The organism is Bifidobacterium mizhiense (genome assembly GCF_020884755.1).
Classification (GTDB): Bacteria; Actinomycetota; Actinomycetes; order Actinomycetales; family Bifidobacteriaceae; genus Bombiscardovia; species Bombiscardovia mizhiensis.
In genome coordinates this window covers 57,672-115,342 of the sequence record NZ_BPWE01000003.1, presented here as the reverse complement: position 1 = coordinate 115,342, position 57,671 = coordinate 57,672, and the positions used below count along the sequence as shown (strand labels likewise).

Here is a 57,671-nt window from a genome sequence, read left to right as displayed (position 1 = left end):
AGGCGGGCCCGTGGTCCGGGCTCAGCGTCCAGTCCGTGGTCTTCGACCACTGGGCTTTCAGGGTAGTGTCCTGGAGGATGGGGGTCTGCAAGTCGAAGGGCTGGCCGTCAAGCGTCCATCCGTCGAACAGGAAGCCCTCGCGCACTGGGTTCTGTTGCGGGGGAGCGGCGAGAGTGCCGGTTTTCACGGTTGATTGAGTAGGCGCGTTCCCGTCAGCTGGGTCGAAGCGCACTATGTGTGAAGTGTGATCATCGGTATCGGATGGCTTGGTTGAAGCGGATCCTGTGTTGTCCGGACTGCTTGTTGACGATTGCGGGGTGTTTGGGCTTGGTGTCGTGGAGCTCAGTGGCGAAGAAGGTGTCAGCGGTGATGGCGAGGGCAGTGGAGTGTTTTTTGCGTTGCTGGGGAGAATGCCGGGGGTTTGCTTAGCTACGCGAGGGGTCTGACGACCCCCCCCCCCCGGTGAGTACAGGAGCGTCCGCCGCATTGGCGGATGCGACGCCCAGGCCTGCCAGCAGGCCCAGCAGGACGGTCATCATCGCCAACGCGCGACGCAGACGGGAAACCAGATGCATGACTCGTAAACCCCTTCACCAACACCAAGCGGAGCCAGCGGCTCGCTTAAAAGCGTCTTGTTTGCCGGAAAGCCGTCCTGTCTTTCAACGCCAACCCTGCACCGGATTGCAGGAACTGTGGCGGAAGCCAGCCGTCTTCCCGTTACCCCTGTTTTTCACCATACCACCGGTCTGACAGGCAACACACAAGCCGGATCCAAAGGCCCGACGGCTGTGATTGCAGTAATTGGGTATAGTCGGTTGCTTAGGGCAATTATGAAATTGCATGAAAGGGGCTGGCTAGGATCAGGCGGGGATGGCCGCCATGGCGGGGTGGTTGCATGCCCGTATCCCGCCATGGCGGTTGCCCCTCTCCTGATGTGCCGTCCAGACTTTGCAGGCTGGGCGGAGTGTGGTGGGGGCGCGGGAGGGAAGTGTTGGCTCTCTTGGGGTTTGAGCCTTGATTGGCACGTTCCTCCCTGCTCCCCCTATATAGGGCCGGGGGCGGGGGGATTGATACGCCGCCCGGCCGCTCTTACTCGTGCGAAGCGTGCAATAGTCGGCGTGTTTCCTGCCGGTGGCGGCGGGAGGCGAGGACCCCGCCTATGCCGGTCATGCCGGTGGCCAGGGCGAGCAGGATGCCTTCCCCTCCGGCCTTGGGGAGCACGCCTGCTGGCAGGTATGTGTACTTCAAGGATGTGTCGGGCGTTTGGGGTGTGCCGCCGAGCGTGTAGTCCACGCTGACGGTGACCGTGCCCGGCTGGTGTGCGGGCGTGGTCACGGTGACGCTGCCGCCGTCGCCGCGCGTCAGGCCTGATACGGCGGTCTGGTCGAACCTGACGCCGGTGATCACCAGAGCCAGGTTGAACGACACCGGCACAGGAGCCGACTTGCTGTTTGTGCTGTTGTCGCCGAGCTGGCCATCGCTGTTGTCTCCCCATGCCCAGGCGTTGCCGTCGCTGCCCACGGCCAGCGAATAATGGTATCCGCCGCTGAGCTGTGCGGCTTGCAGTCCTTGGCTCTTGTCCTTGGGGCTGGCGGGGTCGCGCACGCGCACAGGAACATACGAATCGCTGTAGCTGTTGTTGCCGAGTCCGCCATAGCTGTTGCATCCCCATGCCCAGGCGTATCCGTCGCTGCCCAGGGCCAGGGAATGATCGCCTCCGGCGCTGACCTGCAGGTAGGTGAAGTCCGCTGGCAGGTCCGGGTACGTGTTGCGGTCGGGCGTCTTCACCCTGACCGGCGCATACCGGCTGGTGGTTGTCCCGTCGCCGAGCCGGCCACTGCTGTTGTCTCCCCATGCCCAGGCGTTGCCGTCGCTGCCCACGGCCAGCGAATGCAGGTATCCGGCGCTGACCTGCAGGTAGGTGAAGTCCGCTGGCAGGTCCGGGTAGGTCTTCCGGTCGGGCGTCTTCACCCTGACCGGCGTAGACTGGCCGCTGCTCGTCCCGTCGCCGAGCTGGCCACTGCCGTTGTATCCCCATGCCCAGGCGTTGCCGTCGCTGCCCAGGGCGAGGGAATGATTGCCTCCGGCGCTGACCTGCAGGTAGGTGAAGTCCGCTGGCAGGTCCGGGTAGGTCTTGCGGTCGGGCGTCTTCACCCTGACCGGCACAGACTGGCTGTAGCTGGTTGTTCCGTTGCCGAGCTGGCCATAGTTGTTGTATCCCCAGGCGTAAACGTTGCCGTCGCTGCCCAGGGCCAGGGAATGATATTGTCCGGCGCTGACCTGCAGGTAGGTGAAATCCGCTGGCAGGTCCGGGTACGTGCTGCGGTCGGGGGCCTTCACCCTGACCGGCGTAGACTGGCTGCTGCTGGTCCCGTCGCCGAGCTGGCCACTGCCGTTGTATCCCCAGGCGTAGGCGTTGCCGTCGCTGCCCAGGGCGAGGGAATGAGAGCCTCCGGCGCTGACCTGCAGGTAGGTGAAGTCCGCTGGCAGGTCCGGGTACGTGCTGCGGTCGGGCGTCTTCACCCTGACCGGCGCATGCCGCTCGGTGGTTGTTTCGTTGCCGAGCTGGCCATTGTAGTTGTCTCCCCAGGCGTAGGCGTTCCCGTCGCTGCCCACAGCCAAGGAAAAACCATAGCTGGTGTTTGCTGATGCGCTGATCTGGTTGAATCGTATGCCCCGGCTGGCGCTGTCGGGCGGGGTGATGGTGGCGGGTTCCCTGCCCAGCTGGCTGCCCTTGTCGGGGCTGATGCTCCACCTGGTGTTCCGGCCTGCGGGCGTCCAGTGGGCGGCCAGGGTCAGGTCCTTGTCGACGGGCCTGCTGAAATCGTAGGCGACCTGACCGGTGAACCATCCGTCGAACAGGAAGCCTTCCCGCACAGGGTCTGGGGAGGGCCGCTTCGCCCTCCCGTACGGGGAGGGGACAGTCTGGTCCGCTGGTTTCGGGCTTCCGCCTCCCGTGTCGAAGCGGACCGTGAACGCGGATCCTGGCTCCGCAGCTCGTGCCGGCGGCTGGTCGACCGTGTACGCAAGGCTCCTGGCGAAAGGCTGCCCGTCCTGCCTGCCCGTGATAAGGATGGCGGCTCGTCCCGGCTGGCGGGCGGGCATGTCCGCCCGCCAGGCATCGTTCTCCGCAGTGAGGTTGAGCGGCTGGCCGTCCAGGCTGGCTGATTCAAGGATGGACGCAGCAGTGGTGTCGAGCCTGTCGGGTTTGCCGGGCTGGCCCTGCCCGTCCAGGCTCCACGCGAGCATGCCGCCCTGCCTGCTGATGGCGCTGATTCTGCCGCCGGCAGCGGCGGCCTGCACGTAGGCTTGGTTCCTGCTGTCCGCGCGTTTGGGGGTTTTGCCGGGCTTCCAGGCCCAGACGTGGCCGTCCGCATCAGTGATGACGGCCTGGTCCTTGTTGGCGGCGGTCGAGCTGGCCTGCGCGCTGTCCGGCAGGCTGAGCTGGATGATGGCGGCAGTGCCGTCTGGCAGGTACTGGGCCTGCCCGTCCGCGTCCAGGAGGAGGAACCCCTGGCTGAGGGCCTGCGCCTGGACGATGCGCATGCCCGGGTCCTGCTTGACGCGTGCGGGCTTGGCTTTCCCGAGGTTGCTCATCTCCCAGGTCCAGGCTAGCCCGTCAGCGTCCACGATGAGGATCCGGCTGGCGGAGGCGACGGCGGTGACGGCCTGCGCCTTTCCGGGCAGGCTGATGGCGGCCTGCTGTATAAGTTCCGGGTTCTGGCTGTCGGCCTTGCTGGCCTGATAGGCGTGGACCCGGCCCTGCCGGTCCACCGCCAGCAGCAGGTCGTCGCTCAGGCTGATGCTGGTGAACCTGGCATCCTTGCCGGTGTCGAGGATGGCGGGCGTTGCTTGTCCGCTGTCCCAGGTGTATATCCGCTGGTCGGATCCGATCGCGGCCTGCCGGCGGCTGCCGGCTGCGGCCTGCAGGTAGTGGAACCCGTCGGGGGCCTGGGCTGGGGAGGGAACTGGTTTGGGCGTGCTGTCCTGCGTCCAGGTGTAGATCCGCCCGTCGCCGGCCATGCCGAGGAACCGGTCTCCAGCGGCGTGGATGCTGGCGAACTGAGGCTCCTGCCTGTCGGGCGGGCTGATGGTCAGCCGGGCGCCGGCGGCGGGCCCGTGATCCGGGCTCAGCGTCCAGTCCGTGGTCTTCGACCATTGGGCTTTCAGGGTCGTGTCCTGGAGGATGGGGGTCCGGAAGTCGAACGGCTGGTTGTCGTATGTCCATCCGTCGAACCGGAAGCCCTCGCGCACTGGGTTCTGTTGCGGGGGAGCGGCGAGCGTGCCGGTTTTCACGGTTGACTGAGTAGGTGTGCTGCCGTCGGCAGGGTCGAAGCGCACTGTATGCGAAGCCTGACCATCCCTCTTTTCGGCTGGCTTGGCCTGGGCGGCATCTGTGCTGCCAGGTGTTCCCGTCGTCGATGACGGGGTTCCTGGATTTGCTGTCGGGCTTAACGGTGTGGCGGCTTGTATCCGCGATGGCGAGGATAGCGGGGTTTCTGGAGTGTTGCTGGGGGGAATGCCGGGGGTTTGCTCAGCTACGCGAGGGGTCTGACGACCCCCCCCCCCCGGTGAGGATGGGAGCGTCCGCCTGGGCGGATGCGACGCCCAGGCCGGCCAGCATTCCCAGCAGGACGGTCGTCATCGCCAGGATGCGGCGCAGACGGGAAACCAGATGCATGAAACCAAAACCCCTTCACCAAACACCAAACGGTATCAACACCGCTTGCCTACTCAAAGTTCTTCTTTGTCGGAAAGCCGCCCACTACTCAGCGCCAGCCCTGCATCAAATCGCAGGAGCCATGCGCAAGCCAGCCGTCTTCTCGACATCCCCCGCCTTTCACCCTACCACCCAGCCAGAAAACAACACACGAGATGCAAATGCACAGCGGTAGGCCTAAGCAACAGCTCCTCCCATCTTGCCTGGCAGATAGAATGAATAGACAATACGTCACGGCCGCTGATCGGCCGATAAGGAGCATGACTATATGACCGGAAACGTTACCGACACCGTCATCACCCTCAACAATGGGGTCAGCATTCCCCAGCTGGGGCTCGGGGTCTTCCAAACACCCGATGGCGAGGCCACCAGCCAGGCCGTCACCTGGGCCCTGCAGGCTGGCTATCGCCACATCGACACCGCTATGATCTACGGCAACGAGCAGTCCGTGGGGGAGGGGCTGCGCCGCTCCGGGGTTGACCGGCGGGATGTCTTCCTGACCACCAAGCTCTGGAATGACGACATCCGTGCGGGGCGGGCCAAGGAGGCCTTCAAGGAGAGCCTGGACCGGCTGGGCGTGGACTACCTGGACCTCTACCTGATCCACTGGCCCGCCAAGGGCTGGCAGCAGGCCTGGGAGGACATGGAGGAGCTTTACACCCAGCGGCGGGTGCGGGCCATCGGGGTCTGCAACTTCCAGAAGCACCACCTGGACGAGCTGCACACCATCAGCGGCACCAAGCCGGCGGTCGACCAGATCGAGTCCTCGCCCCAGTTCGTCAACGACGACCTGATCGATTACTGCCACGGCACCCTGCGCCTGGACGTGGAGGCCTACAGCCCTCTGGGCGGCACCGGCGGCAACCTGCTGGCCGACCCCAGGCTCAAGGCCATGGCCGAGCGCTACGACCGCTCCCCGGCGCAGATCGTGCTGCGCTGGCACCTGCAGCGCGGGGTCATCGTCATCCCCAAGTCCACCCACAAGGAGCGGATCGAGCAGAACGCGCAGGTCTTCGACTTCGAGCTGAGCGACGAGGACATGAAGGCCATCACCGCCATGAACAGGGACGAGCGCACCGGCGCGGATCCCGACAATTTCGACTTCTGAGGGATGGTGGTACAGGAGGAGACCCGACCTTGCAGGCGGGGCCTCCTCCTGGGACCCGGCGGAAGCCCCAACCCTTCCACCTGGCCTGGTCTCTATGGTAAAGGATTTGTGACGATTCAGCTAATCGGCATTGCCGCTGATGGCTTCGTCGTCGGCCTCCTGCTCCTGGGGCGAACCTGAGATGTCGCGGTGGATGGACTGCATCTGCACCTCGATGTTCTGCAGGGAGCGGGCGCAGTCCAGCAGGGTCTGCGAATGCTCGGCCAGGCGGGCGTCGGGCAGGTCGGACTTGTAGCGCAGCTGGTGCTCCAGGGAGGCCCAGTAGTCCATGGCGATGGTGCGGAACTGCACCTCGACCGGCGTGTAGTGGGGGCCCGAGGTCAGGAAGACCGGCACGGCGTAGATGACGTGCAGGCTGCGGTAGCCGTTCATCTTGGGGTTGCGGATGTAGTCCTTGACCCTCAGCACCTGGATGTCCGACTGGTCGGAGAGGTAGCGGGAGACCGAGTAGACATCGTCCCGGTAGTTGCAGATGACGCGCACGCCGGCCACGTCGAAGATGTGATCGCGCACCGAGGGAATGGTGACGGGCAGGTTCTTGCGGTGCAGCTTGCCGATCAGGGAGTCCACGCTCTTGAGCCGGCGCTCCATGTGGTGGATGGGGTTGTGGCTGAACCGGACCTGGAATTCCGTGTCCAGCACGTCCAGCTTGGTCGAAATCTCGTACATGGCCCCCTCGTAGGTCTGCATGAGATTGACGAATTCCGTTATCTCATCGATGTCCAGCTTGGGACGGTCCTTTTCGTCCAAGTCCGACAGTCGCTGCTTCATTTCGGATGCGCTCATGGCACTGTTACGGTCGAGTATCACATGAACCTCCCATGCCGCCGTTCGTAACCATGACTCATGGTACGCACAGGCCCCGATGGCCGCGGGACCCGACCTGCGCATACAATCAGGGCTTATGGAAGCAGGCGAGGGCATGAGCGTGACCGCTCAGCGTAAGGACAGCAGGGGCGTCTACTATGTGCGGACCCTGGGCTGCCAGATGAACGAGCACGATTCCGAGCGGATCGCCGGGGTGCTCCGGGCCCAGGGCTACCGGCAGGCCACGCCCGAGCAGGTCCGCGCGCGCGAGGTGGACGTGATGGTGCTCAACACCTGCGCCGTGCGCGACAACGCCACCCAGCGCATGTACGGGACCATCGGGCGCTGGCACAGGTTCAAGCAGCACAAGCCCGACACGCGCATCGCCGTGGGCGGCTGCATGGCCCAGAAGGACCGGGAGCGGATTGTGAAGGCGGCGCCCTGGGTGGATGCGGTCTTCGGCACCAGGGACATCGGCTCGCTGCCCGGCCTGCTGGACAAGGCCCGCAAGGACGGGCGGCCCCAGGTGGGGGTTTCGCAGGAGCTTCGGGATCTGCCCGGGCGGCTGCCGGCGGTCAGGGCCTCGCGCTCGCAGGCCTGGGTGTCCATATCGGTCGGCTGCAACAACACCTGCACCTTCTGCATCGTGCCCTCGGTGCGAGGGCGGGAGCGGGACCGATCCATGGACGACATCCTGCAGGAGGTTGAGGACTGCGTGCGCTCCGGTGCCCGCCAGGTGACCCTGCTGGGGCAGAACGTCAACTCCTACGGCTGGTCCACGGGTGACCGCTACGCCTTCGCCCGGCTCCTGCGCGCCTGCGGCCGGGTGCCTGGGCTGGAGCGGATCCGCTTCACCTCGCCCCATCCGGCGGCCTTCACCGACGATGTGATCGCCGCCATGGCCGAGACGCCCACGGTCATGCACCAGCTGCACATGCCCCTGCAGTCGGGCTCCGACCGGATTCTGCGGGCCATGCGGCGCTCCTACCGGTCCCAGCGCTTTCTGCAGATCCTGGACAAGGTGCGGGCCGCCATGCCCGATGCCTTGATCACCACCGACATCATCGTGGGCTTCCCAGGGGAGACCGAGGAGGACTTCCAGGCCACCATGGACGTGGTGCGCCGGGCGCGCTTCTCGTCGGCCTTTATCTTTGAGTATTCGCCCAGGCCCGGCACGCCGGCCGCCCGCATGCCCCAGCTGCCCAAGGCCGTGGTCCAGGACCGGTTCGAGCGGCTGCAGGCCCTGCAGGAGTCCATCACCATGGAGCACATGCAGGCCTTCCTGGGCAAAGAGGTGGAGGTGCTGATCGGCGACGGGCACGGTCGGCACGACGGCAGCACCCATCGGGTGACCGGACATGAGCGTACCGGGGTGCTGGTCCACGTCGGCGTGCCCCAGGGAATGCCTGCGCCAAAGCCCGGGGATCTCGTGACCTGCACCGTCACCCAGGCCGGGCCCCACTATTTGATTGCTGACCCGGATCCTCGGGCGGGGCAGGTCTATGACATCCGCTGAACCCCGCATCGTCTCCATCGTGGGTCCCACAGCCTCGGGCAAGACCGCCCTGGGCGTGGCCCTGGCACAGGCGCTCCAAGCCCGCGGGCAGGAGGCTCATATCGTCAATGCCGATGCCTACCAGATGTACCGGGGCATGGACGTGGGCACGGCCAAGCCTTCGGCAGGGGAGCGGCAGGCGGTGGTCCACCATCTGATCGACATCATCGAGCCGGAGGAGGCCATGAGCGTGGCCCGCTTCCAGGCCATGTCCCGGTCCCTGATAGCCGACCTGCGGGCGCAGGGAATCCGGCCCATTCTCGTCGGCGGCTCCGGGCTCTATACCCGGGCGGTCATCGACGATCTGTCCTTCCCCGGCACCGACCCGGCGGTCAGGGCCAGGCTGGAGGAGCGGGCACAGAAGGAGGGCCCCGGGCTGCTCTTCCGCCAGCTGCAGGAGCGGGACCCGGAGGCTGCGGCCCGGATGGATCCCCGGAACGTGCGGCGGACCGTGCGGGCTCTGGAGGTCATGGAGATCACCGGACGGCCCTATTCGGCCAGTCTGCCCCGGTACCGCTACCTGCTGCCCGCCCTGCAGCTGGGGCTGGACCTGCCCCGGGAGGAGCTGGATCGCAGGATCGACCAGCGCACCCAGGCCATGCGCGACCAGGGGCTGGTCGATGAGGTGAGCCGGTTGCGCAACCGCCTGGGGGCCACGGCCTCACGCGCCCTGGGCTATCAGCAGATTCTGGATTATCTGGACGGCCGCACCGACCTGGATGCCGCCTTCGAGCTGATAGCGCAGAAGACCAAGCGCCTGGCCCGCAAGCAGATGGGCTGGTTCGGCCGGGATCCGCGCATCCACTGGCTGAATGCCCTGGCCCCGGACCTGGCCCAGCAGGCCTTGGATCTGGTTGACCAGGCCGACCAAGGCTGCTTCGACCAGGCGGACGCCCAGGCCGACCAGTCGGACCAGGGGAGGGTGACCAGACACCATTTGGGCGCGCTTTGACTTCAAGTACTTGAAGTTCCTAGGCTGGACGGGTATGACCACCATCACGCAGCCCCAGGCTGAACCCCAGACCGCCCAAACCCAGCCCGACCATGAATCAGGGCCTTGGTACACCATCCGCCAGGCCTCGCTCATGTCGGGAATGCCGGAGACCACCCTGCGCTACTACGAGACCATCGGCATCATTCCGCCCATCGCCAGGGACCCCTCAAGCGGCCACCGCTGCTACAACCAGGATGATCTGGACCTGCTGGAGACCATCTCCTGCCTGAGCGCCACGGGCATGTCCCTGGAGCACATGCGGGAGTATCTGGGCAACCGTGCGGCGGGGGCCGAGGCCGCCGGACGGCAGATCGAGCTCCTGGCCGAGCAGGGACGGCGGCTGGACCAGCGGATGGCCGGCCTGCGGGCGCGGAAGCGGTATGTGCAGCTCAAAATACGATACTGGGGGCGCGTCCGCGATCACGACCAGGCCGGTGCGACAGAACTGATCAATCAGAGTGCCCAGATCATCGAGGCCGCCAAGCGCAGCGGCAACGAGCGGCTGCCAAGCTGAGGCTGCCAATTCAGTGGGCTGGGCCCTGGTCCCATCCGGCGATCAGAAATATTCGGGTTGGGTTGACCGGGCGGACCATGCCCGCAATCAGGGCCTGCAGGTCATCGGTGCTGCCTCGGAGCGCCCGCTGGATGGCCCGGCGGTGGGCGGTCGGATCAGCCCGTCCCCAGTCCAGGTCCCAGCCGGCATCGTGGGAGAGGCGTGAGAGGAAGATGCGCAGGGTCATGCCGTCGCAGTCGGCGAAGGGGTGCAGGTAGGAGAGCTCGTCGTAGTAATGGGCCAGGCGCTCCACGAAGACCGGACGGTCCAGGCTGGCCAGGTTGCGTTCGGCCGCCAGCTCCTGGCCGATGGCTGCCGCTCCCTGCTCCAGCATGGCCGCCGGGTACAGGCTGGTGTTGTCGTCTGGTTGAGGTCGGCGCAGCGCTCGCTCTTCCGGCAGGCTGGGCAGCAGCCGGCGGTGGATGGCCCGCAGCTCTGCAAGATCGCCCTCGGTCGCCCAAGGCCGCTGGCCGACCAGGATGGTCCGCAGAAAGAGGGCATCCACATTGGCGTTCGTACTATTGCTCTGGGCCTCCAAGCGCCGGGCCTGATCGGCCAGTGCCTCAGTCTGCTTTCTGCCGGCCATGAAGTCGCTGGCTGCCTGCAGGGCCGAAGGACTGGGATGACGGTCATCCAGAAGCAGGTTGCGCAGGGCGAAGGCCACGGCGCTCTGACGTTCGGCTGGTGTCATGCCAACGATGCTAGCCCTGGCGGCCCCCGTCTGGAAGAGTTGTGCACACTGACCCGGCGGGCCCGATGCGGACCGGGGTTCTGGGTAGGCTGAAAGGGTTATGACACGTAAGCAGCAAGCAGACTCACGCGGTCGCGGCCGGACCGCATCCAAGGACAGCCAGGACCCGGAACCCTTCTGGCACAAGGCCTTGCTGGCCCTGCCCCGGGGCCTGGGATCCCTGGTGCGCGCCGTGGCCGGCAAGAACGGCGACAACTCCGCCTACCGCAAGGACGGGCTCTGCTTTGTGCTGGTCATTCTGGCCGTGCTCTTCTGCGCCAGTGAATGGTTCCGTGTGAACGGCTTCCTGGGACGGGGACTGCATGCCCTGGCTGCGGGCGTTCTGGGCCTCTGCAGCATCATCCTGCCGGTGGTCCTGCTCTTCGCGGCCTTCCGGCTGGTCTGCTACACCGGGCGCGAGGCCGGGAACCTGCCTGTGGTGGGCGGCCTCATGGTGGTGCTCTGGTCGGTCTGCTCCATTCTGGATGTGCTCATGGCTTCGGACCATCGTGGTTTCGACATGAGGGCCATCAGCGGCTCAGGCGGCCTTCTGGGGTTCTTCCTGGGTTCGCCTCTGGCCTGGGGGCTGTCCAAGGTCTTCGCCGTCATCATCTTCGTCCTCGTAGGCATTTTCGGCCTCTTCATCACCTTCAGATTCCATATGAGCGACCTGGTTGCCTTGCTGCGCGGCAAGAGGACCCATGCCTCGGGCTCGGCTCAGGCGCAGACCGCTCCCAACGAGGTCAGGCTGGGCGATGACACCCTGCCTCTGGCGCCCGGCGTGCCCACCCACGAGGAGCAGGACCAGGAGACTGCCCAGGATTCCGGCCGTGGCGGGGTGGCCGGCTGGTTCAGCCGCTTGCTGCATGGCCGCATCGGCAAGGACACGGACACCCATCTTGAGCGTTACGAGGCTGACGAGCCCTTCTCCCAGGCGGCTTCGCTGGAGGGGGCTGACCAGGCTGAACAGGCTGACCAGGCTGACCAGGTGTCCACGCAGAACATGCCCGCGGTGGAGGCCCCGGCCACGGCCGCCCTTCTGGATGCCAGGGAGCAGGGGCACCCCAAGGTGGATCCGGCTGCCCTGTCCGGCGTGGGGGCCTCGGATCCCTGGGCCGCTGCCGCTGCTGCGGCCGACACCGTGCAGATGGATGCCCAGCCCGCTCCGGCCGCAGGGGACCAGGCTGCCGGAACCCAGGCTGCAGGCGCTCAGGCTGCAGAAGCGTCAGGTCCCTCAGACGACCGCCAGGTGGACGAGAGCCGTCCCTACGTGCTGCCCAGCACGGACCTGCTGGTCAAGGGCAAGCCCCATGCGGTCAGGACCTCGGCCAACGACGCGGTCATCAAGGCCCTGCAATCGACCTTCCAGCAGTTCGACGTGGATGCCAAGGTGGTCGGCTTCCTGCGCGGCCCCTCGGTCACCCAGTACGAGGTGGAGCTGGGCCCTGGCGTCAAGGTGGAGAAGGTCACCAACCTCCAGCGCAACATCGCCTACGCGGTGGCCAGCTCGGATGTGCGCATCCTGTCGCCCATCCCCGGCAAGTCGGCCATCGGCATCGAAATTCCCAACGTGGACCGCGAGATCGTCCACCTGGGCGACGTGCTGCGCTCCGACAAGGCCCAGCAGGACGACAACCCCATGATGACGGCCGTGGGCAAGGACGTGGAGGGCCACTATGTGACCGCCGACCTGACCAAGATGCCCCACCTGCTGGTGGCCGGCGCCACGGGTTCGGGCAAGTCCAGCTTCATCAACTCCATGCTGGTTTCGCTGATCATGCGGGCCACGCCGGAACAGGTCCGCCTGATCATGGTGGACCCCAAGCGCGTGGAGCTGAGCGCCTACGCCGGCATCCCCCACCTGCTCACGCCCATCATCACCGAACCCAAGAAGGCCGCCCAGGCCCTGGAATGGGTGGTCAAGGAGATGGACGCCCGCTACGACGACCTGCAGTTCTTCGGATTCCGGCACATCAAGGACTTCAACAAGGCCGTGCGCGAGGGCAAGGTCCACGCCCCCGCCGGCTCCAACCGCAAGGTGGCCCCCTACCCCTACCTGGTCGTGGTGGTCGACGAGATGGCCGACCTGATGATGGTGGCCAAGAATGACGTGGAGAGCTCCATTCAGCGGATCACCCAGCTGGCGCGTGCCGCCGGCGTCCACCTGGTCCTGGCCACCCAGCGGCCCTCGGTGGATGTGGTTACGGGCCTGATCAAGGCCAACATTCCCTCCAGACTGGCCTTCGCCACATCGTCCTCAACCGATTCCCGGGTCATTCTGGATGCCACCGGCGCCGAGACCCTGATTGGACAGGGTGATGCCCTCTTCCTGCCCATGGGCCAGGCCAAACCCACCCGCGTCCAGGGTGCCTGGGTTTCCGAGTCCGAGATCCGCAAGGCGGTGGATTATGTGCGCACCCAGCGCAAGCCCCACTACCGTGAGGACATCGAGCAGATGGCCGACAAGGCCGACCACAAGAACGAGATCCAGGAGGAGATCGGCGACGATATGGACGAGCTGCTCCAGGCGGCCGAGCTGGTGGTGACCACCCAGTTCGGATCCACCTCCATGCTCCAGCGCAAGCTCCGTGTGGGCTTCGCCAGGGCAGGGAGGCTGATGGACCTGCTGGAGTCGAGGGGAATCGTGGGGCCGTCGGAGGGTTCCAAGGCCCGCGAGGTGCTCATCCAGCCGCCGCAGCTGCAGCAGGCCCTGGCCTTCATCCGAGGCGACGCCTCCTCCATGGATTCCGCCCCGGATGAGCAAGCGCAGGGCTGAACATCGGCCCAAAAAGCTGGGCCTGGTCTACCGTTATGATGAAACTGCCGCCCGGCATCTCTTGTTGGACGGCCCGAGCGCACGAGTATCGCGTATAAGGAGTGGCAATGCAGGAGCATGCCGAGTCAGAGACCGGTCGTGAGAGGCGCAGGCTTCTCGAAGGATGGAATTCACCCCCAAACCTGGTCACCTACACCCGTATCCTCCTGGTCCTGGTCTTCATCGCCCTGGATCTGATGGCCGGTCCCTGGGGTGAACGCAGGCCTGGCATGCGCTGGACCGCGGCCGTGCTCTTCGTCCTCGCCGCCTCGACCGACAAGCTGGACGGGTGGCTGGCCCGCCGGTACAACCAGGTGACCGAGCTGGGCAAGCTCATGGACCCCATTGCCGACAAGCTGCTGATCTGCTCGGCGCTGATTGTGGCCTCCGTCTTCGGCGAGCTCTGGTGGTGGGTCACCGTGCTCTTCCTGGTGCGGGAACTGGGCATCACCCTGCTGCGGGTCCTGGTCATCAACAAGCAGGGCCGGGTCATCGCCGCCTCCCAGGCTGGCAAGTACAAGACCTTGTTTGAGTGCATCGGCCTGGGCATGCTCATGGCGCCCCTGTCGACGGTCTGGCCCTGGTACCTGGTGGCCACCCGCGTGGTCATCCTGGTGGCCCTGGCCCTCTGCCTCTACTCGGGAGCGGAATACGTGATGGGGATGCGGCGATGATCGGCAAGAGCGTGCAGGGACGTTGCGACGACCTGGCTGGACGGATCATCGACACCTGCCGTGATTCGGGCCTGTTCCTGGCCGCCGCCGAATCGCTGACCGGGGGGCTGCTGGCCGATGCCTTCGTCAGGATTCCCGGGGCCTCAGACGTTTTCCTCGGATCGGCCGTCACCTACGACATCGCCGCCAAGGCCGCCATCCTCAAGGTGGACCAGGACCTGCTGGCCACCCAGGGCGCGGTCCATCCACGGGTCGCCCAGGAGATGGCCGAGGGCACGGCCAGGCTCTACACCAGGCCGGGGCACGAGGACACGGTCATCGGCATGGCCACGACGGGCGTGGCCGGTCCGGGCCCTGACGGGGACGATCCTGCCGGGCTGGTTTACATCGGTCTGGCCCTGCCCGTCCGGGTGCTGGGTCGGCGTATCGAGACCGGCCTTCAATCTCACGCTTACCGGACCTATGCCTACGAGCTGCATCTGGACGGCGACCGGGAACAGGTGCGCCGGGGCACGGTCATGCGGATTCTGGACCAGCTGGATCGGGCCCTGCACTCGCGGGGCTGACGGCCTGATGCGGTGAGTCGCTTCCACTTACCGCTGTCGGACCTTGTGCATACGTGACCTTGGTCACAAAGCGGGCCTTTCGGGTTCCTCCCCTGGAATAATTCAGCGGCTCGTCTGTTGGTCACTGTGTAAGAAGTTGAACACGATAATGGCGAAAGGGGCTGCTATGGCCAGCACCGAGACCGTGATGACTCGAACCAACGATACCTATGATGTCAAGCCGGCCGCACCCGGAGTGGAGCGCAACGCGCGGGTTCGTGATCTGACCCCCGCCCAGCGCCGTGCCGTCGTCTTCGCCCAGCAGCAGGTGATCCGTGCCAAGGCCGCCAAGAAGGCCAAGGAGGAGCGCCAGGCCAACCTGAACAAGATGTGGATGGAGGAGGACGGCATGGAAGCCAGCCGTCAGCGGGCAGCCTCCAACAACGACGGCCGGGCCGTTACCCATACCGTCTCCCTGCGCGAGGCCCTGGGCCACGTGCTGCGCGAGCTGAGGACCAACGATCACAAGACCCTGCGTGAGGTCAGCGAGAAGGCCGGCGTCTCCCTGGGCTACCTGTCCGAGGTGGAACGCGGCCAGAAGGAGGCCAGCTCCGAACTGCTGAGCTCCATCGCCGACGCGCTGGGCCTGGGTGTGCCGCAGACCCTGCGGATGGTGGCGGACTACCTGGAGTCCACTCAGGAGTAAGCATGTCAGGTCCGGTCGGCTGACCCGGCGGACCGTTCTCGAGGGCGTCCGGTTCTGAGGAACCAGGCGCCCTCTTCTGCTGACTGTCGGTTGCTACCGTAGAAGGGGTGTGACAGGGTGGATCTTGGACGAAAGGTGATGTCGGGTGCGTGAACGGGAATTCTGGCAGCTGCTGGAGGAGGTCTTCGGCCGGGTCTACGGACGCAGTCTGGCCCGTGACCAGAGGCTGACCGCCCTGGATGCCATGACCGTAATAGAGGCCCTGGATGCGGGTGTGGAGCCGCGCGTGGTCTGGAATGTGCTCTGCGATCAGATGGAGATTCCCGACTCCCGGCGCTGGGGGAAGGACCACAATGCGCCGCCCCTGCCGGCAGCCTGATCGGCGGGTTTTATCCTCCGCGAATTTATTGCCCATTCCAGGTGATTTTCGAACATTTGTTCGCATAGTCGGGTATACTGATACCCATGGTCCGGTGACCATCGGCACGTTCGACCACATCGGGCGCCGGGACCGCAGACAGGTTCCGACGGCGGATAGGCTGTCAATCGTGAGGTCGTCAATCAGGATGTCGTCATCGTGAGGTCGGTTACGAAGAAGGAGAGCCATATGGCACGTCAGAGCAACAGTGGCAAGGCGAAGAAGGAAGAGGAGGGCGGGATCGACCCCCGTCGCCAGGCAGCCTTGAACACGGCCCTCGCGCAGGTGGAGAAGAGCTTCGGCAAGGGTTCGGCCATGCGCCTGGGCGACAAGCCCGCCCAGGATGTGGAGGTCATTCCCACCGGGTCCCTGGCCTTGGACATGGCCCTGGGCATCGGCGGACTGCCCCGCGGCCGCATCGTCGAGATCTATGGTCCCGAATCCTCGGGCAAGACCACCCTGGCCCTGCACGCGGTGGCCAATGCACAGGCCGGCGGTGGAGTGGCCGCTTTCATCGATGCTGAGCACGCTCTGGATCCTGAGTATGCCAAGAAGCTGGGCGTGGACACGGACTCCCTGATCGTCTCCCAGCCGGACAACGGCGAGCAGGCGCTGGAGATCGCCGACATGCTGATCAGATCGGGCGCTCTGGATGTCATCGTCATCGACTCGGTGGCCGCTCTGGTGCCCAAGGCCGAGATCGAGGGCGACATGGGCGACAGCCACGTGGGTCTGCAGGCCAGGCTGATGAGCCAGGCCCTGCGCAAGATGACTGGTGCCCTGTCCCAGGCCAACACCACGGCCATCTTCATCAACCAGCTCAGGGAGAAGATCGGCGTCTTCTTCGGCAGCCCGGAGACCACCACCGGCGGCAAGGCCCTGAAGTTCTACGCCTCGGTCCGCCTGGACATCCGCCGTATCCAGACCCTGAAGAACGGCGACGAGGCGGTGGGCAACCGCACCAAGGTCAAGGTGGTCAAGAACAAGATGGCCCCGCCCTTCAAGGTGGCCGAATTCGACATTCTCTACGGGGAGGGCATCTCCAAGGAGGGTTCGGTTCTGGACATGGCCCTGCAGACCAACATCGTCAAGAAGTCGGGCTCCTGGTTCACCTACGAGGGCGATCAGCTGGGTCAGGGCAGGGAGAACGTCCGTCAGTTCCTCAAGGACAACCCCGGCCTGACCAAGGAGATCGAAGATAAGGTCAAGGTTGCCTTCGGCCTTATTCCTGCTCCCTCTGAGGACGACAAGGCCGATCAGACTGATGCTGACCAAGACAGCAAGGAAGACGATTCTGCTCCTGTCGACGTCAACACCACTGTGCCCACGGCTCAGGCTGCATGACCCGATGATCTCGGCCGAGGACTTCCTCAAGGAAAATCCGGTCCGACTGGCGCAGACCGAGGATCCTGCCGACTCCATCACAGAATCGGTGGATTCCCGGTCGGACCGGTTCCAGGCAGAACCTGCGGGTGCGTCTGCTCCAGCAGATTCGGTGGCACTCCTTGCTCCTGCCCCTGCGCAGAAGGATGACAGCTACAAGGAAGACAGCCGCCCAGTGCCGCCCCCTGTCCTCAGTCTGGGACATGGCGCTCGGTTCGGAGGCAGTCTGGAAGAGATTGACAGTCCTGCCAATGCTGATATGGGTGACGAATCCCTGGCAGGTCGCCATTCTCGTGGTCGCCGTTCTGCCCGTGGTTCCGATAGAAGAACCCGCCGCCGTGGCCGTCGTCCACGTGCCGGCGGCTTTGGTGGAGGTTCAGCGCCTGCAGCCCCTCGAGCGGATGCGGATGATGCGGATGCTTGCCGGGAGGCTGCCCTGACCCTGCTGGATGCAGCGGCCCGTTCGAGTGGAGCCCTGGCCCGTCGTCTGGTCGACAAGGGGTTTGACACGAACGTGGTCGATCAGGTGGTCGATCGGTTGACCAAGCTGGGCCTGGTAGATGACCAGGCCTATGCCCAGGATCTGCTGCGCTCCTGTCTGCACCGCACCATGGGGGAGCGCGGCGTGCTCTCGGAGATGACCCGCAAGGGTCTGGATCCGGGACTGGCTGCGCAGGTGGTGGCCCAGGCCTCCCGTGAGGGGCTCTTCGTCGACTCCGCCTACGAGCTCGGCCGCAAGGTGGCCCGGAAGACAGCGGGACTTGATCTTAAAGTGCGCAAACGGCGATTCTGGAGTGCTGGATCCCGCAAGGGCCACTCTCCCGGCCTTCTCAACCAGGTGGCAGCTGATCTTTTCGTCTCTGACGACCCTCTCGATTGAGGTATCTCGTGGATGTGTTGGTATTCACGATGAAAAAAAGCACAGCACTATGCGGCTATGGCCATGTTACCGAACTGCTCTAGCTGGATGTATGCACTATTCGGAGCACTCCAGTCGGCATAGGCGAACCATGAATCAAGACCTTTGGTCCCGCTTTCACATAGAGCGGCTAGTCTGGATGTAACGGGCTGCCGCGGTTGTTCAAGTCTGTCAGAAGGTGGAGGTGTCGGATGCTCGATAAGAGTGAACTTCTGCAGGAGAATGCAGCACTGGTCGCCCTGCTGAGAACCATCGACAAATCGCATGACACCTGGAGCTCCATCGCTGAAAAGGTTGTACGCCAGGGTAGCGCTATTCAAGTCTTTGAACATGAGCTTGACCCGCAGCATCATCGGCTGGATGACCCTGACGAAGATGACGAATATGACGACCGTATTCAGACGGCCCTGTTGGGCGAGGATGACATACCCATTACCACGCAACGTCGTGTGCAGCTCTTGCAGGCTCACAAAGAGGCCGAAGCCATGGTTCATGAATGGGGCAAGCAGGGTTTGGATATGGTGTCGGTCCTCGATGAGCGGTATCCGTTGAGCCTGCGCGAGGTTGTCGATATGCCTCCGTTCCTGTTTTCCAAGGGTCGTTTCCTCAGCCCCGATCAACAGGATATGGGTGTCAGCGTGGTGGGTTCGCGCAATGCAGGACCGGAGGCTCTGCATTTCGCTTCTGATGTGGCAACGATGCTGGTGAGCAAAGGCCTGACCGTTATCGCCGGCTTGGCTTTGGGAGTAGATGCTGAAGCCCATCATCGTGCCCTGCAGGAGCATGGCCGTACGGTGGCTTTCATCGGCACGGGCATAGGGAAGTACTATCCCGCAAAAAATCGCCATCTGCAGGAGCTTATCGAGCATAACGGCCAAGTGTTTTCGCAGTTCTGGCCCTGGCAGGGGCCCACCAAGTGGACCTTTCCTGCACGTAATGCCACTATGAGCGGCTACGGTATCGCTACCGTCATCGTTGAAGCCCATGAATATTCCGGCACCCGTGTTCAGGCTCGGCAGGCCCAGCATCATGGCCGGCCGATCATAATTCGTGACGCCGTGGTTGACCATACTGAATGGGGCAAGCGTCTGGTCGACAAGCCCAACGTCTACGTCGTCTCCAATGTGGATGAGGTGGCCAGCGCCATCAACTCGATACAAGAGGTCAACAGTGAGTTGCAAGATGCAATAAGCGGCATAGTTGCCCAAGCCAGTGCCTATGCCGATCGTATCGGTGTGGGGTAATCAGCATGGTGGATCAGACAACCAGACTTGACCAATTGCTGTGGCGGAAAGCTGGAAGCTATTTAAAGCCTGTCATTTATCACTCAAAGCATGACAACGTATGTGGTACCTGTGGCGGTTTCAAACAAAATCAATACGATAGGTGCTGGTCCTGTAATCAGACCATTCTTGAAGCGCAAAAACGGCAATGCCAGACTCTTTTAGCTGACCACATAGCCTGTGGTTTTTATGCAGTTGAAGAATGGGAACAGACATACAAGGTCATCCGCGACTACAAAGAGCAATTGCCTTCTGCCAAGGAGCACCGAACAATCGTCGCTTCGATACTTGCTCTGCATATCCTTGGGCACCTGTCATGCATCGGTTCTCAGGAGAACTCACCTGTAACGGCATGGGCTGTAATTCCTTCGACGAAGAATTCAAAACGATATGGCCAGGAGCACCCCCTCCATCAGTTGGTGGCAGGGTTGATTCCTTTCTTGCCTGAAGTGACGTTGCGGGCCAACAAGGCCAAGACCCGTAGTCTGGATGAAGAAGCCTTCTCGATTGCAAGTCCAGTGAAAGCAAGCTGCTTACGCCATGTGCTTCTGATTGATGACTCATGGGTGACGGGAAGTACAGCGCAATCAGCCAGCATTTGTCTCAAAGAAGCAGGCGTCTCCCGCGTATCTATCTACTGCGTGACTCGCATCGCCAAGGAATCCTTTATCAATTCGCTTGGTCCTGGTTTGCTTAGAGACTTCAGTCATGGCGATCACTATGCAATGGGATGGTGTCCGTGGAATAGAGGTGTTGAATGGTGATTTCCCAAGGATGTTTTATTGAGGTTTCTGCCTGCAGTTTGGCTCCAGAGCGAAATGCTCGATAGCTGCCTTAGCTGTCCTTTGATGATCACAAGCATCAAATTGCTGAGGGGAAGAAAATGAGACCTCTCATATACCCCGGGTTCTGTCATCGACCGGATGATATCCGGACGACGGATGGCCATCCATCTCGACCTGACGTTGCCGCCAGGCTCTAGCGGCCTACCCGAAGGCGGGACGAGCAGCCCCTGAATGCCTTCTGCTTGGCCTTGCTCCCGATGAGGCTTGCCATGCGGTCGGCGTTACCGTCGACCCGGTGGTCTCTTACACCGCCGTTTCACCCTTGCCCGCCTTTGCCAGGCGAGCGGTCTGTTCTCTGTTGCGCTATCTCTCAGGTCGCCCTGGGCGGACGTTATCCGCCATCGTGCTCTGTGGAGCCCGGAAGTTCCTCAGCCCTTCCCAGGAGGAGGGGCCGCGGCCATCCGAGAGGTCTCGGGGATTCAGCATAGCGGAACTGAACGACTGGACCACGGCCAGGATCCCGCTCTGGCCTCAAGCTCAATCAGTGAGTCAGCCCTGCTCTTCGGATACAATCGGAAGCACAGTCGATGGTGACCAAGTCCGCCATCGCACCAGCGGTTCGTCCGCTCACAAGTGCAAGGAGATTCCCATGGAGATCGTCATTACCGGTCGACATACCCAAATCAAGCAGCGGTTCCGCGATGTTGTGGACAGCAAGATGAATAGGGTGACGGCCATCGCCCCCGATGCCCAGCGCATCCAGGTCGTTCTGACACATGAAGGCAATCCCCGCCAGGCTGACAGCGCCAAGAGGGTGGAGCTCACGGTCCAGGCCGGCAAGACCGTGATTCGCGCCGAGGCTTCCAGCGCCGACGAGTTCAGTGCGCTGGACATGGCCCTGGACAAGCTGACCCAGCGTCTGCGCCGGGTCCGCGACCGCCGCAAGGACCACCGTCGCGGGCTGGAGCATCCGCCCCTGCCCGCCGATCTGCCCGTGGATGACCAGCCAGGCGATGAGGGTGATCAGGGAGACCAGGGTCAGGAGTCCAACCCCGATAACAGCGCCCAAACCGCCGTGGCCTCGGACCTGGCGCCGGGCCAGTCGGTCGAGGTGCAGGTGGGCGACACCCCCATCGTCATCCGCCGCAAGCTGCACATCGCCGAGCCCATGAGCATCGACGAGGCCCTTTACGAGATGGAGCTGATCGGCCACGACTTCTTCCTCTTCGTCAACAAGGAGACCAAGCGGCCGTCAGTGGTCTACCGCCGGCACGGATGGAGCTACGGCGTCTTCGAGATCGATACGCCCGAGCATGTAGGCCAGAAGAAGTAACAGCAAAACGGATAGACGAGCGGATATTGAACTGTGGGGCGATTCCCCGGCGGCAAATTGGCCTGACCTCCGGAGAATCGCCCTTCTTCAATGCCCGGTCCGGCTGCCAAGGCCGCAGCCGGGTTTGCGGAACCATCGGTTTCGAGAAAATCGGTGCATTCGCGTAAGATAATCAAGGTCTGGGCCTACGTCAGCTGAGGGCGTGCGAAGGCCATAAAAGAACGGTAGGGAGCGCAACGTGGTAGCAGTCTTGGACAAGGTCCTCCGTATGGGCGAGGGTCGTCAGATTCGCAAGCTTCAGGGGGTGGCCAAGGCGACCAACGCCTTCGAGGATCAGATCTCGGCCATGAGCGATGAGGAGCTCAAGGCGCAGACGCCCAAGTTCAAGCAGCGACTGGAGAACGGCGAATCCCTCGATTCCCTGATGCCTGAAGCCTTCGCCACGGTTCGTGAGGTTTCCAAGCGCACCCTGGGCCAGCGGCATTTCGATGTCCAGCTGATGGGCGGCGCGGCACTGCACTGGGGCAACATCGCGGAGATGAAGACCGGCGAGGGCAAGACCCTGGTGGCCACCCTGCCCAGCTATCTGAATGCCCTGGAGGGCAAGGGCGTGCACGTGGTCACGGTCAACGACTACCTGGCCTCCTACCAGAGCGAGCTCATGGGGCGCATCTTCCGCTTCCTGGGCATGAGCGTGGGCTGCATCATCACCGACCAGCGCCCCAACGAGCGCCGCAAGCAGTACCAGGCGGACATCACCTACGGCACCAACAATGAATTCGGCTTCGACTACCTGCGCGACAACATGGCCTGGGACAAGGACGAGCTGGTCCAGCGCGGCCACCATTTCGCCATCGTGGACGAGGTGGATTCCATCCTGATCGACGAGGCACGAACTCCTCTGATCATCTCCGGACCCGCCGAGGGCGATGTGACCCGATGGTACCGGCAGTTCGCCAAGCTGGTCCCCAAGCTCACCAGGGACGAGGACTACGAGGTCGACGAGAAGAAGAAGGTCGTCGGCATCCTGGATCCCGGCATCACCAAGGTCGAGGACTACCTGGGCATCGACAACCTCTACGAGCCCGCCAACACCGCCCTGATCGGGTACCTGAACAACGCCATCAAGGCCAAGGAGCTCTTCCTGCGCGACCGTGACTACGTGGTCCAGAACGGCGAGGTCCTGATCGTGGACGAGCACACCGGCCGTCTGCTCAAGGGCCGCCGCTACAACGAGGGCCTCCACCAGGCCATCGAGGCCAAGGAGGGTGTGGAGGTCAAGGCCGAGAACCAGACCTTCGCCACCATCACCCTGCAGAACTACTTCCGCATGTACGACAAGCTGGCGGGCATGACCGGCACGGCCGAGACCGAGGCCGCCGAGTTCATGAACACCTACAAGCTGGGCGTGCTGCCCATCCCCACCAACAAGCCCATGATCCGCAAGGATCAGGACGATCTGATCTACCGCTCCAAGAAGGAGAAGCTGGCCGCCATCGTCCGGGACGTTGCCAAGCGGCATGCCAAGGGCCAGCCCATCCTGCTGGGCACTGCATCCGTGGAGTCCTCCGAGGTGGTCTCCTCCCTGCTGGACGTAGCCGGCATCGACCACCAGGTGCTCAACGCCAAGCAGCATGCGCGCGAGGCTGCTGTCGTAGCCGTGGCAGGGCGCAAGGGGGCCGTGACCGTGGCCACCAACATGGCCGGGCGCGGCACCGACATCATGCTGGGCGGGAACGTGGAGTTCCTCGCCGATCAGAAGCTCAAGGAGCAGGGCTACTCGCCCGACGACACCCCTGAGGAGTATGAGAAGCGCTGGCCCAAGATGCTGGATTCCGTCAAGGAACAGGTCAAGGATGAGCACGAGGAAGTCGTCAAGCTGGGCGGCCTCTACGTGCTGGGCACAGAACGGCACGAGTCCCGCCGCATCGACAACCAGCTGCGTGGCCGTTCCGGCCGTCAGGGCGACCCCGGTGAGTCCAGGTTCTACCTGAGCCTGGAGGATGACCTGATGCGCCTGTTCAACACCCAGCTGGTGGCTCGAATGATGTCCTCCACGAGCCTGCCCGAAGGTCAACCCATAGGCACCAAGAGTGTCTCCAAGGGTGTGCGCAATGCACAGAAGTCTGTCGAATCCCGCAACTACGAGATCCGCAAGAACGTGCTCAAGTACGACGACGTGATGAACAAGCAGCGCCAGGTCATCTACGGCGAGCGTCAGGCCGTGCTCAAGGGCGAGGACATCCACCAGGACATCCTCCGCTTCATCCGCGAGACCGTGACGTCATACATCCGTGGGGCGCAGAACGGCTCGGACAAGCCTCAGGATTGGGATGCTGACGGGCTCTGGAAGGCGCTGGCCTCCGTCTATCCGATCAGTCTCGACCAGGATGAGAGCATGGACTCCCTGGAGGGTCTGAAGGGTGACAAGGCCGTCAAGGCCCTGGCGGACAAGATCGTGGAGGACGCCGAGTCCATCTACCAGGAGCGCGAGGATGAACTGGGCGAGAAGGGCTCAAGGCAGTTGGAGCGCCAGGTGGTCCTTTCCGTCCTGGACAGCAAGTGGCGCGAGCACCTCTACGAGATGGACTACCTCAAGGACGGCATCGGCCTGCGCGGCATGGGTCAGCGCGACCCCCTGGTCGAGTACCAGCGCGAGGGCTACCAGATGTACAACTCCATGATCGACGCCATCAAGGAGCAGACCGTGCAGCTGCTCTTCAACGTGGACCTCAAGCAAATTGCCGCCAGCCAGGAGAACGAGCGGCGGGCCCGCGAAGAACGCGAAGAAAACGAGGCGAGCCAGTCCGAAGAGGTCAACTACCAGGCGCCTGAAGAGCCTGATGCCGAGGATGAGACCACAGACATCGACGAGACGGCCGAGGAGCGTGATGAAGATGCCCCGGCGGGCAGCGTCCAGGAGGACTCCGACGAGGATGCGTCAGAGGATGTCGCTGACGCGCAGTCGGGTCTGAGCACGTCCGCCGAGGACTCGGAGGCTCCCGAGGATTCGTCCCCGGCCCCGGTTGGGCCCGCTCCCATCAGCCATGCCGAGGGCAAGGTTCCTGCCAATAAGAGGCCCAAGGCCGTAGAGGATCACTCGCCTTGGGCCGATGGCCGCACCTTCCCGGGCACACCCCGTAACGCCCCTTGCCCCTGCGGCTCTGGACGAAAGTACAAGATGTGCCACGGTCAGAACGAGAAGAAATGACAGGTAGGCGCATTGATTAGCGGCTTCTGCAGATAGGGTTGCCGATCTGATTGACGGCCATCGCTCGCAAGGGCGGTGGCCGTTTCCATATATTGGATTGGCTGCTTTCATATATTGGTAGATAAGTGACCAGAATATGGGATGGCCTTGTGTAGGGGAGGGGCAGGGCAGTAAACCTAGAGCAAACAGCGGGGCATCCGGCCCCGCTTCTCCAAAGGAAAAGAGTCATCATGCGGCCACTTAGCTGGAAATCCGTCCTGAACTCCTTGGTGTCCGGTCGACACCTGAGCGCGGATGAGGCCGAGTGGTGCATGAACGACCTGATGGACGGGAATGCCGACCCGGTACAGGTGGGCGCCGCCCTGTCCATGCAGTCCACCCTAGGGCTGACCAGCCCGGAGGTCGAAGGGGCCGCAAAGGCCATGGTGGGCCATGCGGTGCCGCTGAAGGTCAGCGGTGATGTGACCGACATCGTCGGCACCGGCGGCGATGGGGCAGCGACCGTCAACCTGTCGACCATGGGCGCCATCGTGGCTGCCGCAGCGGGGGTCAGGATCGTCAAGCACGGCAACCGGGCCGCATCCAGCAAGAGCGGCACCGCCGACTGCCTGGAGCAGCTGGGCCTGCCCCTGGATCTACCGCCGCAGGAGGTGGCTGCCATGGCTGACCGCTACGGCATCACCTTCGTCTTTGCCAAGACCTTCCACCCGGCCATGCGGTTTGCCGGCCCTGTTCGCTCCTCGCTGGGCATCCCGACCGTCTTCAACCTGCTGGGACCCCTGACCAACCCGGTCAACCCGCGCTATGTGGCTATTGGATGCGCCCAGCGTCAGCTGAGTCCCATGATGGCCCAGGTCTATGCCTCACGCGGCCAGGAGGGCATGGTCTACACCTCGGTCGAAGGCCTTGACGAGATGGCTCCGACCGGGCCGGTTTCCATCTGGGAGATCCACCAGGGCAAGGTGGAGGAGCGCTCCTTCGACCCGACCCGTGAACTGGGCCTCGACCCGGTGGATTTGGATGACCTCCGCGGTGGCGATCCCGCCTTCAACGCCAGTGTCGTCAGGGACTTCCTGGCTGGAAAGTCGGTTCCCTCCCGTTCCACGGCCCTGCTCAATGCGGCCTCGGCCATCGTGGCTGACGGTACGCAGATTGACGCCGGTCCCGAGGCTGATCTGAACGTGCGGTTTGCCCAGGCCTATCAACTGGCTACCGAGGTTGTGGACCAGGGCAGGGCCGCAGACCTGCTGGCAGCCTGGATCCACGGAGCCCAGGAGGCGCAGTCCCATTACCTGCAAGAGAATCGGACATCCCGTCCGGTCTTGGTCTAGGTTCGTTGCTGCTACACCTGTTTGGGCCCTGCTGGCTGATATTCCAGCCAGCAGGGCCCGATTTTTTGGCGGCTCACCAATGGGGGCACACGGCATTATCGCCGGTAGTGTTGTTCGTCGTCATCGAAGAGCCCGCTTGAATCATCGCGGAAATTCTTCCGGTCGATGATCAGTCCTGCGATGCCTATCAGCAGGAGCAGGCCCGCCAGCAGGCCGGTCAAGCCGGACCAGCGGGGAATGAAGATGGTCAGGAAGAAGCAGACCAGGCCCAGCGCCGTCATGATCATGAAGGCCACCCGCCTTCTGCCCAGATCGCTCAGGTCGGGGTTGGGCGGCACAAAGTTCGACGACTGATCCATGACCTCGTCGGTGTCCAGCCAGCTCCTGCCCTGGAAATCGCGCGGTCCTGAGCCACCGACGAAGGAGTCGCGCTTCAGGTCCTCGGCCCTCAGCGCCGCCTTCTTCTCGGACTTTCGAGCCTTCTTTTCAAATTCCTTGGCCGTCTTGGACGACTCCAGGGAACCCAGCTCGTCAGCGTGCGAGTTCAGGAAGTCCGCCCACTCTTCGTCCCCCTGTGGGGAGCCGGTTCCCGCCTCGCTGTTATACTGTTTCCCGGCGTCGTTATGCTTGTGCTCGGTCATAGAACCATCGTAACCTCGGCCGCACGCATTCGCTACCAAGGAGTCTCTGTGCTGTACTGGTTCTTCGTCAAACTGCTCGGTCCGTTGGCGCGTACCTGGTTCAAACCGACCGTTGAGGGCACGGAGAACATTCCCAAGCAGGGGGCTGCCATCATCGCCTCCAACCATCTGGCCGTCATCGACGATGCCCTCCTGCCCATCACCTGCCCTCGGATGATCCACTTCATGGGCAAGGCCGAGTATTTCAACGGCAAGGGGATCAAGGGCAAGTTCAAGAAGTGGTGGTTCAGTTCGGTCGGTGTCTTCCCCGTGGACAGGTCAGGCGGCTCCAAGTCGCTGGGAGCCATGGAAACGGCGCGTTCCATTCTTGAGCACGGGCACATCTTCGGCATTCATCCGGAGGGGACGCGCAGCCCGGACGGCAGACTCTATAGGGGGCATACCGGGGCGGCGCGGCTGGCCTTTGAGACCGGGACGACGGTGGTGCCAGCAGCCATCATCGGCACCAGACAGCTTCAGGAGCCCGGCCATGTGCTTCCGCATAAGGGCAGAACCAAGGTCATCTACGGCAAGCCCATCACGGTGCCCTATGTGCCGGTCAACAGCCTCACCCATGAGGAGATCCGCAACCTGACCGACCGGATCATGCAGGAGATCCAGGAGATGAGCGGGCAACGCTACGTGGACGTGTATGCCCAAGTCATCAAGGCGCATGAAAACCATGAGAACAGTCAGGAGCTGGACTGACTTCCCAAGGGTTCAGACCACGGTCAAGGTCACGACGGCCGGCGAGCCGTCATCGTTGAGCACCTTGACCTGACTGCCGGGATTGGGGTCCTGGATGCGCACCGTATGGGTCAGGTTGCCCAGCGGAGCGGAAATGTTGACCTTGAGCCCGTATCCCTCCAGAATCCGGGTGGCCTCGTCCTGGCTCTTGCCTTTCACGTCGGGCATGGTGATGGACTGTGGACCCTTGGAGATCACCACGTTGACCGCATCGCCCCAGTGGAGCTGTTCCTGGGCCTGGTGGGAGGCGGAGATCACCTGGTTGCGTGGCACCTTGTCGGACCAGTCCTCACTGTAGCTGACCTTGAGCCGGAGGGCTTCCAGGGCCGCCTTGGCCTCATCCCTGGCCTTGCCGACGATGTCGGGCATGGCCACAGGCATCCGACCCTTGGACAGGACCAGGCTGACCTTGGCATCGTGACGGGTCTTGGTCCCTGGGGCCGGGTCCACTGAAATGGCCGCTCCTTCGGGGATGTCCATGGAGTATTGGTCCTTGGACGTGTCGTGGTCGATCCTGTCGAACCCGGCGGCCTTCAGAGCCTGCACCGGATCCTTGCCGTTGGATGTTTCCGGCATGAGGAGATCCTTGGGCACCGTGGCCTGACGCACTCCCTTGGAGACGGTCAATTTGAGCCTGCCGCCCCTCTTGCTGATATGGGCTCCGACAGTATCGGGATCCGCGGCCATGACGGCTCCCTTGGTCACCTGGTCGCTGAAGTCGTAGGCAGTGTCGACCTCGATGCCGGCGACCTTGAGTGTGCGGGCGTACTTGGCGAAGTCGGCGCCGACGACCTTGCACTCCTGGTTCGCGGAGCAGGAGACGTCATCCGGCTTGGGCAGGGCGACATAGCTGCCCGGACCCAGGAAGTACCACCAGGCGCCACCGCCGCCTCCGGCCAGGGCCAGCACCAGCAGGACTACAAGCGTGATGATCAAGCCCCGATGCTTGTGCTTGTGCTTGGGTTGAGCCGCTTCAGCGCCTTCCTGCACGGTCTTTATATCGGCTGAAGGTGCTGTCGGATTCTGAGGCTGCAGAACGGTCGTGGTCTCGGCTCGGGAGGGGGTGTCCACGTCGTTGAGTCGATAGCGCCTGGTCGCTGCGTCCGCATCGGTTTCGGGCGGGGCGGGCACAGACGGAACCGTGTCCGAATTCTCCGGGTCTGTTGCTGCAGCTTCGTCGTCGCTGGGTGCCGTAGTCTCCTGCTCAGAGGTTCCGGCGATGGCGGACGCGGGCTGTCCGCTTGCTGCAGGCAGCACGTAGTCCAAGGCTTGCCGGTCCAGTCCCTTGACCACCTTCCTCAGGCTTTCCAGGGCCTTGCCGGCGTCATCCGGACGATTTTCGGGGGAGCGGTCGGTCATCGCGGAGACCAGGGCGGCCACAGATGGGTCGATTCCGGGGCAGACCCTGGCCAGGGAGGGGACATCCTCGTGGACGTGCTTGAAGACGATGGTCACCGGATTGTCACTGGCGAAAGGGACCGTGCCGGTCAGCATCTCGTAGGCGATAATCCCCACGGCGTAAAGGTCGCTCTGGGGTGAGGCCTCATTGTTTTCGATGGTCTCGGGGGCCAGGTAGGCGGCCGTGCCCATGAGCATGCCCGTCGAGGACAGGGTGGCCTGGGCGGCGGCGCGGGCCAGACCGAAGTCGGTGATCTCCACGTGGCCGCGGTCGTTGATGAGGATGTTTTCCGGCTTGATGTCGCGGTGGATGACGCCGGCTCGGTGGGCGGAGGCCAGGCCGTCCAGGATCTCGCCCAAGATGCGCAGGGTCTCCTTCAGGGGGTAGACGCCCTGCCGGGCCATGTCCCGCCTCAGGCTGATGCCGTGGACATACTCCATGACCAGGTAATCCAGCCCCTGATCGACACCCGTGTCGTAGACCTGGACGATGTGGGGGTTGGCGATAGCGGCCGCGGACCTGGCCTCCCGGCGGAAGCGTTCCTCGAACTGGGCCCTGTGCGGTCCCTGTGCCAGCATGGTGTGCATGATCTTGACCGCCACGTGCCTGGACAGCCGCTGGTCCAAGGCCTCGTAGACCGTGGCCATGCCACCCTGTGCGATCTCACGCAGAATGCGGTAGCGCCCGTCGATGATCCGGTCGCTGGTCCTCTCGTCCGCTTCACTCATGCTCGTCTTGTCCGGCCCTCTACACCTCGGAGGCCTGACCGGCCTCGGCATCAATGGAAGATACACGTTCATGATACCCGGCGGTGGTGGCAAGCGGCAGGAAGCGTCGGCAGGCCTTGAGGAATATGGTTCGGCCACTTGTCGGCAGATGCAGATCATCGGCCAGGGCCTTGGCTCGGGCTTGGGCTCGGACGGACAGGTCGGCCATGCGTTGACGGCTGGCCTCTACGGCTCCGCAGGACTGCATCAGATCACGGACCATATTCACCTGGGTATCCTTGCGGCGTTCGGCCGGGGAATCGTAGATTCGATGAACCTTTTTGGCCTGATCAGGATCGGCCATGGCCAGGGTGTCGGCCAGGAGGACGGTCCGCTTGCCCTCGCGGATATCGCCACCCACAGGTTTGCCGGTGCGTCGGTCGTCGCCTGTGACGTCCAACAGATCGTCCGCCAGCTGGTAGGCCAGCCCTAGGTCCAGACCCAGGGCGCGCACCGACTCTTTATGCTCCTCCATGTCTGCTCCGGCGGCCAGCAGGCCCAGAGCCAGCGGGGCCAGGGTGGTGTAGGAGGCGGTCTTCCAGGCCATGGTGTGCAGGGCCTGGCGGCGCAGGCGTTCCGGATCGTCCAGGCAGGCCTCCTCCATGCCCATGTCCAGGACCTGGCCGGTGACCACAGCCGTCTGCATGGCTTGGAAGGTTCTTCCGATGGCCGGTCCCTGAGGCAGGTCGGCAGCTGACTGGAGGGCCATGTCCGTGCTCAGCGATGCCAGCAGGTCGCCAAGAAGGATGCCCAGGCCGTTGCCGCGTGCATCAGGTCTTGCGGGTGTCCGGCCGCTCGAATCGTTTCCGGCAACCGACCGGCTCAGGGCCAGGTGGGCGGCAGGGCGGCCTCGACGACGGGGGGAACCGTCGATGATGTCGTCATGGACCAGCGCGCTGGTCTGATAGACCTCCAAGGCGCAGGCAAGGTCCACCACCGCCTGTTCACGGTCGGGATTCTGCTCGGAATCCAAAGCCCGCCAGACGTCGCAGAGCAGCAGGGCGCGCAGGCGTTTGCCGCCGCGGCCGGCCTCGATTGCCTGGAGGATGACCTCATGCAAAGCCTCCTGGGAGGGGTCCTGGTCCCGGGGGTGGTCCGGTCCGGGTTCTGGAGCAATCAGGTGGTCGCAACGGCGCTGGAGCAGTTCCTCCATGCGCTGTTCGACCCGTGTTGCAGTCACGCTTTCCATGCCTTAGAGCCTATCCGCATATCTGCCCAGCGGCTGGCTGCCGGGACCGTGGTGGATGGATGACATCACTTGACCACATGATCGGTTGGGGCCTTCCTCACGGTGCCAACTGGATCAGGATGGTGCCAAGGCTCCCGGTTTCCATACCGGGAGCGGATGGGAGGCGCTGAAGGCATGGACGATGCACATGAAAAAGGTATGAAGGAACTGGTGGAGAACTACCGAGAGGGCCGACGACGATGGGGTGTGGAAGAGGCCGACAGACGATGGCTCCAGCAACCGTTGACAGACTGGATCGCTGGTTTGAAAGGGCCGCAGGCGCGCCAGCAGTTGGACTCCGACTCGGCCGACTGCCTGGCCGTGGCCATCAAGGAGACTCTGGCCATACGCGACGGGCTTATTTTGTCAATGCTGGCGCCTGAGCCTGGTATGGACAGCGATCGGTTGATGGACCTGTGTGTTCGTCCCAACGATCCGTCGAATGTGACGGCGCTCTGCAGCATCCTGGATGCGGTCTTCAAGGACACTGCGACACGGCCGGACCAGCCCCGCTGCCGTGCCGGGCTTGCCATGCTTGAAGCCATGGCGGATCAGGTTCCGCCGGGGTTTCGGTCCCAGCCACTGGCGGTCGCGGCCTATGTCGACTGGTGGAGTGGGGGATCCCGAGCGTCGGGGTTTGCGCAGAAAGCCCTGGCAGACGACCGTTCATGCAGTCTGGCCGCCATCGTCCTGGCCTTGATAGGCCGTGGCATCGATCCGGCTTGGAGGCAATTGAGCTGAATCGGGAATAATCGTCCCCCTGGGGTGGTTCACTGTAATGAGTCTACGATTTGACCTTGCCATAGCTGTGCCCTAAAAGCAGTGTCGGCGGGTGGGATGATCCAGGAGGAGAATTTGGCCACGAAGGACACCAAGTCAGCCAAGACAGCCGCAGTGGATACCGCAAAGGGCCGGAGCAGTTCAACTGCCGGCAGGACCAAGACCACCACCAGGTCCAAGACCAGCAGCAAGGCGTCCCGCAAGACCACGTCCCGCAAGAGCGCCGCTACTAGCACCTCGGCGACCAAGAGGAACCGCCGTCCGGCCTCCAAGACCACCAAGAAGGTCGAAGAGAAGCCCATCCTGCAGCAGGAGGAGCAGGAGCCCGACGAGGATCTGCTCGAGGATCAGGAGGACGACGACCAGCTGGAGGACGAGCCCGACGAGGACGATCAGGAGGAGGACGAGGCCTCCCAGGTCCATGATGAGGCCGAGGAGGACCGCAAGGCCGCCCATGCCCTCGCCGCCAAGGTCAAGGGCGCTTTCGTCGTCGACGATTCCGATGACGATGAGAATGTCACCCCCTCCGGCAATCCCAAGCGTCGTGTGGTCACCGCCGGCGCCACTGCGGATCCTGTCAAGGACTACCTTAAGCAGATCGGCCGCGTCAGCCTGCTGAACGCCGAGCAGGAGGTGGACCTCTCGGAGCGCATCGAGGCCGGCCTCTATGCCCAGCATCTGCTGGATACCGAGGGCGAGGGCATGGACTTCAAGCGCCGCCGCGAGCTCAAGTGGGCCGCCAACGACGGGAAGAAGGCCAAGGACCATCTGCTGGAGGCCAACCTGCGACTGGTGGTCTCCCTGGCCAAGCGCTACACCGGCAGGGGCATGCTCTTCCTGGACCTGATCCAGGAAGGCAATCTGGGTCTGATCCGTGCCGTGGAGAAGTTCGACTACACCAAGGGCTACAAGTTCTCCACCTATGCCACCTGGTGGATTCGTCAGGCCATCACCCGCGCCATGGCCGACCAGGCCCGCACCATCCGCGTGCCCGTCCACATGGTCGAGGTCATCAACAAGCTTTCCCGCGTCCAGCGTCAGATGCTGCAGGATCTGGGCCGCGAGCCCACCCCCGACGAGCTGGCCAGGGAGCTGGACATGCCCGTCGAGAAGGTCCAGGAGGTCCAGAAGTACGGACGTGAGCCCATCTCCCTGCACACCCCTCTGGGTGAGGACGGCGACTCGGAGTTCGGCGACCTGATCGAGGACACCGACGCCATCGCCCCCTCGGATGCTGTGGCCTTCTCCCTGCTGCAGGAACAGTTCCAGCAGGTTCTTGAGACCCTGAGCCCCCGTGAGGCCGGCGTCATCAAGATGCGCTATGGCCTGGAGGATGGGCAGCCCAAGACCCTGGACGACATCGGCCGAGTCTACGGGGTCACCCGTGAACGCATCCGCCAGATCGAGTCCAAGACCATGTCCAAGCTGCGGCATCCCTCGCGCTCGCAGACCCTGCGTGACTTCCTGGATCAGTGACCTCTGCGCCCGACGGGGAGGCCCTGACACTGTCGAGGCCTCCTTGCTAGAAATGGTCATCGGTGCGTAAGCAACCGCCCATGTGGGGACTCCTGTCCTCCTGGGCGCCATGAGGTGAACGGCGAGGTAAATGGTGGCGAAAAAGCCTGATAAGGAAAAGTCCTATGGTGCCGGCAGTCTGACGGTTCTGGATGGCTTGGACGCAGTGCGCAAGCGTCCGGGTATGTACATCGGGACCACGGACAGCCAAGGGCTCATGCACTGCCTTTGGGAGATCATCGACAACGCCGTGGACGAGGCCCTGGCCGGCCAATGTGACCACATCAAGGTCATCCTGCACAGGGACGGCTCCATCGAGGTGGACGACAACGGCCGAGGCATCCCCGTCGATATAGAGCCTCGAACCGGGTTGACCGGCGTGGAGGTGGTTCTGACCAAGCTTCACGCGGGAGCCAAGTTCGGCAACTCTTCATACACGGCTGTGGGCGGCCTGCACGGCGTGGGATCTTCGGTGGTCAACGCCCTGAGCTCCCGACTGGACGTGGAGGTGGACAGGGACGGCAAGACCCACCGGATGCGCTTCCACCAGGGCCATCCCGGCACCTACCAGGACCCAGATCCGGAGCACCCCTCGCCTGACTCACCCTTCAAACGCACCAGGAAGAACCGGCCTACGCCCCTGGAGGTGGTGGGCAGCGTGCCCAAGTCCCGAACCGGCACCAGGGTGCGCTATTGGGCCGATCCAGAAATCTTCAACTCCACGGCCAGGTTCAGCTACGCCCAGCTGATCGACCGGGTGCGTCAGACCAGCTTCCTGGTGCCCGGCCTCAAAATCACTGTGATCGACGATCGCATCCCCGCCACAGGAAGTGCCGAGCAGGACCTGCGCCTGGAGGTTGACGGCGAACCTGCTGTAGAGCCGGCCAATCAGGACGCTCGGGAGAACCTTCGTGAATCGCCTGACAGCGGCGACATCTCTGAAGAAGGTGACGGGAACGAACGTGCCGAAGGCGCGCAGGCCGAGGATGCCGACCTTTCGGCCACCGAGCGGGCCGACCGGGCCATGTTGCAGCCGGAGGACGAGTCAGGCCATCAACGGGTGGAGGAGTTCCTGCACACCGGCGGGGTGACGGACTTCGTGGACTTCCTGTCCAAGGGCGAGCCGGTCAGCGACATCTGGCGGATCAGCGGCCAGGATACCTACCAGGAGGAGACCCAGCGGGTCGGTCCCGATGGCGAGCTGCACGCCGAGCAGGTGGAACGTGTCTGCGGGGTGGATATCGCCCTGCGCTGGGTCAATGACTACGATTCAGTCGTCCGCAGCTTCGTCAATGTGGTGGAGACGCCCGGCGGGGGCATGCACGTGGACGGGTTCATGAACGCCATGACCCGCCAGGTGCGTAAGGCTGTGGAGGCCAACGCCCGCCGCCTCAAGGTCAACCTCAAGGACTCCCACACCAAGGTTGAGCGCGACGATGTCCTGGCCGGGCTGGTGGCCGTGGTCACCGTGCGCATCGCCGAGCCGCAGTTCCAGGGCCAGACCAAGGACGTGCTGGGTACGGCCCAGGTCAAGCCCATCGTCACCCGGATGACCGACGACCAGTTCGGCCAGATGATCAGCGGTTCCAAGCGCGGCTTCAAGGAACAGTCCGGCCAGGTGCTGGAGAAGATCGTGGGCGAGATGCACGCCCGAGTCCAGGCACGCAAGACCAAGGAGGTCACCAGGCGCAAGAACGCCCTGGAGTCGGCCTCCATGCCCTCCAAGCTCTCGGATTCCATGCCCGGCAACGACGACATCGCCGAGCTGTTCATCGTCGAGGGCGACTCCGCTCTGGGCACGGCCAAGGCGGCCCGAAACTCCATGTTCCAGGCCCTGCTGCCCATCCGTGGCAAGATCCTCAACGTGCAGAAGGCCTCCCTGTCCCAGATGCTGACCAACAAGGAGTGCGCCTCCATCATCCAGGTGGTCGGCGCGGGCTCGGGAGCCAGCTTTGATATCGACCAGGCCCGCTACAACAAGGTCATCATGATGACCGATGCCGACGTGGACGGCGCCCACATCCGCATCCTGTTGCTGACCCTCTTCTACCGCTACATGCGGCCTCTGATCGAGAACGGGCGGGTCTACGCAGCCGTGCCGCCCCTGCATCGAATCGCCCTGGCAGGCAGGAACAAGGGGAAGTTCATCTACACCTATTCGGACGATGAGCTGGAGGGCAAGCTGGCCGACCTGCAGGCCAAGCACATCGACTACAATCCCGATGTGCAGCGCTACAAGGGTCTGGGCGAGATGGACGCCGACCAGCTGGCCGACACCACCATGGATCCCAGGACCCGCATGCTGCGCCGCATCCGCATGGAGGATGCCGCTCAGGCGGCCGGCATCTTCCCCCTGCTCATGGGGGACGACGTGCCGCCCCGAAAGCAGTTCATCGTGGACAATGCCGACGACTTCGACCGGAGCAAGATCGACACCTGATCTGTCTTCAGCAAGGCCCGAAAGGTGGGGAGAGGAGCGTAACGCAGATGAGCAGCGACCCCTTGGGCAATTTCTCCCCGCAGACGGCCGACTGGTTTCGTCAGGCCTTCCCTCAGGGTCCCACGTCGACCCAGGTGCAGGCCTGGCCGGCCATCCGTTCAGGCGGCGATGCGCTGATTATTTCACCCACCGGCTCGGGCAAGACCCTGGCCGCCTTTCTCTGGGCCATCGACGAGCTTATGACCATGCCCCGGCGCTCCCGGAAGCCTGGGGTCGCCGTGCTCTACATCTCGCCCATGAAGGCACTGGGGACGGATGTGGCCCGCAACCTGCAGGCTCCGCTGGAGGGCATCGCCGAGCGCTTTGTACAGCAGGGACGCAAAGCGCCCAAGGTCCGGACGGGCATCCGTACCGGAGACACCGACGCCCGCGGCCGCAGAGCCCTGGCCGCCCATCCGCCGGATATTCTGGTCACCACTCCCGAATCCCTCTATCTGATGCTGACCTCCAAGACGTCCAGCACGCTGAAGAACGTGCAGACCGTTATTGTGGACGAAATCCATGTTTTGGCCGGCAATAAGCGCGGGGCCCATCTGGCCCTGAGCCTGGAGCGTCTGGACGACCTGGTCGGAGGGCCTGTGCAGCGGATCGGCCTGTCGGCGACGGTCCGTCCACCCGAGCAGGTGGCCCGTTTTCTGGGCGGCAGCCGTCCGGTCAGTCTGATCCAGCCCAGGTCGTCCACAGCCATGGACCTGCGCCTGATCGAGCCCCTGGAGGACATGGGGGATCTGGCCGCGCCGCCCGGCGAGTCCAGCCAGGAAGGGCAGGAGGGGGACCAGAGAAGCGGATCCATCTGGCCTGCTGTCGAGCGGGCCATTCTGGACCAGGTCCTGTCCCACCGCACCACCCTGGTCTTCGTCAACTCCCGGGGGCTGGCCGAACGCCTGACCGCCCGGCTGAACGACCTGCACCAGTCTGATCTGCAGGTGTCCGGCCACGACCGGCTAGGTTTATCCGATGAAACAGATGGGCCCAGGGAGCCGGCCCACTATGATTCGGCCACCGGGTCCACCTCCGAGAGAACCTCCGGCCAGAGCGTCGACCAACCCATCGCCATGGCCCACCACGGTTCGGTATCCAAGGAACGCCGCCGTCAGGTGGAGGACGGCCTCAAGGCCGGCAGACTGCGGTGCGTGGTCGCCACCTCCAGCCTGGAGCTGGGCATCGATATGGGTTCGGTCGATCTGGTCATCCAGGTCAACGCCCCGCTGTCGACCGCTTCGGGACTGCAGCGGGTGGGCCGGGCCGACCATCAGGTGGGTCGGGTATCGCAGGCCAGGCTTTTCCCCCTGACCCGCGAGCAGATCCTGGAGTGCACGGCCAGCATGGAGAGCATGGTCCAGGGTGACATCGAACCCACCATCATGCCCAGCAGTCCCTTGGATGTTCTGGCCCAGCAGACGGTGGCCGCGGCCGCCATGGGCCCGCTCAAGGAAGAGGACTGGCTGGCCACGGTCAGACGGGCCACGCCCTTCGCCCACCTGGACCAGCAGGTCTACCGGGCGGTGCTGGGCATGCTCAGCGGTGCCTACACCTCCCAGGATTTCACCGCCTTCCGCCCCATCCTGGTCTGGGACCACCAGACCGGCATGCTGACGGCCCGCCCCGGCGCGCAACGACTGGCGGTCACCTCCGGAGGAACCATTCCCGACCGTGGCTCCTACAGTGTGGTCATGCCCTCCGAGGCCGCCGGCGGCAAGCCTCGCCGAGTGGGGGAGCTGGACGAGGAGATGGTCTACGAGTCCCGCAAGGGGGACGTGATCACCCTGGGCACTACCTCCTGGAGGATCCAGCAGATCACCCGCGACCGTGTGGTGGTCGTGCCCGCTCCGGGGCGCTCCGCCAGGCTACCCTTCTGGCACGGGGAGGGCACCGGCCGCGACCCTGCCTTTGGCCGTCGCCTGGGCAGACTCGCCAGGGAACTGTCGCAGGGGCTGATACCGGCGGTCCAGACTGCCTCCGGTCGGCCGGGTTTCACTCAATCAGTAGGCACTCGTCTGTTGGAGGACGGCCTGGACCGTCCTGCTATCAACAATCTGGCCGCTTTTCTGGCCGAGCAGCAGGCCTCCACCGGCCGGGTGCCCGACGACCGGCACCTGGTGGTCGAGCGCTGCCCCAACGAGGAGGGCGACCTGAGGCTGATCCTCCATTCGCCATACGGCCGAAGGGTCAACGAGCCCTGGGCCCTGGCCATCGCCGCCCGGCTCTCCCGTGAGCGCGGATACGACGGATCCGTCTGGGCGGGGGAGGATGGCATTGTCGTGCAGATTCCAGGCACCGATGCCTTCCTGGAAGATCAGCGAATATTCGGATTTACCCCTGATCAGCTGGAGCGCGAGGTCCGACGGCATCTGGTGGGCTCAGCGCTCTTCCAGGCCCGCTTCCGCCAGTGCGCAGCCCGTTCGCTCTACATGCCCAGGATGGAGCCCGGTCGCAGGGTACCGCTCTGGCAGCAGCGTCTGCGGGCCTCTCGTCTGCTGGATGCAGCCCTGAAGGAGGATGACTTCCCCCTGGTTCTGGAGACCATGCGCGAGTGCCTGCAGGATGTCTACGACATGCCTGCCCTGCGCGAGCTGATGGCCGACCTGGAGCAGGGGAGCGTTCGTCTGGTCCCGGCCTCCACCAAGGCCCCATCGCCCATGGCCTCGGGGCTGCTCTTCGGCTACCTGGGGACCTTCATGTACCAGTACGACATGCCCAAGGCCGAGCGCGACGCCGCCATGCTGGCCATCGACTCCGACCTGCTGGAGCAGATGGTCGGCCAGGTGGACATGGCTGACCTTCTGGACCAGGAGACCGTAGACCAGGTGACTGCTGATCTGCAGCGGCTTTCGCCCAGGACCCGGGCCAGGGGAGCCGAAGGGCTGGCCGACCTGTTGCGCACCCTGGGTCCCATGGACCCGGCTGGCATTCGTCGGCGCATGCGTGGGCAGGAGGACGAACCGGTTACGGAGGCACAGGTCCGGGCCATGCTGGAGGAGCTGCAGGCCCAGGCCAGGGTGGTCCAGGTCAGACTGGGTACACGCGACTGCTGGGTATGGGCCGGTCAGGCAGGACGGCTGACGGCGGTTCTGGGCCCTGGCATCATCCAGCCATCCGCTCAGTCAATACAGGAATCGGAATCAGACAGTGAAGCCTTTGACCAGCTGGTCAGGCAATATGCCGAAGTCCATGGGCCATTCACCACCGAGGACCTGGCCGGTCACCTGGGTCTGGGCAGCGCTCTCTTGGAGGACCGACTGGGTTCCTTGGCCTCACGCGAGCTGCTCATGACCGGGGTCTTTCCCCGGCCTGACCTGAGTGCCTATGACGAGCCGGGATTTGAGGGAGGCGAACCCCGCCTAGAGTGGCTGGATCCCGAGGTCTTCCGTCGGCTGCGCTCGCGGTCCCTGGCCAAGGCCAGCAAGGCCGCCAGTCCCGTCCCCGGCCATGTCTACAGCGACTTTCTTCTTCACCGGCAGGGTCTGGCACCCCTGGGCCAGGAGCCCTTGATGGGCACCGAAGGATTGCTGGAGGTGGTCGGGCAGCTGGAGGGGCTGGATCTGCCGCCCGAACTTTGGGAGTCGGCCATCTTCCCGGCCAGGGTGCGTGATTACGGACCGGCCTTGATGGACGATCTGCTGGCTTCGGGCCAGGTGGTCTGGGTGGGGTCCGACCAGGGGGAGGGCCCGCTGGGCGCCATGACCTTTTATCTGGCCGAGGACCTGGATGATGAGCTTCCAGCACAATCCGTTGGTTCTTCATCGGTCACGGATGTGGCCGGCAAGACGGGCGATGCGGGTGATCTGGAAGAGACCATGCTGGATGTTCTGGCCGACGGGGGAGCCTACCGTTTCGATCGGCTTCTGCGCGCCTGCGCCGGCCGGGGCGGGAATGACATTGAGTCTCCTGGTTTTGAAGCGCCCGATCAGGAGGCCATGGCTCGGTCGCTCTGGGATTTGGTCAGGCGTGGACTGGTCACCAACGCCTCCCTGGCTCCGGTTCGGCGCCTGATCCGAGGATCAGGGTCTCAGTCCTCGGGGAGGACCCGACGCTTGCCCCACGGCCTGCGTGGACACGGCAGGCCTAGGGGTCGTGCAGCCATGATACGGGCGGCCAGCTCAACAGCGCTGTCAGCAGCGGCGGAGGGGTTCTGGACCCTGGTTGTGGATGAGCGCGGGTCAGCAGGAGGCTCAGCGGGGACTGGCATGGCCGGTTCACGTGATGAGCCTAGAGGCAGCCAGGACGATGATCGACAGCGGACCGTCCGCCTGGTCCACGAGGAGCAGGCCATCCTGGACCGCTATGGGCTCCTGGCTCCGGTGCTGCCTGAGGTGCGCTCCCTGCCCGGTGGATTCTCGGCCCTCTATCAGGTCTGCAGACGGATGGAGGAGGCCGGTCAGCTGACACGTGGGGTCATCGTCGACGGCTTCGGCGGTGCCCAGTTCGCCCCCCGAGAGGTGATCAACCAGCTCAGGGACTTCCAAGAGGATGAGCGCAGGAGCGATGATGAAGGCGGATCGGGGCAGCGACCCTCCGAACCGGTGGTCATGGATGTGACCGATCCCGCCAACCTCTATGGCACGGCTCTTGCTTGGCCGACTACATCAGGGGATGCCGGCGGTCGGCCCATTCGGCGGGTGGGGAACCTCTTGGTGCAGCATCGAGGCCGCGCCCTGGTCTATGCGGCACCCAAGGGGCATCATCTGCTGGTCTTCGGTGAGCCCGAGCGTGGATTGCTGGAGGCGGCCTTCGCACAGCTGGCTTCATGGCTGAGACGGGGCGGGCAGGGACGCATCCTCTTTAGTGATGCCAATGGCCGGCCCCTGACCATGCGCGAGCCGGTGGGCATGGCCCTGGCCGCCGCCGGATTCACGGCCGGACCAGGCGGTATGGCCCTCTACTGAGCCTTGTTCGAATGCTTCCTCAGGCTACGAAGGCGATGGGCGCTGCCAGCTCCTGGCCGGAGGCATCCCGGCGCATGTCCACGTCGGGTAGGTCGACCGGTGAACCGGCAGCGGTGCTGGCGTGCAGGGGCCAGGCGCCCACCCGGGCCAGCAGCAGGGTGTCCTGACCCTTGAGGAAGCGCTGGGAGCGCACGCCCCTGGTGCCACGGCCCTTGACCGGATACATCTCCAGTGGAGTCAGCTTGGCCGACCCATTCTCGGTGCCGGGCAGGGCCTCGGAGTCGCCGGCCACGGTCAGGACCACGGCCCCGGCCTGGGTGCTCATGCCATCCTCGCCGGTCTCCTGGTAGGTCCAGCCGATCTCTCCGGCCGGTACAACCGCGAAGGTGGCGACCTGGCAGCCCTGGACCAGTCTGATGCCAGCCATGCCGGCCGCATTGCGACCCTGGGGGCGAACCTTGTCACCGGTGAAGGTCAACAGGCTGGCATCCGAGGAGATGAGCACCATGCGGTCCCCGTCCTGGCAAGGGGCTGCGAAGACCACCTGGTCCTCATCCTTCAGGTCGATGACCGTCCAAGAGTCCATGGTGGTCGGGGACTCACGGTTCCAACGCTTGACCGTGCCAAGCCGGGTGCCCAGGGCCAGGGGTCGGGTGTCGGCCATGTCGATGACGGTGACGGCGTGCTCGTCGGGCTGAGGCTCGGTGCTGGCGGTTCCTCCCAGAAGCTCGTCGGCCACGATGCCCCCGCTCAGGTTGGGGTTGGCGGTGGCGGGGATCAGCGGCAGGTCGGCCACAGGAGCGGTGATCAGCCGTCCGGCCGTGGTGACCAGGCCGTAGGTGGCCAGGGTGGTGGTGGTGAATATGGCGATGATCTGGTCGTCATGCCCTCGGTCCTGGTTGCGCGGCCGGGAGCGCCAGGCGTCCAAGGCTCCGGGGGTGCTGCGTGCCAGCAGGCCGGTGGCGCTCATCATGACCGTGCAGGGCTTGTCCTCCATGTGCAGGTCGCCGCCGTCCCCGCTGCGGCTGGTTCCTCCGCTGGCCAGCAGTGCGGCCTGTGGGCCGGCACCCGTCTTGCCGGGGGTTTGCTGCTCGCTGGCTGCCGCTGACTGCACGGGGGCCAGGTCGCCGGAGGGCTCCTGGTCCAGGATGACCGTGCGCCTGGGCGTACCCCACTGGGCCACCGCTTGGTCCATCTCCTGAATGACCACCCGGTCCAGCTCGGCCGAGGAACCCAGAATCCGCTCCAGTTCCTCCAGCTGCTTGTTGAGGTCGTCGCGTTCGCCCTCCAGCTCGATCCTGCTCATCTTGGTCAGCCGACGCAGCCGCAGGTCAAGAATGTACTGGGCCTGGGTCTGGTCCAGATCGAAGACCGCCATCAGCCTGGTCTTGGCCGCATCCGCATCGTCCGAGCTGCGGATGACCTGGATGACCTCGTCGATGTCGACCAGGGCCAGCAGGAGCCCCTCCACCAGATGCAGACGCTCCAGGGCCTTCTTGCGGCGGAACTCGCTGCGCCGATGGATGACCGTGCGCCGGTGCTCCACCCAGACCTCCAGCAGCTCCTTGAGCCCCATGGTTCTGGGCCGTCCGTGGACCAGGGCCACGTTGTTGATGGTGAAGGAGTCCTCCAGTGGTGTGTACTTGAAGAGCTTGCCAAGGACCTTGCCCGGGTCGAATCCCGTCTTGATCTCGATGACCAGGCGGGTCCCGTTGTGCCGGTCGGTCAGGTCGATGGCGCTGGAGATGCCCTCCAGCTTGTGGTTGCGCACCCCATCCGAGATGCGTTCCAGAACCCGCTCAGGTCCCACCATGAAGGGCAGCTCGGTGACCACGATGGCCTTCTTGCGGGCGGTCACGTTCTCCAGGTGGGTGACGGACCTGGTTACGAAGGCACCCCGGCCGTGCTCGTAAGCCTTGCGGATGCCGTCCCGACCCACGATGACCCCGCCGCCGGGCAGATCCGGGCCGGGCACGTAGCGCATGAGTTCGTCCAGGCTTGCGTCCGGGTGAGCCATCAGGTACTTGGCAGCGGCCACCACCTCGCCCAGGTTGTGGGTGATCATGTTGGTGGCCATGCCCACGGCGATGCCCGAGGCCCCGTTGACCAGCAGGTTGGGGATGGCCGAGGGCAGGACCTGGGGCTCCTTGAGCTTGTTGTCGTAGTTGGGGGAGAAGTCCACCGTGTCCTGGTCGATGTCGGCGTTCATGCCCAGGGCCGCCGGAGCCAGCCTGGCCTCGGTGTAGCGGGAAGCAGCAGGCCCGTCGTCCAGGGATCCGAAGTTGCCGTGGCCGTCGACCAGGGGCAGACGCATGGCGAAGGGCTGGGCCAGCCTGACCATGGCCTCGTATATGGATGAGTCGCCATGGGGGTGCAGCTTGCCCATGACCTCACCCACGGCCCTGGCGGACTTCATGTAAGGGCGGTCGGGGTTGAGGTTCATCTGGCCCATCTGGTAGATGATCCGCCGCTGGACGGGCTTGAGTCCGTCACGGGCGTCGGGCAGGGCCCTGGCGTAGATGACCGAGTAGGCGTATTCCAGGAAGGACTTGCTCATCTCCTCGTTCAGAGGGGTTTCGACGATGTGCTCCTTGACCTGCCTGGGGTCGTACCCCGCCGCCTTGCTCCTGCGATGAGTTGCCATGCTCCAGCTCCTGCTCCTTCACGTTCCGCCTTATGATAACCGGACGGTCCGCCAAAGCCTTCACCGCAGGGATGCGGTGTCGGCCTGGGGCCTGACCGTGCTTGAATGGAAGGCATGGGTCTGGATACACCTGACATGAAGGAACTGCTGCAGCCGAGTCCGCCTATCCAATACGGGGACCGGGCGGGGGCTAACCATGTTGGCGGGGCCAGGCATCTGTCCGCCGTCCTGCCCGCCCTGAGCGCCTGCCTGGGAACGCCTGTGACCACCGACGTCCATCCGTCTGCCAAGGCCCTCCAGGAGGCCCTGGGACTGCCGGAGGCCCGGTCGGTGGTCGTCGTCCTGGTGGATGGGCTGGGATTCTGGAATCTGGTCAGCCGTCAGGGCCATGTACCCTACCTGCGCTCGCTGCTGTCCGAGCCCATCAACCAGCGTCCCCTCTACACCAGTCTGCCCTCGACGACCGTGGCGGCCATGGGGGTCTTCGGCACCGGAACCAGCCCTGGACTGACCGGCATGACCGGCTACACCCAGCTGAACCCGGACACCGGCCAGCTGGGTCAGATGATCCAATTCAGGGGCGCTCAGGATCCCGAGCACCTGCAACGCCGTCCCACGGTCTTTGAGACCCTCCAGGCGCAAGGGGTTCGTGTGACCTCCTCGGGCCTGCCGCGTTTTCGCGATTCAGCCCTGACCCGCGCGGCTCTGCGTGGCGGGGAGTACCTGGCCCACAACCACTCCCGTCAGCGTCTCCTGGCCGCTTGCGAGGCTGCCCGCCAGCCGGGTCTGACCTACCTCTACATTCGCGATGTGGACAAGGTGGGCCACCACAGCGGCTGGGAGGGCGAGGAGTGGGTGGCCGCTCTTGAAGCCACCGATGCACAGCTGGCCGAGCTTCATCGCCGCCTGCCCGCCGGGACACTGACGGTGATCGTAGCCGATCATGGCATGGTTGAGTCCGATCCGAGCCAGCGCATTGACATTGCCCAGGAACCGGAGCTGAACCGGGATGTGCGACTGGTGGGTGGCGAGCCCAGGGCGGTCATGCTCTATCTGGATCAGGGGGCGGACCCTCAGGTCGTGGCTACACGCTGGCGTGAGCGTCTGGGGGAGCGGGCCTGGGTGTTGACCCGGGACCAGGCCATCCAAGGGGGAATCTTCGGCCCTGTGGACGCTCGGATCCGACCCATGATCGGCGACCTTCTGGTGCTGGCTGGTGACCGGATCACCCTGGTGAATTCTGCAGATCAGACGGATGCCGCAACCAGGCTACCCGGCGTGCATGGTTCATGGACCCGTCTGGAGACGCAGATTCCCTGTCTGATCGACCTGGTCTGACTACTTGCCGAAGAGGATCTCATCCCAGCTGGGCACGGCCGACCGCCCGGAGTGCTTTTTGGCCCGTTTGCTGCGGCGACCCTCCTTGGGCTGATCCTCCTGCTTGTCCTGCCCGGCATCATCGCCTGGATCCTCTTGCCGGGGCTGCTCCTGGTCCGCCTGGCCCTGCCCATGGTTCTGCACGGGCAGGACCATGGTGGATTCGTTGTCTCTGATGGGAGGATGCTCGGCCGTGTCGGGGTCCTCGGTCAGTTCTGCGCTGGGGTGGCTGGGCTCCCGCTCGGCTGTCCGCTCCTGGCTCTCCTTGGGCTTGCCATAGAGCCAGGCCGTGAGTGCCGCCTGACGTTCGCCGCTCTCCTGGCCCTCCGATCCGGCGTCCTCTTCTTCGATTTGGGTAAAGGTATCCTTCTGGCTTGGAGGCCGCCTGTCGGTCTGATCGTCAATCGCTTCAGCAGGCCGATCCTGGCCATGATCGTCTGCGGAATCATCCAGCAGCATCCTTGCCGCCCCGTTCAGACAGGTCACGGTGTTGTCATGCATGTTCCAGGCCCAGCGGGCGTTGAAAATCCGCTTGTCCAAGGTAAACACGCCGTTGATGTTCCAGGGTTCGTACCCTCGTCTGGTGGCCTGCCAGGAGACCTGTGACAGGCTGACCCCCGCACGGGCCAGCACCTTGCCGATCAGTTCCTGGTAGTTTCGCCCGCCCGACCCCTTGGGCGCCGGCATAGTCAGGAACTGCTCGATGGCGTACTTCTTTTCGGTCTCCACCGGGGCCGCGAAACGCCGTACCAGCGCTTCGTTGACAGCGTATTGCTGAGCCACCTGCTCAGGGCGGGCGCCGGCGCGCACAGCCGCCTGAATGGCCGAGACAGGCAGGGGCTTGGACTTGCCGGTCTGGGGGTCCACGTCCTCTTCCTCCTTGACCTGCTTGGCCTCAAGAATGGCGCGATCAAGCGCATCGTCGACCCTTACGGCGAAGTGCCGGTGGTCACAGACGAAGACCAGATCGCCCCTGTCGTCGACATGGTCAAAGCTGGCCACCCTGGTCCCATTCTCAGACATGCACGCCCCTATCCTCTTACGGTTCCTTTACACGGCCTTAGGTATTTCCATTGTGCCCTACGGTTGGTATTTTACGTGCTTTTGAAATCGTGTATCCTATGCGCAGTACATATCGTGTGAAATGACCGGCATACGAGGTGGCCGGCCGAACAAGGAAAGGGTACACGATGGCACAGGATTACGATACCCCGCGCGACAAGGACGAAGACGAGGAATCCCTGCAGGAGCTGGGCAAAAGCGGCCAGGATGCCGGGGCCGACCTGGACGACGACGAGAACGCCATCGCCGAGGACTATGAGCTGCCTGGCGCCGACCTGAGCAATGAGGACTCTTCGGTGACTGTCATTCCCATGCAGGGCGATGAATTCATCTGCTCCAACTGCTTCCTGGTCAAACACCGGAGCCAGCTGGCCTACACAACCCCCGACGGCAAGCCCGTCTGCAAGGAGTGCGCCGCCTGATGGCCTACGACGAGTCCTACAACGAGCCAGAAACGGTCGAGGTCCTGTTCGAATCCTTGGATGGGGCCGAGGTGCCGGAATACGCCATGCCTGGCGATGCAGGAGCCGATCTGCGAGCCAGGGTGGCCGTGGATCTGGCCCCCTTCCAGCGGGCGCTGGTTCCCACCGGTGTCGCTCTGGCCCTGCCCAACGGGTACGTCGGCCTGGTTCACCCACGCTCGGGGCTGGCAGTCAAGATGGGGGTGACCGTGCTCAACGCGCCCGGAACCATCGATGCCGGGTACCGGGGCGAGATCAAGGTGCCGCTGATCAACTTGGATCCGCTTGAGTCGGTTCACTTCGAGCCTGGGGAGCGCATTGCCCAGCTGGTCATTCAGCGCTACGTGCAGGCCCGTTTCGTGCCCGCAGAACGTCTGCCTGGCTCGGTGCGTTCGGATGCCGGATTCGGCTCGACGGGCCGATGAGGCATCCTTCGGACACGGACGGCCTGAATGGGTCAGGCGCGAGTGTAGGATTGGTGCATTATATTCAGGATATTGGAGGCTTGAATGGTCACTCCGGAGGGCAGCGTCTGCAGCAATGATGTCGGCGAGCAGGCCCCGTCCGGCCTGTCCTCCAGAGCCTTGGGCTGCGAGATCAGCGACGATGCGCTCAACCCCCTGATGCCCATCCAGGAGATCTGCGCCGCCCACCATCCCGGCGAGGACCTGTCCATGCTCCAGTGCGCCTATGACCGGGCTGTAGTCCAGCATGCCAACCAAAGGCGCAAGTCCGGCGAGCCCTACATCATTCATCCGCTGGCTGTGGCCCAGATCCTGGCCGACCTGGGCATGGGTCCCACGGTGGTTTCGGCCGGCCTGCTGCACGACACCGTGGAGGACACCGACTACACCCTGGAACAGTGCCGCAATGAATTCGGCGACACCGTGGCCGGCCTGGTGGATGGGGTCACCAAGATATCCAAGATGGACTACGGCGATTCGGCCCAGGCCGAGACCATCCGCAAGATGATCGTGGCCATGAGCCGGGATGTGCGCGTCCTGGTGGTCAAGCTGGCCGACCGGGTCCACAACGCCCGCACCTGGCGCTACGTCAAGGCCTCGTCAGCCCAGCGCAAGGCCCGCGAGACCCTTGATGTCTACGCGCCTCTTGCCAACCGGCTGGGCATGAACGCCATCAAGACCGAGCTGGAGGAGCTCAGCTTCAAGACCCTCTATCCCAAGATCTACAACGAAATCGTAGTTCTGGTCTCCCGCAGGGCGGGCCAGCGGGAGGTCTACCTGAAGCAGATTCTGGACGAGATCCACGAGGATCTGGATGCCCAGGGCATCAAGGCTCAGGTGACCGGCCGGCCCAAGGACTATTTCAGCATCTACCAGAAGATGATCGTGCGAGGGCACGATTTCGCCAACATCTACGACCTGGTAGGGGTGCGCATCATCGTGGACACCATCCGCGACTGCTATGCGGCCCTGGGCGCCGTCCATGCACGCTGGAGCCCGGTGCCTGGGCGGTTCAAGGACTACATCGCCATGCCCAAGACCAACCGCTACCAGTCCCTGCACACCACGGTGGTGGGCCCGGGCGGCAAGCCGGTCGAGATCCAGATCCGAACCTGGCAGATGCACCGCCGGGCCGAGTTCGGCATCGCCGCCCACTGGAAGTACAAGGAGAACGGTTCCGCAGGCCGTGAGCTCTCCCAGCCGGACAAGTCCGATGTCAAGCGTGAACGCCAGGAGGGGGAGCTGACCCAGGAGGACAACCTGACCTGGATCCAGCAGCTGGCCGACTGGACCAGCGAGACTCCGGACTCCAACGAATTTTTGGGCTCCCTGAAAGACGATCTGGGCTCGGCCGAGGTCTATGTGTTCACCCCCAAGGGCAAGATCATCTCCCTGCCGGCCGAGTCCACGCCCGTGGACTTCGCCTATGCCGTCCACACCGAGGTGGGACACAGAACCATGGGCGCCAGGGTGAATGGCCGTCTGGTCCCGCTGGATACCAAGCTTCGCAACGGGGACACGGTCGAGATCCTGACCAGCAAGTCGGACACCGACGGACCCTCGCGCGACTGGCTCAGCTTCGCCAAGAGCCCCCGCGCCCGCAGCAAGATCCGTCAGTGGTTCAGCAAGGAGCGTCGTTCGGAGACCATCGAGGAGGGCAAGGACGAGCTGATCCGCGCCATGCGCAAGCGGAACCTGCCCGTGGCCACCCTGTTGACCCCCGAAGCCATGGTGGGGGCCGCCGACGAGCTCAACTATCCCAATGAGAAGGCGGTCTACGCTGCCATTGGCGACGGACAGGTATCCACCCAGAACGTGATCTCCCGGCTGGTTCATGACGCTGGACGGTCGGCCCTTGAGGACGAGGTGGAGCAGGAGGCCATTCCTCTGCAGCGGGTCGCCAAGTCCAGCCGGCCGGAGACCTCCCAGGGGATCTCGGTCAAGGGCGTGGACGATGTCTGGGTCAAGCTGGCCCGTTGCTGCACCCCAGTGCCGGGAGATCCCATCACCGGGTTCATCACCCGCAACCAGGGCGTCTCGGTCCATCGGTCCGACTGCCAGAACCTTCTGGACCTGCGCAAGAAGCAGCCTGAACGGATCATTGAGGTCTCTTGGACGGGCAAACAGGGCACCTTCATGGTCCAGATCCAGGTGGAGGCCCTGGACCGGCCCCACCTGCTCTCGGACATCACCCAGGTGCTGTCCGACCACGGCGTCAACATCCTGTCGGGCAGCCAGTCCACTGGCCGTGACCGGGTGGCGGTCAGCCAGTTCGTCTTCGAGATGGGCGATCCCCAGCATCTGAACACGCTCCTGGCGGCCGTCAGGAAGATCGACGGGGTCTTCGATGCCTATCGGCTGACCGGAGCCAAGGGCTCGGCCAGTCCCCATATGCGGGCCATCTGACCTTCCCTCTCAGCCACCAATATGTCCGCTTACCTTCTGCACTCTTTCGACGGCATTCTTCCTGTTGTGCAGTCGAAGTGATCATTTGCTTCCAGCCTTGAAAATTCACTGGGCCACAGTCTGAAAGACGGCTGTGAACGGTGGTTACAGAAGGACCCCCGGTGGTCAATGACCAGGCCGGGGGCCCTGACGGAAACGGGTGCGATCAGCGCACGGCGTTCATCCACTGTTCCTTGGTGGCCTTCTCGGCCTCCAGTTCCTGCTTCTTGGCCGGATCCTGCTCGGCGGCGATCCGACGGTCCAGGTCCTCAAGCTGGGCGGCCAGCTGCTGCTCGAAGCTGGAGACGCGGGCATCGGCCTCGGGGTCGGACTGGTTCCAGGCCGCATCCTCCACGGCCTTGATCTGCCGGTCCACGGCATCCATCCTGCCCTCGATCCGGCGCACGTCGTCACGTGGGACGAAGCCGATGCCGTCCCATTCCTCCTGAATCTTGGCCAGCTCCTGCCGCGCCTGCTTGGCGGCCTTGGCATCCTTGACGGGCAGCAGAGCCTCGGCCTTGGCCACCAGGGCCTCCTTCTTGGTCAGGTTCTCGCGCTCGTTGACCGAGGTCTTGTCCCGGTCTGCCTGACGGGCGTTGAAGAAGACATCCGCGGCCTGACGGAAGCGGGCCCAGAGGGCATCGTCATCCTGACGCCCTGCCCGTCCGGCCTGCTTCCAACGGTCCATGAGCTCATTGAACTGGTGGGAGGTGGGTCCCCAGTCGGTGGAGTCCTTGATCTGGTCGGCCTCGGCGATGATCTCCTCCTTGATCCGCTTGGTCTCGGACCGCTGGGCATCACGCTGCTGGGCCCACTTGCGGCGGGCCTGGTTGAAGGTGGTGCGGGCAGATGAGAAGCGCTTCCAGAGCGCGTCCGCGTCGGCCTTGTCGATGCGGATGGTCGTGCGCTGGTGATGCTGCCACTGCTCGAAGAGGGAACGGAACTTGTCCGCTGTGGACCGCCAGTTGGTGGAGTCGCCCAGGGATGCGGCCAGATCTTCGGCCTTCTCCACGATGGCAGTCCGCTCCTTGATGGCCTTGGCCATGGCATCCTTGCGGGCCTGCGCCAGCTCGGCCTTGCGCGCCTGCCCCTGTTCAGCCAGCTGATCCAGCTGTGTGCGGAGGGCGGCGAGGTCGCCGACGGCCTCGGGCTGCTTGGTCTCCTCTTTGAGCGAGGTGAGGGACTCGTCGATCTCGTGGGCCTTGATCTTGGGGCTGCGCAGCCTGGAGGCAAAGAGGTTCAGCTTCTCCTTGAGGTCCAGGTATCGGCGGGCATAGAGGTTCAGGGCCTCCTTTGTGTCTGCGTTGGGGAACTGACCTACCTGGCGCTCCTGATCGCCCTCGCGGACGAAGACGTTGCCCTGCTCGTCCACCCGGCCGAAGGCTTCGGCCTTGTCGATCTCTTCCTGGCTGTATGAGGGAGCGGCTGGAGCGGCCTTGACGCGAGGGGCCTTGTGGGCCAGAGCCGCAGGGGAGGGGACTGCCTTGGGCTTGGGCACAGCCGGTGCCGGTGCGCTCTGGGTCGGAGCATCCTCTGCGGGAGCGGTTTGCTCGGCGGCTGCCTGTCCCTGTCCGGCTTCGGGTGCCGGCGCAGCGGCGACCTGGCCCGCCGCATCCACGGTGTGGTCCTTCTGCGGTGTCGAGGTGTTCTCGGGTGTAATGGCGGTGTTGTCGGCCATGGCCAGCTCCTTAGGCTTGTGTGTTGGAGAGATCGCAAAATATGGCAATACCATTTTCCTTGACCTCCTATAGTATAGGTTCTTATGGCAAAAGGCACATCTCTATCCGGTTTCCCTGAATGGCTTCCTTCACAACGAGTGGTGGAGCAGCGCATCACCGACACGCTCCGCAAGGTCTTCGAATTGAACGGCTACATCGGTATTGAGACCAGGGCCGTGGAAGAGGGATCCAGCCTGCTCAAGAAGGGGGAGACCAGCAAGGAGATCTACCTGCTTTCCCGTCTTCAGGACCTGGGGCAGGAAAAGGATGTGCCGGTGGAGCGCCGTCTGGGCCTGCATTTTGACTTGACCGTGCCGCTGAGCCGCTACGTGGTGGAGCACAGCAACGATCTGACCTTCCCCTTCAAGCGCTGGCAGATCCAGAAGGTCTGGCGTGGGGAGCGCCCCCAGGAGGGACGGTTCAGGGAGTTCGTCCAGGCCGATATAGATGTGATCGGCAACGGGGAACTGCCCGACCACTACGAGGTCGAGGTTCCACTGGTCATGCTGAGCGCCCTGGAGGAGCTGCGGGCCTTCGGCCTGCCCAAGCCCACCGTGCACGCCAACAACCGCAAGCTTTCCGAGGGGTTCTACCGGGGTCTGGGCCTGGAGGATGTCGAGGGCGTTCTGCGCGAGATCGACAAGCTGGACAAGATCGGTCCCGATGAGGTGGCCAACCTGCTGGTCAGCGAGTGCGGCGCCAATGAGGACCAGGCCAGGGCCTGCCTGGATCTGGCTGAGCTGACCGCCGACGATGGCCAGCAGCTGCGCCAGCGCTTCGACGCCCTGGTCGACAAGGTTGGCATCGATAAGGAGTCTTCTTCATATGCCCTGGCCATCGAGGGGCTGGAGACGCTGGCCATGATCATCGACGAGGCCGCCCGCATCCGGCCCGGCTCGGTCATCGCCGACCTGAAGATCGCCCGCGGGCTGGACTACTACACCGGCTCAGTCTACGAGACCTTCCTGGAGGGGGCGCAGTCCCTGGGGTCCATCTGTTCCGGCGGCCGTTACGACAACCTGGCCAGCCAGGGCAACCGCACCTACCCGGGTGTGGGGCTGTCCATCGGGCTTTCACGCCTGCTCTCCTACCTGCTGGCCCAAGGGGTCCAGGCCTCAAGGGTCTCCCCGGCTGCGGTCATGGTCGCTGTCTGGGACGAGGAGGACCGTACCGCCAGCAACCACATCGCCCAGGACCTGCGTGACAGGGGGATCGCCGCTGACGTGGCTCCCACCGCGGCCAAGATCGGCAAGCAGATCCGCTATGCCGACCACCTGGGCATCCCCTATGTCTGGTTCCCCGCCAAGGAGGGCCAGCAGGAGGGCGACCAGGTCAAGAACATCATCACCGGCGAACAGATTCCGGCTGACCTGGTGTCGTGGACGCCGGATAGCCTGTATGCCCGGCAGAGTGTGGAATATCAGGCCTGACGCAGGGGCAGGCCGAGCATTATGGAGGTACAGGAAAGCATGGGCCAGTCGGCTTACAGAACGAGCTACGCCACGGATGTCACGCAGGATATGGTCGGTCGCCAGGTGACGGTGGCCGGGTGGGTGGATCGCCGCCGGGATCACGGAGGCGTGGCCTTCATCGACCTGCGTGACCGTTCCGGTCTGGTGCAGATCGTCATCTACGACGAGGAAGAGGCCCGGCCCCTGCGCAGCGAGTACGTGATCCAGGTCACCGGCAAGGTCCGCGAACGTCCCGAGGGCAACGACAACGAGCATCTGTCCACCGGGCACATCGAGATCGTGGCCGACAAGATCGAGGTTCTGTCCAAGTCGGCCGCCCTGCCCTTCCAGGTGTCCACAGCCCTGGAGAACGAGGCCGAGAACAAGCTGCCCGGCGAGGATGTGCGGCTGCGCTACCGTTATCTGGACCTGCGCCGCCCCTCCATGCAGCGCAACATCCGTCTGAGGGCCGCCATGAACCGTGCCGCCCGTGCTGCCTTGGACAAGATGGACTTCTGCGAGATCGAGACGCCGACCCTGATCAAGTCCACCCCCGAGGGTGCCCGCGACTTCCTGGTGCCGGCCCGTCTGGTGCCCGGATCCTGGTACGCCCTGCCGCAGTCTCCACAGCTGCTCAAGCAGCTGCTGATGGTGGGCGGCTTCGAGCGTTACTACCAGATCGCCCGCTGCTACCGCGACGAGGACTTCCGTGCCGACAGGCAGCCCGAGTTCACCCAGCTGGACATCGAGATGAGCTTCGCCTCCCAGGAGGACGTCATGGCCATGGCCGAGCAGGTCATCGCCGAGGTCTGGAAGGCTGCAGGATTCGAGGTCACCCTGCCCATTCCCAGGATCAGCTGGCAGGAGGCCATGGACAAGTACGGCTCCGACAAGCCTGACCTGCGCTTCGGCAACCCCATCGTCGAGCTGACCGAGTACTTCAAGGACACGCCCTTCCGGGTCTTCCAGGCCCCCTATGTGGGTGCCGTGGTCTACCAGGGCGCGGCCAACCTGCCCCGCAGGCAGTTCGATGCCTGGCAGGAGTGGGCCCGCCAGCGGGGTGCCAAGGGTCTGGCCTATGTCCAGTTCACCGGCGATGGCACCCTCAAGGGTCCCGTGGCCAAGAACCTGTCTGATGCCGAGCGCCAGGGCCTCAAGGAGGCTGTGGGCGCCTCGGACGGGGATGCCGTCTTCTTTGCAGCCGGACCCCGCGAGGCCTCGCAGACCCTGCTGGGTGCGGCCCGTGTGGAGATCGCCCGCCGCCAGGGGCTGCTCAAGCCCGACGAGTTCGCCCTGACCTGGGTGGTGGACTTCCCGCTCTTCAAGCCCACCGACGACCCGGATGACGACGATGTGGCCGTGGGCCATTCCAAGTGGACCTCCATGCACCACCCCTTCACCATGCCCTCGGCCGACTGGATCGACCGTTTCGACGAGGATCCCGAGCACGCCATGAGCGACTCCTACGATATCGTCTGCAACGGCGAGGAGATGGGCGGCGGCTCGGTGCGTATCCACCGTGACGACATCCAGGACCGGATCTTCAAGGTGCTGGGCATCGGTCCCGAGGAGGCCCAGGAGAAGTTCGGCTTCCTGCTGGATGCCTTCAAGTACGGCGCTCCGCCCCACGCGGGCATCGCCTTCGGCTGGGACAGGACCGCACAGATCCTGACGGGGGCGGATTCCATCCGCGATGTCATCGCCTTCCCCAAGTCCGGCGGCGGCCAGGATCCCATGACCGGGGCTCCGGCCCCCATCTCCGACCAGCAACGCGCCGAGACCGGCGTGGACTGGGAGCCGGATGAGGAGGATGCCGACTGAGCGCATCCCGCCGCTGATCGGCGAGAGTCTTCAAAGGGCTGGAATCCTGCGGGGTTCCGGCCCTTATTGTGTATGCCTTGTTACGCGCTGCGGACCGATCGGGCCGGGCTTTGCCCTTGCCTCGGCTTTACGGAAGAACCGTTTCTATGGCCGTTCTGCAACAAAGGATGAGTAAACTGCCCAATATGAGCGAAACAACCAAACATCCGTCGGAGCGGATTCTACCGGAGAAGCCGGCCTCGGATCGCCCCGTCAAGGACAAGTCCGGGCCGCTGGTCGAGCTGGCCCACGTCGAGAAGCATTTTGGCAGCCTGCACGTCCTCAAGGACATCAACCTGCAGGTCGACACCGGCGAGGTGCTGGTGGTGGTCGGGCCCTCAGGCTCCGGCAAGTCCACCATGTGCCGGACCATCAACCGCCTGGAGTCCATCGACTCCGGCGTCATCAGGATCGAGGGGGAGCCCCTGCCCCAGGAGGGACGCGACCTGGCTCGGCTCAGGGCCGAGGTGGGCATGGTCTTCCAGTCCTTCAACCTGTTCGCCAACAAGACCATCCTGGAGAACATGACCCTGGCGCCCATCAAGGTGCGCCACATGCCCAAGAAGGATGCGGAGGACCTGGCCATGGACCTCTTGGCCCGGGTGGGCGTGGAATCCCAAGCCTCCAAGATGCCCTCCCAGCTCTCCGGCGGGCAGCAGCAGCGTGTGGCCATCGCCCGCGCCCTGGCCATGCAGCCCAAGATCATGCTCTTCGACGAGCCCACATCAGCCTTGGACCCGGAGATGGTCAACGAGGTGCTGGATGTCATGATCCAGCTGGCCCAGGAGGGCATGACCATGATCTGCGTGACCCATGAGATGGGCTTTGCCCGTCAGGCGGCCGACCATATCGTCTTCATGGCCGATGGGCGGATCCTGGAAAAGGATGACCCCGACGACTTCTTCGACCACCCCAAGACCCAGCGGGCCGCCGACTTCCTGTCCAAGATTCTGACCCACTGAAGCAGGAGGGAAGCATATCCGCATGAATGCAAGCATGCATGGCATGGGCCGGCCGCTGAAACGGCTGGCCAGGAATCTGACCGCGATCCTGTGCGCACTGGGTTGCCTGGTCTCCCTGGCGGCCTGCGGCTCCGACAAGGAGGCAGGCAAGATCCGGGTGGGCATCAAGTTCGACCAGCCCGGTCTGGGCTTCAAGAAGGCCGGGACCTATGTGGGCTTCGACGTGGACGTGGCCACCTACATCGCCGACAAGCTGGGCTACAGCGCCGACGACATCGTCTGGAAGGAGGCCCCCTCCAAGCAGCGGGAGGCCATGCTCCAGAACGGCGACGTGGACATGATCCTGGCCTCATACTCCATAACGGATGAGCGCAAGCGGGCCGTCTCCTTCGCCGGACCCTACATCGTGGCCGGCCAGGACCTGCTGGTGCGCAAGGAGGACCACCATATCCGCGGCCCCGAGGACCTCAACGGCAAGCGTCTGTGCTCAGTGACCGGATCCACCTCGGCCGTCACCGTCAAGAAAAAGTTTGCCAAGGAGGTCCAGCTGATGGAGCAGCCCGGCTACGCCGAATGCGCCACCGCCCTCTTCTCCGGCATCGTCGATGCGGTCACCACCGACGACATCATCCTGGCCGGCCTGGCCTCCGCCTCCCGGGGAAGACTGCGGCTGGTGGGCAAGCCCTTCACCCAGGAGTACTACGGCGTGGGCATCAAGAAGGGCAATACCAAGCTGGCCCACAAAATCAACGCGGCCCTGACCGACATGGAGGCCAACGGCTCCTGGCAGCGGGCGCTGGAGAACAACACCCGGGGCACCCACTACAAACCCGACCCGCGGTTCAATCCGCCCAAGCCAAAGGAAGGAGAGTGAGATGTCAACCATCATCCAACTGTTTTCCGACTACGACATCCCGGCGGCCTTCTGGGTCAACATCCAGCTGACCCTCTGGTCGGCCCTCTTTTCGCTGATTCTGGGCATCATCCTGGTGATCATGCGCATCTCGCCCATCTCCTCCCTGCGGGCCGTCGGCCGAGGGTATGTGGAGTTTTTCCAGAACATGCCACTGACCATCATCATGGTCTTCATGGTCCTGGGGGCCTTCGCCCAGCTGAAGATCAGCTTCTCGCCGGAATTCTCCGTCAACTTCTTCTGGCTGGCGGTGACGGGCCTGTCCCTGTATACGGCGGCCTTCGTCTGCGAGTCCCTGCGCTCGGGCATCAACACGGTGCCCCTGGGTCAGGCCGAGGCGGCCCGTGCCTTGGGGCTGAGCTTCTTCCAGTCGGCCTCGCAGATCATTCTGCCCCAGGCCTTCCACGGGTCGGTGGCGCCCCTGGGCAACACCTTCATCGCCCTGCTGAAGAACTCCACCGTGGCTGCAGCCGCTTCCGTGGCTTCCGAGAGCTCCTCCCTGATGAGCGAGATGATCGAGTTCCACGCCAACGCCATTGTGGCCATCTTCCTGATCTTCGCCCTGGGATACGTGATCCTGGTTCTGCCTATCGGGGCGCTGACCACGTACCTGTCCAACAAGCTGGCAGTAAGGAGGTGAGCGGCCATGGCACAGGACAATGAGAGCTCGCTGCTCTTCGATCAGCCCGGTCCCAAGGGCCGGCGCACCATACGAATCGTCAACTGGATAGCCGCCGTCATCTTCGCCATCGTGGTCATCCTGGTGCTGATGAGGCTGCACAACCCTCCGGACGGCGAGAACCAGCTGAGCTGGGAGCTCTGGCGCCCGGCTCTGGACTACGAAGCCTGGTCCGACTTCTACCTGCCCGGGCTCTGGCTGACCATCAAGGCCTCGGTTGTGGCAGTGATAGGCTCGGTCATCTTTGGATTCGTCTTCGGCATCGGCCGTCTGCTGCCCAACGGGCTGGTAAGGGCAGTCTCGGGCGTCATAGTGGAGTTCTGCCGGGCCGTCCCGGTGCTGATGATGATGATCTTCTTCTGGCGCTGGTTCGCCTTTGCCGGAGTCAGCCAGGCCTCCTACTGGGCCGTCGTGCTGGGTCTGATCCTCTACAACGGCTCCGTGGTGGCTGAGCTGATCCGTTCGGGCGTGGGCAACCTGCCCAACGGCCAGCGCGAGGCCTCCCTGGCCCTGGGGCTGACCAGGACCCAGTCGCTGATGCAGATCGAGGTTCCCCAGGCCGTCTACGCCATGCTGCCGGCGGCTGTTACCCAGCTGGTCGTGGTCCTCAAGGACACGGCTCTGGGCTCCATCATCATGTACACGGATCTGCTGCAGGAGTCCCGTCGTCTGGGTTCCATGTACTTCAACATCCTGCAGACCCTGGTGGTGGCCTCGGTGGTCTACTTCTTCGTCTGCTTCCTGCTCTCCCACTTCGCCCGCTGGCTGCCCAAGAAGATGCAGGAGCGCACTGCCGCCCCCGCCGACTTCGTGGAGCCTGCCGCGCCCGTGGCCATCATGGATCCCTCCAATGTCAACCAGATAGCCGTGGCCAAGGAGGTGGACGAGGACCGGTACGGCGGCGCGCCGCTGCTGTACCATGCACATCACCGTGGATCTAACGCCTCCATCAAGCACTGGAGGAAGACCCGCTACATCCAGGGCTATGACAGGACCCAGCCCGACACGCTGGTCGATCCGCACAAGGCGAGCCTGGAGATTCCGGACTTCCTCAAGCCTGGACGCGGCGGCCGCTCCGACGGCGATCAGAAGGACGAGGGCAAGAAGCAGGAGGGCAAAGACCAGGACTGACCGGTCCTCAGCTCACATGATTCCAAGCCAGTCTCCTGCCGGACTTGTGTGCCTGGCCGGATAGACTGGTGG

At 64.2% G+C, this 57,671-nt stretch carries 38 protein-coding genes, 1 other RNA gene and 4 pseudogenes (1 of these 43 only partly in view); 32 read left to right on the top strand and 11 right to left on the bottom strand.

The window, feature by feature from the left end; all coding sequences use genetic code 11:
- Positions 1–575 (bottom strand): annotated as a pseudogene (locus tag LPC22_RS05360) (RCC1 domain-containing protein); it reaches 3,029 nt to the left of the window's first position.
- A gap of 514 nt (positions 576–1,089) precedes the next feature.
- Positions 1,090–4,681: pseudogene (locus LPC22_RS05350) on the bottom strand (RCC1 domain-containing protein).
- Positions 4,682–4,988: 307 nt separating this feature from the next.
- Between LPC22_RS05350 and LPC22_RS05340 the strand changes: the two are divergent.
- Positions 4,989–5,828: an aldo/keto reductase gene (locus LPC22_RS05340; RefSeq protein ID WP_198201233.1), complete on the top strand. Its 840-nt coding sequence runs from the start codon at positions 4,989–4,991 to the stop codon at positions 5,826–5,828.
- 120 nt (positions 5,829–5,948) lie between these two features.
- On the opposite strand, the gene LPC22_RS05335 is transcribed toward LPC22_RS05340, so the two are convergent.
- Complete coding sequence (locus LPC22_RS05335; RefSeq protein ID WP_024627854.1) at positions 5,949–6,698, bottom strand: GTP pyrophosphokinase; 750 nt, start codon at positions 6,696–6,698, stop codon at positions 5,949–5,951.
- A gap of 94 nt (positions 6,699–6,792) precedes the next feature.
- Here LPC22_RS05335 and miaB point away from each other — a divergent pair, with 94 nt between their 5' ends.
- Genes miaB through LPC22_RS05320 form a run of 3 tightly spaced genes read left to right on the top strand, consistent with a single transcriptional unit; the run spans position 6,793 to position 9,758 of the window.
- Positions 6,793–8,211 carry a tRNA (N6-isopentenyl adenosine(37)-C2)-methylthiotransferase MiaB gene (gene miaB / locus LPC22_RS05330; RefSeq protein WP_229132986.1) on the top strand — a complete coding sequence of 473 codons (1,419 nt, stop codon included), beginning with the start codon at positions 6,793–6,795 and terminating at the stop codon, positions 8,209–8,211.
- A complete protein-coding gene (gene miaA, locus LPC22_RS05325) occupies positions 8,198–9,202 on the top strand; it encodes a tRNA (adenosine(37)-N6)-dimethylallyltransferase MiaA (protein WP_229132984.1) in 1,005 nt (334 codons plus the stop codon). Before miaB ends, miaA begins: the two co-directional genes overlap by 14 nt.
- A gap of 34 nt (positions 9,203–9,236) precedes the next feature.
- Positions 9,237–9,758, top strand: coding sequence for a MerR family transcriptional regulator (locus tag LPC22_RS05320; RefSeq protein WP_229132982.1), 522 nt, complete (start codon positions 9,237–9,239; stop codon positions 9,756–9,758).
- 10 nt (positions 9,759–9,768) lie between these two features.
- On the opposite strand, the gene LPC22_RS05315 is transcribed toward LPC22_RS05320, so the two are convergent.
- Entirely contained in the window at positions 9,769–10,488 is a 720-nt protein-coding gene (locus tag LPC22_RS05315; protein ID WP_229132981.1) for a Fic family protein, read from the bottom strand.
- A 100-nt stretch (positions 10,489–10,588) separates the two neighbouring features.
- Between LPC22_RS05315 and LPC22_RS05310 the strand changes: the two genes are divergently transcribed.
- The 9 genes from LPC22_RS05310 to LPC22_RS05270 all read left to right on the top strand — a co-directional run bounded on the left by LPC22_RS05310 (position 10,589) and on the right by LPC22_RS05270 (position 20,034).
- Positions 10,589–13,303 (top strand): FtsK/SpoIIIE family DNA translocase, encoded by a 2,715-nt coding sequence (locus LPC22_RS05310; RefSeq protein ID WP_229132979.1) that lies wholly within the window; start codon positions 10,589–10,591, stop codon positions 13,301–13,303.
- Between the two features lie 107 nt (positions 13,304–13,410).
- Entirely contained in the window at positions 13,411–14,016 is a 606-nt protein-coding gene (pgsA, locus tag LPC22_RS05305; RefSeq protein ID WP_229132977.1) for a CDP-diacylglycerol--glycerol-3-phosphate 3-phosphatidyltransferase, read from the top strand.
- Positions 14,013–14,582 (top strand): CinA family protein, encoded by a 570-nt coding sequence (locus LPC22_RS05300; protein WP_144085992.1) that lies wholly within the window; start codon positions 14,013–14,015, stop codon positions 14,580–14,582. Before pgsA ends, LPC22_RS05300 begins: the two co-directional genes overlap by 4 nt.
- 166 nt (positions 14,583–14,748) lie before the next feature.
- A complete protein-coding gene (locus LPC22_RS05295) occupies positions 14,749–15,267 on the top strand; it encodes a helix-turn-helix domain-containing protein (RefSeq protein WP_372338668.1) in 519 nt (172 codons plus the stop codon).
- A gap of 145 nt (positions 15,268–15,412) precedes the next feature.
- A complete protein-coding gene (locus tag LPC22_RS05290; RefSeq protein ID WP_024627845.1) occupies positions 15,413–15,646 on the top strand; it encodes a DUF3046 domain-containing protein in 234 nt (77 codons plus the stop codon).
- A 228-nt stretch (positions 15,647–15,874) separates the two neighbouring features.
- The gene (gene recA / locus LPC22_RS05285) at positions 15,875–17,029 is read left to right on the top strand and encodes a recombinase RecA (RefSeq protein WP_229132974.1); all 1,155 of its coding nucleotides are present in this window, start codon (positions 15,875–15,877) and stop codon (positions 17,027–17,029) included.
- A gap of 4 nt (positions 17,030–17,033) precedes the next feature.
- The gene (locus LPC22_RS05280) at positions 17,034–17,948 is read left to right on the top strand and encodes a regulatory protein RecX (protein WP_229132973.1); all 915 of its coding nucleotides are present in this window, start codon (positions 17,034–17,036) and stop codon (positions 17,946–17,948) included.
- A gap of 230 nt (positions 17,949–18,178) precedes the next feature.
- Positions 18,179–19,231, top strand: coding sequence for a DNA-processing protein DprA (locus tag LPC22_RS05275; protein ID WP_229132970.1), 1,053 nt, complete (start codon positions 18,179–18,181; stop codon positions 19,229–19,231).
- Positions 19,232–19,236: 5 nt separating this feature from the next.
- Positions 19,237–20,034 carry a hypothetical protein gene (locus LPC22_RS05270; protein ID WP_229132965.1) on the top strand — a complete coding sequence of 266 codons (798 nt, stop codon included), beginning with the start codon at positions 19,237–19,239 and terminating at the stop codon, positions 20,032–20,034.
- Positions 20,035–20,151: 117 nt separating this feature from the next.
- Here the strand turns inward: LPC22_RS05270 and rnpB are convergent.
- Positions 20,152–20,528: RNase P RNA component class A (gene rnpB, locus LPC22_RS05265), an RNA gene on the bottom strand.
- A gap of 176 nt (positions 20,529–20,704) precedes the next feature.
- Between rnpB and hpf the strand changes: the two genes are divergently transcribed.
- From hpf to trpD, 4 genes and pseudogenes are all read left to right on the top strand, one after another.
- Positions 20,705–21,388, top strand: a complete 684-nt coding sequence (hpf, locus tag LPC22_RS05260; RefSeq protein WP_101432203.1) for a ribosome hibernation-promoting factor, HPF/YfiA family — start codon at positions 20,705–20,707, stop codon at positions 21,386–21,388.
- A 238-nt stretch (positions 21,389–21,626) separates the two neighbouring features.
- Positions 21,627–24,135, top strand: a pseudogene (gene secA, locus LPC22_RS05255) (preprotein translocase subunit SecA); the annotation flags it as partial.
- A gap of 173 nt (positions 24,136–24,308) precedes the next feature.
- A pseudogene (locus tag LPC22_RS08515) lies at positions 24,309–24,599 on the top strand (SEC-C metal-binding domain-containing protein); the annotation flags it as partial.
- Positions 24,600–24,829: 230 nt separating this feature from the next.
- The gene (gene trpD, locus LPC22_RS05250) at positions 24,830–25,930 is read left to right on the top strand and encodes an anthranilate phosphoribosyltransferase (RefSeq protein ID WP_229132955.1); all 1,101 of its coding nucleotides are present in this window, start codon (positions 24,830–24,832) and stop codon (positions 25,928–25,930) included.
- 95 nt (positions 25,931–26,025) lie between these two features.
- On the opposite strand, the gene LPC22_RS05245 is transcribed toward trpD, so the two are convergent.
- Entirely contained in the window at positions 26,026–26,571 is a 546-nt protein-coding gene (locus LPC22_RS05245; protein ID WP_121914549.1) for a hypothetical protein, read from the bottom strand.
- Positions 26,572–26,619: 48 nt separating this feature from the next.
- Between LPC22_RS05245 and LPC22_RS05240 the strand changes: the two genes are divergently transcribed.
- Complete coding sequence (locus LPC22_RS05240; protein WP_121914550.1) at positions 26,620–27,318, top strand: lysophospholipid acyltransferase family protein; 699 nt, start codon at positions 26,620–26,622, stop codon at positions 27,316–27,318.
- 12 nt (positions 27,319–27,330) lie between these two features.
- Here LPC22_RS05240 and LPC22_RS05235 read toward each other — a convergent pair whose 3' ends face one another.
- Positions 27,331–29,484, bottom strand: a complete 2,154-nt coding sequence (locus tag LPC22_RS05235; protein WP_229132953.1) for a Stk1 family PASTA domain-containing Ser/Thr kinase — start codon at positions 29,482–29,484, stop codon at positions 27,331–27,333.
- 19 nt (positions 29,485–29,503) lie between these two features.
- On the bottom strand, positions 29,504–30,703 hold the full coding sequence (locus LPC22_RS05230; RefSeq protein ID WP_229132951.1) for a polyprenyl synthetase family protein: 1,200 nt from the start codon (positions 30,701–30,703) through the stop codon (positions 29,504–29,506).
- 183 nt (positions 30,704–30,886) lie between these two features.
- On the opposite strand from LPC22_RS05230, the gene LPC22_RS05225 reads away from it, so the two are divergent.
- The 4 genes from LPC22_RS05225 (at position 30,887) to LPC22_RS05210 (ending at position 40,432) form a co-directional block, all read left to right on the top strand.
- A complete protein-coding gene (locus LPC22_RS05225; protein ID WP_229132949.1) occupies positions 30,887–31,492 on the top strand; it encodes a hypothetical protein in 606 nt (201 codons plus the stop codon).
- 114 nt (positions 31,493–31,606) lie between these two features.
- On the top strand, positions 31,607–33,007 hold the full coding sequence (locus LPC22_RS05220) for an RNA polymerase sigma factor (RefSeq protein ID WP_373312900.1): 1,401 nt from the start codon (positions 31,607–31,609) through the stop codon (positions 33,005–33,007).
- 133 nt (positions 33,008–33,140) lie between these two features.
- The gene (locus tag LPC22_RS05215; protein WP_373312899.1) at positions 33,141–35,486 is read left to right on the top strand and encodes a DNA gyrase/topoisomerase IV subunit B; all 2,346 of its coding nucleotides are present in this window, start codon (positions 33,141–33,143) and stop codon (positions 35,484–35,486) included.
- A gap of 47 nt (positions 35,487–35,533) precedes the next feature.
- Positions 35,534–40,432 carry an ATP-dependent helicase gene (locus LPC22_RS05210; protein ID WP_229132942.1) on the top strand — a complete coding sequence of 1,633 codons (4,899 nt, stop codon included), beginning with the start codon at positions 35,534–35,536 and terminating at the stop codon, positions 40,430–40,432.
- Positions 40,433–40,451: 19 nt separating this feature from the next.
- Here LPC22_RS05210 and LPC22_RS05205 read toward each other — a convergent pair whose 3' ends face one another.
- Positions 40,452–43,076: a DNA gyrase/topoisomerase IV subunit A gene (locus LPC22_RS05205; protein WP_229132940.1), complete on the bottom strand. Its 2,625-nt coding sequence runs from the start codon at positions 43,074–43,076 to the stop codon at positions 40,452–40,454.
- A gap of 114 nt (positions 43,077–43,190) precedes the next feature.
- On the opposite strand from LPC22_RS05205, the gene LPC22_RS05200 reads away from it, so the two are divergent.
- Positions 43,191–44,414: an alkaline phosphatase family protein gene (locus tag LPC22_RS05200; RefSeq protein WP_229132939.1), complete on the top strand. Its 1,224-nt coding sequence runs from the start codon at positions 43,191–43,193 to the stop codon at positions 44,412–44,414.
- Here LPC22_RS05200 and sepH read toward each other — a convergent pair whose 3' ends face one another.
- On the bottom strand, positions 44,415–45,476 hold the full coding sequence (gene sepH, locus LPC22_RS05195; protein WP_229132937.1) for a septation protein SepH: 1,062 nt from the start codon (positions 45,474–45,476) through the stop codon (positions 44,415–44,417). It abuts the gene before it with no gap.
- A 167-nt stretch (positions 45,477–45,643) separates the two neighbouring features.
- Between sepH and LPC22_RS05190 the strand changes: the two genes are divergently transcribed.
- The 3 genes from LPC22_RS05190 to LPC22_RS05180 all read left to right on the top strand — a co-directional run bounded on the left by LPC22_RS05190 (position 45,644) and on the right by LPC22_RS05180 (position 48,846).
- Complete coding sequence (locus LPC22_RS05190; protein ID WP_024627827.1) at positions 45,644–45,937, top strand: DUF4193 domain-containing protein; 294 nt, start codon at positions 45,644–45,646, stop codon at positions 45,935–45,937.
- Positions 45,937–46,401 (top strand): dUTP diphosphatase, encoded by a 465-nt coding sequence (gene dut / locus LPC22_RS05185; RefSeq protein ID WP_229132935.1) that lies wholly within the window; start codon positions 45,937–45,939, stop codon positions 46,399–46,401. Before LPC22_RS05190 ends, dut begins: the two co-directional genes overlap by 1 nt.
- Before the next feature lie 84 nt (positions 46,402–46,485).
- Complete coding sequence (locus LPC22_RS05180; RefSeq protein WP_229132930.1) at positions 46,486–48,846, top strand: RelA/SpoT family protein; 2,361 nt, start codon at positions 46,486–46,488, stop codon at positions 48,844–48,846.
- A 205-nt stretch (positions 48,847–49,051) separates the two neighbouring features.
- Here the strand turns inward: LPC22_RS05180 and LPC22_RS05175 are convergent, their stop codons facing one another.
- The gene (locus LPC22_RS05175; RefSeq protein WP_229132929.1) at positions 49,052–50,563 is read right to left on the bottom strand and encodes a DUF349 domain-containing protein; all 1,512 of its coding nucleotides are present in this window, start codon (positions 50,561–50,563) and stop codon (positions 49,052–49,054) included.
- Positions 50,564–50,647: 84 nt separating this feature from the next.
- Here LPC22_RS05175 and hisS point away from each other — a divergent pair, with 84 nt between their 5' ends.
- From hisS to LPC22_RS05145, 6 genes are all read left to right on the top strand, one after another.
- Positions 50,648–52,033: a histidine--tRNA ligase gene (gene hisS, locus LPC22_RS05170; RefSeq protein WP_229132928.1), complete on the top strand. Its 1,386-nt coding sequence runs from the start codon at positions 50,648–50,650 to the stop codon at positions 52,031–52,033.
- Between the two features lie 39 nt (positions 52,034–52,072).
- A complete protein-coding gene (gene aspS / locus LPC22_RS05165; RefSeq protein ID WP_229133149.1) occupies positions 52,073–53,875 on the top strand; it encodes an aspartate--tRNA ligase in 1,803 nt (600 codons plus the stop codon).
- 185 nt (positions 53,876–54,060) lie between these two features.
- A complete protein-coding gene (locus LPC22_RS05160) occupies positions 54,061–54,876 on the top strand; it encodes an amino acid ABC transporter ATP-binding protein (RefSeq protein ID WP_284143466.1) in 816 nt (271 codons plus the stop codon).
- Positions 54,877–54,919: 43 nt separating this feature from the next.
- On the top strand, positions 54,920–55,750 hold the full coding sequence (locus tag LPC22_RS05155; protein ID WP_229133148.1) for a glutamate ABC transporter substrate-binding protein: 831 nt from the start codon (positions 54,920–54,922) through the stop codon (positions 55,748–55,750).
- Position 55,751: 1 nt separating this feature from the next.
- Positions 55,752–56,429: an amino acid ABC transporter permease gene (locus tag LPC22_RS05150; protein ID WP_229132926.1), complete on the top strand. Its 678-nt coding sequence runs from the start codon at positions 55,752–55,754 to the stop codon at positions 56,427–56,429.
- A gap of 6 nt (positions 56,430–56,435) precedes the next feature.
- Positions 56,436–57,599, top strand: coding sequence for an amino acid ABC transporter permease (locus tag LPC22_RS05145; RefSeq protein WP_229132925.1), 1,164 nt, complete (start codon positions 56,436–56,438; stop codon positions 57,597–57,599).
- Positions 57,600–57,671: the final 72 nt, after the last annotated feature.

Coding starts and splice junctions, on each gene's coding strand:
- LPC22_RS05340 (WP_198201233.1), top strand. CDS start 4,989: ATGACCGGAAACGTTACCGACACCGTCATCACCCTCAACAATGGGGTC.
- miaB (WP_229132986.1), top strand. CDS start 6,793: ATGGAAGCAGGCGAGGGCATGAGCGTGACCGCTCAGCGTAAGGACAGC.
- miaA (WP_229132984.1), top strand. CDS start 8,198: ATGACATCCGCTGAACCCCGCATCGTCTCCATCGTGGGTCCCACAGCC.
- LPC22_RS05320 (WP_229132982.1), top strand. CDS start 9,237: ATGACCACCATCACGCAGCCCCAGGCTGAACCCCAGACCGCCCAAACC.
- LPC22_RS05315 (WP_229132981.1), bottom strand. CDS start 10,488: ATGACACCAGCCGAACGTCAGAGCGCCGTGGCCTTCGCCCTGCGCAAC.
- LPC22_RS05310 (WP_229132979.1), top strand. CDS start 10,589: ATGACACGTAAGCAGCAAGCAGACTCACGCGGTCGCGGCCGGACCGCA.
- pgsA (WP_229132977.1), top strand. CDS start 13,411: ATGCAGGAGCATGCCGAGTCAGAGACCGGTCGTGAGAGGCGCAGGCTT.
- LPC22_RS05300 (WP_144085992.1), top strand. CDS start 14,013: ATGATCGGCAAGAGCGTGCAGGGACGTTGCGACGACCTGGCTGGACGG.
- LPC22_RS05295 (WP_372338668.1), top strand. CDS start 14,749: ATGGCCAGCACCGAGACCGTGATGACTCGAACCAACGATACCTATGAT.
- recA (WP_229132974.1), top strand. CDS start 15,875: ATGGCACGTCAGAGCAACAGTGGCAAGGCGAAGAAGGAAGAGGAGGGC.
- LPC22_RS05280 (WP_229132973.1), top strand. CDS start 17,034: ATGATCTCGGCCGAGGACTTCCTCAAGGAAAATCCGGTCCGACTGGCG.
- LPC22_RS05275 (WP_229132970.1), top strand. CDS start 18,179: ATGCTCGATAAGAGTGAACTTCTGCAGGAGAATGCAGCACTGGTCGCC.
- LPC22_RS05270 (WP_229132965.1), top strand. CDS start 19,237: ATGGTGGATCAGACAACCAGACTTGACCAATTGCTGTGGCGGAAAGCT.
- hpf (WP_101432203.1), top strand. CDS start 20,705: ATGGAGATCGTCATTACCGGTCGACATACCCAAATCAAGCAGCGGTTC.
- trpD (WP_229132955.1), top strand. CDS start 24,830: ATGCGGCCACTTAGCTGGAAATCCGTCCTGAACTCCTTGGTGTCCGGT.
- LPC22_RS05245 (WP_121914549.1), bottom strand. CDS start 26,571: ATGACCGAGCACAAGCATAACGACGCCGGGAAACAGTATAACAGCGAG.
- LPC22_RS05235 (WP_229132953.1), bottom strand. CDS start 29,484: ATGAGTGAAGCGGACGAGAGGACCAGCGACCGGATCATCGACGGGCGC.
- LPC22_RS05225 (WP_229132949.1), top strand. CDS start 30,887: ATGGACGATGCACATGAAAAAGGTATGAAGGAACTGGTGGAGAACTAC.
- LPC22_RS05210 (WP_229132942.1), top strand. CDS start 35,534: ATGAGCAGCGACCCCTTGGGCAATTTCTCCCCGCAGACGGCCGACTGG.
- LPC22_RS05205 (WP_229132940.1), bottom strand. CDS start 43,076: ATGGCAACTCATCGCAGGAGCAAGGCGGCGGGGTACGACCCCAGGCAG.
- LPC22_RS05200 (WP_229132939.1), top strand. CDS start 43,191: ATGGGTCTGGATACACCTGACATGAAGGAACTGCTGCAGCCGAGTCCG.
- sepH (WP_229132937.1), bottom strand. CDS start 45,476: ATGTCTGAGAATGGGACCAGGGTGGCCAGCTTTGACCATGTCGACGAC.
- LPC22_RS05190 (WP_024627827.1), top strand. CDS start 45,644: ATGGCACAGGATTACGATACCCCGCGCGACAAGGACGAAGACGAGGAA.
- dut (WP_229132935.1), top strand. CDS start 45,937: ATGGCCTACGACGAGTCCTACAACGAGCCAGAAACGGTCGAGGTCCTG.
- LPC22_RS05180 (WP_229132930.1), top strand. CDS start 46,486: ATGGTCACTCCGGAGGGCAGCGTCTGCAGCAATGATGTCGGCGAGCAG.
- LPC22_RS05175 (WP_229132929.1), bottom strand. CDS start 50,563: ATGGCCGACAACACCGCCATTACACCCGAGAACACCTCGACACCGCAG.
- hisS (WP_229132928.1), top strand. CDS start 50,648: ATGGCAAAAGGCACATCTCTATCCGGTTTCCCTGAATGGCTTCCTTCA.
- aspS (WP_229133149.1), top strand. CDS start 52,073: ATGGGCCAGTCGGCTTACAGAACGAGCTACGCCACGGATGTCACGCAG.
- LPC22_RS05160 (WP_284143466.1), top strand. CDS start 54,061: ATGAGCGAAACAACCAAACATCCGTCGGAGCGGATTCTACCGGAGAAG.
- LPC22_RS05155 (WP_229133148.1), top strand. CDS start 54,920: ATGGGCCGGCCGCTGAAACGGCTGGCCAGGAATCTGACCGCGATCCTG.
- LPC22_RS05150 (WP_229132926.1), top strand. CDS start 55,752: ATGTCAACCATCATCCAACTGTTTTCCGACTACGACATCCCGGCGGCC.
- LPC22_RS05145 (WP_229132925.1), top strand. CDS start 56,436: ATGGCACAGGACAATGAGAGCTCGCTGCTCTTCGATCAGCCCGGTCCC.